Source organism: Chitinophaga sp. S165 (genome assembly GCF_003182155.1).
Lineage (GTDB): Bacteria > Bacteroidota > Bacteroidia > Chitinophagales > Chitinophagaceae > Chitinophaga.
In genome coordinates, this window is sequence record NZ_QGTG01000002.1 from 1,402,688 (window position 1) to 1,460,358 (window position 57,671).

At 44.9% G+C, this 57,671-nt stretch carries 50 protein-coding genes and 1 tRNA gene (2 of these 51 running past the window's edge); 32 read left to right on the top strand and 19 right to left on the bottom strand.

All coding sequences use genetic code 11. From position 1 onward, the window contains the following. From C7475_RS14010 to C7475_RS14045, 8 genes are all read left to right on the top strand, one after another. On the top strand, positions 1–471 hold the 3' end of the coding sequence (locus tag C7475_RS14010; protein WP_146217544.1) for a styrene monooxygenase/indole monooxygenase family protein. The gene continues 789 nt to the left of window position 1, outside the view; 471 of the gene's 1,260 nt are visible here — the last part of the coding sequence; its start codon lies beyond the left edge, outside the window; its stop codon occupies positions 469–471. A 261-nt stretch (positions 472–732) separates the two neighbouring features. After that, positions 733–2,949: a histidine kinase dimerization/phosphoacceptor domain -containing protein gene (locus tag C7475_RS14015; RefSeq protein WP_158286502.1), complete on the top strand. Its 2,217-nt coding sequence runs from the start codon at positions 733–735 to the stop codon at positions 2,947–2,949. 175 nt (positions 2,950–3,124) lie between these two features. Further along, positions 3,125–4,531 (top strand): sensor histidine kinase, encoded by a 1,407-nt coding sequence (locus C7475_RS14020; protein WP_110053953.1) that lies wholly within the window; start codon positions 3,125–3,127, stop codon positions 4,529–4,531. Continuing rightward, positions 4,524–6,620, top strand: coding sequence for a tetratricopeptide repeat protein (locus C7475_RS14025; protein ID WP_110053954.1), 2,097 nt, complete (start codon positions 4,524–4,526; stop codon positions 6,618–6,620). The genes C7475_RS14020 and C7475_RS14025 overlap by 8 nt, the downstream gene beginning before the upstream one ends. A gap of 1 nt (position 6,621) precedes the next feature. Then, complete coding sequence (locus C7475_RS14030; RefSeq protein ID WP_110053955.1) at positions 6,622–8,061, top strand: sigma-54 dependent transcriptional regulator; 1,440 nt, start codon at positions 6,622–6,624, stop codon at positions 8,059–8,061. A gap of 508 nt (positions 8,062–8,569) precedes the next feature. Continuing rightward, positions 8,570–9,055: a hypothetical protein gene (locus tag C7475_RS14035; protein WP_110053956.1), complete on the top strand. Its 486-nt coding sequence runs from the start codon at positions 8,570–8,572 to the stop codon at positions 9,053–9,055. 26 nt (positions 9,056–9,081) lie between these two features. Then, positions 9,082–9,378, top strand: coding sequence for a hypothetical protein (locus tag C7475_RS14040; RefSeq protein WP_110053957.1), 297 nt, complete (start codon positions 9,082–9,084; stop codon positions 9,376–9,378). A 158-nt stretch (positions 9,379–9,536) separates the two neighbouring features. Further along, entirely contained in the window at positions 9,537–9,902 is a 366-nt protein-coding gene (locus tag C7475_RS14045) for a hypothetical protein (RefSeq protein WP_146217545.1), read from the top strand. On the opposite strand, the gene C7475_RS14050 is transcribed toward C7475_RS14045, so the two are convergent. From C7475_RS14050 to C7475_RS14065, 4 genes are all read right to left on the bottom strand, one after another. Beyond that, a complete protein-coding gene (locus C7475_RS14050) occupies positions 9,903–10,970 on the bottom strand; it encodes an ATP-grasp domain-containing protein (RefSeq protein ID WP_233259851.1) in 1,068 nt (355 codons plus the stop codon). A 72-nt stretch (positions 10,971–11,042) separates the two neighbouring features. After that, complete coding sequence (locus tag C7475_RS14055) at positions 11,043–11,795, bottom strand: hypothetical protein (RefSeq protein ID WP_110053959.1); 753 nt, start codon at positions 11,793–11,795, stop codon at positions 11,043–11,045. Between the two features lie 48 nt (positions 11,796–11,843). Then, the gene (locus C7475_RS14060) at positions 11,844–12,332 is read right to left on the bottom strand and encodes a hypothetical protein (protein WP_199236224.1); all 489 of its coding nucleotides are present in this window, start codon (positions 12,330–12,332) and stop codon (positions 11,844–11,846) included. Positions 12,333–12,440: 108 nt separating this feature from the next. Continuing rightward, positions 12,441–13,682, bottom strand: coding sequence for a multidrug effflux MFS transporter (locus C7475_RS14065; protein WP_233259852.1), 1,242 nt, complete (start codon positions 13,680–13,682; stop codon positions 12,441–12,443). Positions 13,683–13,823: 141 nt separating this feature from the next. Here C7475_RS14065 and C7475_RS14070 point away from each other — a divergent pair, with 141 nt between their 5' ends. After that, a complete protein-coding gene (locus C7475_RS14070; RefSeq protein WP_110054083.1) occupies positions 13,824–14,552 on the top strand; it encodes a YoaK family protein in 729 nt (242 codons plus the stop codon). 166 nt (positions 14,553–14,718) lie between these two features. Here the strand turns inward: C7475_RS14070 and C7475_RS14075 are convergent, their stop codons facing one another. Then, positions 14,719–17,172 (bottom strand): glycoside hydrolase family 2 TIM barrel-domain containing protein, encoded by a 2,454-nt coding sequence (locus C7475_RS14075; RefSeq protein ID WP_110053960.1) that lies wholly within the window; start codon positions 17,170–17,172, stop codon positions 14,719–14,721. A 193-nt stretch (positions 17,173–17,365) separates the two neighbouring features. On the opposite strand from C7475_RS14075, the gene C7475_RS14080 reads away from it, so the two are divergent. Then, positions 17,366–17,439 (top strand) — tRNA-Pro (locus C7475_RS14080). Between the two features lie 76 nt (positions 17,440–17,515). Further along, positions 17,516–19,147, top strand: a complete 1,632-nt coding sequence (locus tag C7475_RS14085; RefSeq protein ID WP_110053961.1) for an AAA family ATPase — start codon at positions 17,516–17,518, stop codon at positions 19,145–19,147. Between the two features lie 237 nt (positions 19,148–19,384). Here the strand turns inward: C7475_RS14085 and rhuM (C7475_RS33160) are convergent, their stop codons facing one another. Further along, positions 19,385–19,705 (bottom strand): RhuM family protein, encoded by a 321-nt coding sequence (rhuM, locus tag C7475_RS33160; RefSeq protein ID WP_199236235.1) that lies wholly within the window; start codon positions 19,703–19,705, stop codon positions 19,385–19,387. An 8-nt stretch (positions 19,706–19,713) separates the two neighbouring features. Continuing rightward, complete coding sequence (gene rhuM, locus C7475_RS33530; RefSeq protein WP_199236225.1) at positions 19,714–19,887, bottom strand: RhuM family protein; 174 nt, start codon at positions 19,885–19,887, stop codon at positions 19,714–19,716. A 765-nt stretch (positions 19,888–20,652) separates the two neighbouring features. Between rhuM (C7475_RS33530) and C7475_RS14100 the strand changes: the two genes are divergently transcribed. The 3 genes from C7475_RS14100 (at position 20,653) to C7475_RS14110 (ending at position 25,172) form a co-directional block, all read left to right on the top strand. Further along, a complete protein-coding gene (locus C7475_RS14100; RefSeq protein ID WP_146217546.1) occupies positions 20,653–22,128 on the top strand; it encodes a cytochrome c family protein in 1,476 nt (491 codons plus the stop codon). A 335-nt stretch (positions 22,129–22,463) separates the two neighbouring features. Then, complete coding sequence (locus tag C7475_RS14105) at positions 22,464–24,482, top strand: T9SS type A sorting domain-containing protein (RefSeq protein WP_110053963.1); 2,019 nt, start codon at positions 22,464–22,466, stop codon at positions 24,480–24,482. A gap of 195 nt (positions 24,483–24,677) precedes the next feature. Continuing rightward, entirely contained in the window at positions 24,678–25,172 is a 495-nt protein-coding gene (locus C7475_RS14110) for a hypothetical protein (RefSeq protein WP_110053964.1), read from the top strand. A 31-nt stretch (positions 25,173–25,203) separates the two neighbouring features. On the opposite strand, the gene C7475_RS14115 is transcribed toward C7475_RS14110, so the two are convergent. Beyond that, entirely contained in the window at positions 25,204–26,160 is a 957-nt protein-coding gene (locus C7475_RS14115; RefSeq protein WP_110053965.1) for a nitrilase family protein, read from the bottom strand. 242 nt (positions 26,161–26,402) lie between these two features. On the opposite strand from C7475_RS14115, the gene C7475_RS14120 reads away from it, so the two are divergent. The 4 genes from C7475_RS14120 to C7475_RS14135 all read left to right on the top strand — a co-directional run bounded on the left by C7475_RS14120 (position 26,403) and on the right by C7475_RS14135 (position 31,637). After that, positions 26,403–27,755: an FAD-binding oxidoreductase gene (locus C7475_RS14120; protein WP_110053966.1), complete on the top strand. Its 1,353-nt coding sequence runs from the start codon at positions 26,403–26,405 to the stop codon at positions 27,753–27,755. Positions 27,756–28,035: 280 nt separating this feature from the next. Further along, entirely contained in the window at positions 28,036–28,542 is a 507-nt protein-coding gene (locus C7475_RS14125; RefSeq protein WP_146217547.1) for a protease, read from the top strand. 157 nt (positions 28,543–28,699) lie between these two features. Continuing rightward, the gene (locus tag C7475_RS14130; protein WP_110053968.1) at positions 28,700–29,518 is read left to right on the top strand and encodes an alpha/beta hydrolase; all 819 of its coding nucleotides are present in this window, start codon (positions 28,700–28,702) and stop codon (positions 29,516–29,518) included. Between the two features lie 82 nt (positions 29,519–29,600). Further along, entirely contained in the window at positions 29,601–31,637 is a 2,037-nt protein-coding gene (locus C7475_RS14135; RefSeq protein WP_110053969.1) for a beta-L-arabinofuranosidase domain-containing protein, read from the top strand. 84 nt (positions 31,638–31,721) lie between these two features. Here C7475_RS14135 and C7475_RS14140 read toward each other — a convergent pair whose 3' ends face one another. After that, a complete protein-coding gene (locus C7475_RS14140) occupies positions 31,722–32,633 on the bottom strand; it encodes a hypothetical protein (protein ID WP_110053970.1) in 912 nt (303 codons plus the stop codon). A 270-nt stretch (positions 32,634–32,903) separates the two neighbouring features. Between C7475_RS14140 and C7475_RS14145 the strand changes: the two genes are divergently transcribed. Continuing rightward, positions 32,904–34,466 carry an anti-phage dCTP deaminase gene (locus C7475_RS14145; RefSeq protein ID WP_110053971.1) on the top strand — a complete coding sequence of 521 codons (1,563 nt, stop codon included), beginning with the start codon at positions 32,904–32,906 and terminating at the stop codon, positions 34,464–34,466. Between the two features lie 332 nt (positions 34,467–34,798). On the opposite strand, the gene C7475_RS14155 is transcribed toward C7475_RS14145, so the two are convergent. Next, the gene (locus C7475_RS14155) at positions 34,799–35,635 is read right to left on the bottom strand and encodes a hypothetical protein (RefSeq protein WP_110053973.1); all 837 of its coding nucleotides are present in this window, start codon (positions 35,633–35,635) and stop codon (positions 34,799–34,801) included. A 65-nt stretch (positions 35,636–35,700) separates the two neighbouring features. Here C7475_RS14155 and C7475_RS14160 point away from each other — a divergent pair, with 65 nt between their 5' ends. From C7475_RS14160 to fusA, 6 genes are all read left to right on the top strand, one after another. Beyond that, positions 35,701–36,849 (top strand): alginate lyase family protein, encoded by a 1,149-nt coding sequence (locus tag C7475_RS14160; RefSeq protein WP_110053974.1) that lies wholly within the window; start codon positions 35,701–35,703, stop codon positions 36,847–36,849. 163 nt (positions 36,850–37,012) lie between these two features. Further along, on the top strand, positions 37,013–37,591 hold the full coding sequence (locus C7475_RS14165) for a Crp/Fnr family transcriptional regulator (RefSeq protein ID WP_110053975.1): 579 nt from the start codon (positions 37,013–37,015) through the stop codon (positions 37,589–37,591). Between the two features lie 115 nt (positions 37,592–37,706). Next, on the top strand, positions 37,707–38,570 hold the full coding sequence (locus C7475_RS14170) for an SDR family oxidoreductase (RefSeq protein WP_110053976.1): 864 nt from the start codon (positions 37,707–37,709) through the stop codon (positions 38,568–38,570). A 401-nt stretch (positions 38,571–38,971) separates the two neighbouring features. After that, complete coding sequence (locus C7475_RS14175; protein WP_158286503.1) at positions 38,972–39,610, top strand: alpha-ketoglutarate-dependent dioxygenase AlkB; 639 nt, start codon at positions 38,972–38,974, stop codon at positions 39,608–39,610. Positions 39,611–39,665: 55 nt separating this feature from the next. Continuing rightward, a complete protein-coding gene (locus tag C7475_RS14180) occupies positions 39,666–40,409 on the top strand; it encodes a DUF434 domain-containing protein (protein ID WP_110053978.1) in 744 nt (247 codons plus the stop codon). A 567-nt stretch (positions 40,410–40,976) separates the two neighbouring features. After that, positions 40,977–43,055: an elongation factor G gene (gene fusA, locus C7475_RS14185; RefSeq protein ID WP_110053979.1), complete on the top strand. Its 2,079-nt coding sequence runs from the start codon at positions 40,977–40,979 to the stop codon at positions 43,053–43,055. A gap of 28 nt (positions 43,056–43,083) precedes the next feature. Here the strand turns inward: fusA and C7475_RS14190 are convergent, their stop codons facing one another. From C7475_RS14190 to C7475_RS14200, 3 genes are read right to left on the bottom strand one after another with little or no spacing between them, the layout of a single operon-like run. Further along, on the bottom strand, positions 43,084–44,067 hold the full coding sequence (locus C7475_RS14190; RefSeq protein WP_110053980.1) for a Hint domain-containing protein: 984 nt from the start codon (positions 44,065–44,067) through the stop codon (positions 43,084–43,086). Between the two features lie 12 nt (positions 44,068–44,079). After that, complete coding sequence (locus C7475_RS14195) at positions 44,080–45,261, bottom strand: histidinol-phosphate transaminase (protein WP_110053981.1); 1,182 nt, start codon at positions 45,259–45,261, stop codon at positions 44,080–44,082. A gap of 35 nt (positions 45,262–45,296) precedes the next feature. Further along, on the bottom strand, positions 45,297–46,880 hold the full coding sequence (locus C7475_RS14200; protein ID WP_199236226.1) for a flavin monoamine oxidase family protein: 1,584 nt from the start codon (positions 46,878–46,880) through the stop codon (positions 45,297–45,299). A 218-nt stretch (positions 46,881–47,098) separates the two neighbouring features. Here C7475_RS14200 and C7475_RS14205 point away from each other — a divergent pair, with 218 nt between their 5' ends. Together C7475_RS14205 and C7475_RS14210 are read left to right on the top strand one after the other, a co-directional pair. Then, positions 47,099–48,001, top strand: coding sequence for a lipopolysaccharide assembly protein LapB (locus C7475_RS14205; protein ID WP_146217548.1), 903 nt, complete (start codon positions 47,099–47,101; stop codon positions 47,999–48,001). Between the two features lie 24 nt (positions 48,002–48,025). Beyond that, positions 48,026–48,529: a hypothetical protein gene (locus C7475_RS14210; RefSeq protein ID WP_110053983.1), complete on the top strand. Its 504-nt coding sequence runs from the start codon at positions 48,026–48,028 to the stop codon at positions 48,527–48,529. A gap of 5 nt (positions 48,530–48,534) precedes the next feature. Here C7475_RS14210 and C7475_RS14215 read toward each other — a convergent pair whose 3' ends face one another. Then, on the bottom strand, positions 48,535–50,793 hold the full coding sequence (locus C7475_RS14215) for a T9SS type A sorting domain-containing protein (RefSeq protein ID WP_110053984.1): 2,259 nt from the start codon (positions 50,791–50,793) through the stop codon (positions 48,535–48,537). A 328-nt stretch (positions 50,794–51,121) separates the two neighbouring features. On the opposite strand from C7475_RS14215, the gene C7475_RS14220 reads away from it, so the two are divergent. Then, the gene (locus tag C7475_RS14220; protein ID WP_146217549.1) at positions 51,122–51,679 is read left to right on the top strand and encodes a hypothetical protein; all 558 of its coding nucleotides are present in this window, start codon (positions 51,122–51,124) and stop codon (positions 51,677–51,679) included. 3 nt (positions 51,680–51,682) lie between these two features. Here the strand turns inward: C7475_RS14220 and C7475_RS14225 are convergent, their stop codons facing one another. The 4 genes from C7475_RS14225 to C7475_RS14245 form a co-directional block, all read right to left on the bottom strand. After that, on the bottom strand, positions 51,683–52,414 hold the full coding sequence (locus tag C7475_RS14225; protein WP_110053986.1) for a metallophosphoesterase family protein: 732 nt from the start codon (positions 52,412–52,414) through the stop codon (positions 51,683–51,685). Continuing rightward, a complete protein-coding gene (locus tag C7475_RS14230) occupies positions 52,414–52,641 on the bottom strand; it encodes an ADP-ribosylglycohydrolase family protein (protein WP_233259853.1) in 228 nt (75 codons plus the stop codon). Before C7475_RS14230 ends, C7475_RS14225 begins: the two co-directional genes overlap by 1 nt. 9 nt (positions 52,642–52,650) lie before the next feature. Further along, the gene (locus C7475_RS14235) at positions 52,651–53,193 is read right to left on the bottom strand and encodes an RNA 2'-phosphotransferase (protein WP_110053987.1); all 543 of its coding nucleotides are present in this window, start codon (positions 53,191–53,193) and stop codon (positions 52,651–52,653) included. Between the two features lie 102 nt (positions 53,194–53,295). Then, positions 53,296–53,973: an NUDIX domain-containing protein gene (locus C7475_RS14245; protein WP_110053988.1), complete on the bottom strand. Its 678-nt coding sequence runs from the start codon at positions 53,971–53,973 to the stop codon at positions 53,296–53,298. Between the two features lie 350 nt (positions 53,974–54,323). Between C7475_RS14245 and C7475_RS14250 the strand changes: the two genes are divergently transcribed. The 4 genes from C7475_RS14250 (at position 54,324) to C7475_RS14265 (ending at position 57,154) form a co-directional block, all read left to right on the top strand. Further along, positions 54,324–54,587 (top strand): DUF6520 family protein, encoded by a 264-nt coding sequence (locus C7475_RS14250; RefSeq protein WP_233259854.1) that lies wholly within the window; start codon positions 54,324–54,326, stop codon positions 54,585–54,587. Between the two features lie 177 nt (positions 54,588–54,764). Continuing rightward, positions 54,765–55,601: a hypothetical protein gene (locus C7475_RS14255; protein WP_110053989.1), complete on the top strand. Its 837-nt coding sequence runs from the start codon at positions 54,765–54,767 to the stop codon at positions 55,599–55,601. Positions 55,602–55,701: 100 nt separating this feature from the next. Continuing rightward, positions 55,702–56,199 carry a hypothetical protein gene (locus tag C7475_RS14260; RefSeq protein ID WP_110053990.1) on the top strand — a complete coding sequence of 166 codons (498 nt, stop codon included), beginning with the start codon at positions 55,702–55,704 and terminating at the stop codon, positions 56,197–56,199. Beyond that, positions 56,189–57,154, top strand: a complete 966-nt coding sequence (locus C7475_RS14265; RefSeq protein WP_110053991.1) for an HTTM domain-containing protein — start codon at positions 56,189–56,191, stop codon at positions 57,152–57,154. Before C7475_RS14260 ends, C7475_RS14265 begins: the two co-directional genes overlap by 11 nt. A 3-nt stretch (positions 57,155–57,157) precedes the next feature. On the opposite strand, the gene C7475_RS14270 is transcribed toward C7475_RS14265, so the two are convergent. Further along, positions 57,158–57,671: the 3' portion of a DUF1345 domain-containing protein gene (locus tag C7475_RS14270; RefSeq protein WP_110053992.1), read on the bottom strand. It continues 155 nt past the right edge of the window; the window shows 514 of its 669 coding nt (coding positions 156–669); the start codon falls outside the window, past its right edge — the gene reads right to left on this strand; it ends in the stop codon at positions 57,158–57,160.

A 57,671-nucleotide genomic window follows, 5' to 3' on the forward strand; every position in this document is an offset into this window, starting at 1 on the left:
GAACTGCTGGAAGGTGAACTGTTAAAAGGTGCTGTCACACCTTATGTTAAAAAGCCAGTGGGTAAACTGCCTTCCGGAAGAGTGGTCATGGCGTTGGGAGATGCACTGGCAGTATATGATCCGCTTGCTGCACAGGGATTGAATGCAGCCTCCAAAGCGGCGCACTATGTAGCTACCCGGATCATTGAGAATGACGGCCGGCCGTTTAATGAAGCGTGGATCAACGATGTGTTCGGAGAATACTGGAAAACGGCCAGACACAGTTACCAGATCGCCAATGCCATGATCTGTGGCCTGCTGCCGCACCAGCAAATGGCATTTTACGCGGCATCGCAGATACCGGGTATTGCATCAGATATCATGAACAATGCAGGGCAGCTGGAGAAGATCGCCCATTGGTTCAATGACCCCGGACAAACCATGGTGTACCTCTGTCAAAAGGGATTCGTCATGGATGAAAGCCTGGTATAATATTATTATAAGCAACCATCATAAGCAATAGGTTCCAACAAGCCCTCCTTTTCAGGAGGGCTTAGCTTTTATTGTTATAAGCGTAAAAACAACAATTGCTATTTTATCGAATCTATTGTACATATTATCGAATAGAAAGAATTATTAAAAACAATATCGGATTATTGTAACTGCCTACAACTGCAGGGACAAAAAATAATTCGACTTATGTATAGGCTATCGCTGGTCCTCCATATTGTGCTTATGGGCATACTACCATGTATGGGCCAGACTGAAACTTCTATCCCTGCATTACAGCGTCAGCTGCTGAAAGCTTCTACAGACAGAGAGATGATCAGCATACTACTGCAATTGGGTAATGCATACGTAGATAGGGAAGATGAACATCCGGCTGACCTGGACAGCGGACTATTGTATATAGATCGTGCTGCCGGAATGGGCGCCGCTATGAAAAATCCTCACTGGGAAGCCCGTTGTTATTATAGTTACTCGAAGGTTTACCGCGAAAAAGGAATGTTACAGGAAGGTCAGACTGCTATCGTGAAAGCCAGGAAGATCTTAACATCAGCCAACCTGCCCCGGGACCTCGGTGACGTATTGATGGAGAATGGCAATTATTACTCAGTTGATATAGAAGAGCAGTTGAAGGAGAAGATCAGGTTGTATGAGGAGGCTGTCACCCAATACCATAAGGCAGGCGCTATAGGGGATGAGGCATTTGCACTGAGAATGGTGGGCGACTGCTATCACTGCTGGGGAAAGTTCGACGAGGCACTGGCCATTTTACACAAATCGCTCGCCCTCTATAAAGAGAGCGGGCGAAAAGACCTGCAGGGACTCTATGACCTGTTGGGTATCATCGCTACATCTACCGGCGATTACAGCCTGGGTATGACCTATGGGCTGATGGCTATCAGAACGGCGGAAGAACTGCATGACAGCAGCCTGCAGCTTTGTACCATCTACAACAGGTTGGGAATTACACATTTCCAGCTGGGAGACTATAAACAGGCGCTTGACTATTCCCGCAAAGGACTGAAAATAGCTTGCCGTTACAAAGACACCGCCTCTATCCTTATCATCAGTACGAATGTTGTCGGCACATATCTTAAAACCGGAAAGCCTCAGGAAGCACTCGCACTATTGAACCATATCGTTTCTATATATAAACAGCCCATCTTTAAAGACCAGCTTTGGATCACCGCCAACATGGTGAGATGTTATGTTGAAATGAAGGAATATGAGAAAGCAAAAGCATTCATCCCCCGTTTGCAGACCTTCTCGCGGCAGATGTCGGCCTATAATTATTATCAAACCCTGATCTACGATGCATTGATCGCATACTACCTTTCTACCATGCAATATGGGACCGCTTCCTATTATTGCTCATTACAGTCCGAGGTATGTAAAAAGATAGGGCTGGTCAATGTACTGTCTAATAACTATTTGCGCTGGTTCAGGGCCGATTCTGCATTGAAGAACTATCCAGCGGCTATCAAACATTACCAGGAATATAAAATAATGAACGATTCGTTGTTTCACGTTACGAAAGCAAGTCAGATTGCCAGATTACAGGTCCAGTACGACATAGATAAAAAAGACAAAGATATCAGGTTGAAACAGCAGAACATTGAGCTGCTTACCCGGCAGGGATTATTGCAGCAGTCTGCGTTGCAACAGGCCAGGTTAACCCGGAATGTGATCATTTCGGGTACTGTGTTATTATTGCTGGTGTTGGTATTGGGCTTTAACCGTTATCAGCTGAAACAACAGAGTAATAAACAACTGAAACAAAAGCAGGAAGAGATCTATAAACAGAACCTTTCGCTACAGGAGCTGATCACCACACAGGATAAATTACTGGAAGAAAAGGAATGGTTAGTAAAAGAGATCCATCACCGGGTGAAGAATAACCTGCAAATTGTTATGAGCCTGCTAAATACCCAGGCGTCATATCTGCATGACGCAGATGCCCTGGAAGCGATCAGTGAAAGCAAACATCGTATGCAGGCCATTTCCCTGATCCACCAGAAACTGTATCAGTCAGAAAATATGGCGCTGATAGATATGCAGACTTATACCCGTGAACTGGTAGGCTATCTGAAAGACAGTTTTGAAGACGTACAGCCTGATATTTATTTTGATCTGCAGATCGCACAAGTGAATCTGGATGTCTCTCAGGCCGTGCCTGTCGGGCTCATTCTTAATGAGGCGCTTACCAATGCGATCAAGTATGCATTCAGCAGGGATGAATCGGGAACTATCGTGGTGTCACTGCAATACGCGTTGGATACCCAGCTAGTACTTACTGTTTCTGATAACGGGCAGGGCTTCCCGCCGGGATTTGACGTACGCACACAGGGGACGATGGGAACCCGGTTGATGGAAACACTTGCGGAGCAACTGGAAGGTACCATCACGATCCGCGAAGAACAGGGCGTATCAGTTATAGTGTCATTTAAACAGCAAATAGGGTAGTGACGTTGAGACATTGCCTAAACGTAAAAAATGTTGTATTTTTCCTGTGCCTCAGGTAATCACCGCCATCTTTGAAATACCGTACTAGCCAACCGTCCCAATGTCAGGTAGAGAGCAATATGAGCAAATAGCAGAAATCAGGGAATCTAATAGAGATGTATAAAATAATTAACTTATGAATAGGCTACTGTCGTTTTCCTATTGTATGATCGGTTGCTTGTTTCAGTGTTTTGCACAGGAACGCATATGGCCATCAAGAATAGCGTCACAGCAGCTTGGGAAAGGTGGGCCAGATGTAGCAGATTATGGTTTGTTGTGGAATGGGGCCAGCCATAATTTGTTTTTTGTTGGTGCAGGAAGCAACGGTGCTGATAGTATTTCCGTATATACAGAATTGATCAGGTATCATCTGAAAAAAAAACAATATCATAAAGTGCAGCAATACGCTGCTGCTCTATGTACGATCGCAGAAAGGGAAAGACAGCTGACAGTTCTGGCGCAAAGTTATGGATACTGGTTTAAGGCCGATTCTGCAACAGGGAAGTACCAGGAAGCCATAAAACATTATCAGTTATTTAAGACGTTCAATGATTCGGTATTCCGGATAACTAAACGCCGGCAGCTTAATCAGCTGGAGATCCAGTTTGAAACAGAACAGAAAGATCATGTGCTGAAAATGAAACAGCAGAACATTGAACTGCTGACACGGGAAGCTCAGCTACAGGATGCAAAGCTACAAAGGGCCTGGTTTATCAGGAATGTGATCATCAGTGGTGCAGGCATGTTGGTGGTGTTATTGCTGTTGGGTTATAACCGTTATCAACTAAAGTTGCGCAGTAACCGGCAAATGAAGCAGCAACAGGAAGAGATCTACAAGCAGAATCTTTTTCTGGAAGAACTGATCAGTACACAAGATAAATTGCTGGGAGAAAAAGAATGGCTACTGAAAGAGATCCATCACAGGGTAAAAAATAATCTTCAGATCGTCATGAGCCTGTTGAATACTCAGGCAGCTTTTCTGGACGATAAAGATGCCCTGAACGCCATCAGGGAAAGCAGATGCCGGATGCAGGCCATTTCCCTGATCCACCAGAAGCTGTACCAATCTGAGAATATGGCGCTGATAGATATGCAAACCTATATCCATGATCTGGTGTTATATCTTAAGGAGGGATTCTCCGGTATGAACAGGATACATTTCGACCTGAAGGTGGCGCCTGTAAAACTGGATGTATCTCAGTCAGTGCCGGTGGGGCTGATACTGAATGAAGCCGTAACCAATGCAATAAAATATGCCTTCACGGGAAATGGAACTATCCTCGTTTCGTTGCAGCAGACAGGCGATCAGCAGCTGACGCTTGTTATTGCGGATAACGGAAAAGGTTTCCCGGCCGGTATTGGAGATGCCCGTAAAAGGTCGATGGGCATGACATTGATAAATACATTAAGCGAACAATTGGAGGGAACATTGAACATACATAGCCACAACGGTGTAATAGTTACAGTCAACTTTAAATACCAGGAAAAACAAGCTTTTACCGGACCGGTAGAATTTGAGGAGGGAATCACGGACTATGCCTGAAAAATATAGGGACCATACTGACAAGTACTGTAAAAGGGTACTGCGGCTCTATTTTATGATCTTATGTCTGTGGCCTACAGTTATAGTTGCGCAATTGACATCGCCCCTGTCATTTTCCCCCCGGCAGCAAGTGTTGTATCCTGTTCCCGAAGGAGTGGGAGACGCCTGGATGGAAAAGGCGAAGGGTTTTGACACCTACTCTGAAAATGAGCTGGTACAGAAAATTGCCTGTTATGAACTGGCCATTCCGCTGTATAAGATGGCCGCTAACCGTCTTAAACAAGCGATGGCATTGCAGATGCTGGGCGACTGCCATAACCACCAGGGCATGTTACCACCTGCCCTGTCAGAATTAGAAGAGGCGCTTACCATTTATAAAGAAGTGCAATATCCGGCACTTCAGGGAATCTATGATCTGTTGGGAAATGTAAACAGCCAGATGGGCAATTATAAAACTGCCCTGAAAAATGGCTATATGGCGGTAAAGACCGCAGAGCTGCAACAGGACACGACACTGCAACTTTGTACTATCTACAACAGGCTGGGACTTACATTCTTCCATCTGGCAGAATATGCGCAGGCACTGACATACTTTAAAAAATCGCTGGAAGTAGCGAAAAAATGGAAGGATACAGCGTCTTTACTTACGTTAGTTCCAAATATTGCCAGTGCCTATCAACGACTCAATCAACCGGAAGAAGCTATTCATATATTGAAGGATATGGAAAAGCGGTATGACATTACGTCTGATGAAGATAAGATCACCCTTGCTGCAGGCTTATCCAACAGCTATGTCAGCATGGGGCGGTATGACGACGCTTATATCCAGGTAAAGCGGTTACAATCTCTGTCCAGGTCGTTCGGAGCTTCACATTATATGCAGGATGCGATATACAAGGCTTTAATAAGCTATTTCCAGGCAATTGAGGATTACAATAGCGTGAAACAGTATGGAATAGACTATGAAGGTTATTGCAAACAGGCAGGGTATACTTATGAGCTGCTGAACGACTACGGGTATCTTTTCCGGGCAGACTCCGCCCTGGGCAATTATCCTGCTGCGATTGACTATTACCAGCAATATAAAGTGCTGCAGGACTCCCTTTATAGTGAAGAAAAGACCAGAGAGATCGCACAGTTGCAGATGCAATATGATATGGAAAAAAAAGATCATGACCTGTTGTTGAAAGAGCAGAGCATCCAACTGCTGAAACGGCAGGGATTGCTGCAGAAGAGCGATCTGCAACGCGCCCGGCTGGAAGGGTATGTGATCATAGGAGGCACCACGACGTTGGCGATACTGCTGATACTCGGATACAACCGTTATCAGCTGAAACAGAACATTAACCGACAACTGAGAAGACAACAACAGGAAATTCATGAGCAGCACAATTCCCTGCATGTATTGCTCTACACCCAACGTAAACTGGTAGCGGAGAAGGACTGGCTGGTCAATGAGATCCATCATCGTGTAAGGGATAATCTCCAAATTATCATGCGGCTGCTGAATGCGCAGGCTGCACATCTGGACGATAAAAATGCGTTGGCCGCCATCCATGAAAGCCGGCATCGTATGCAGGCAATTTCACTCATTCACCAGAAATTATACTTATCAGGTAGTATGGCCATAGTAGATATGGATATATATATCAGGGAACTTGTTGCATATTTTAAAGATAGCCTTACCGGATTACAACAGATTTCTTTTGATTTGCAGATAGCAGATGTATACCTGGAAGTTTGCCAGGCAGTGCCGATAGGTTTGGTACTGAACGAAGCCATTACCAATTCATTTAAATACGCTTTCGCAAATGGAGGTAAGGGTGCTATAAGTGTTAACCTGCATTATGTGGCGGAAGACTATGTCCTGCTTGCTGTGAAAGATAACGGGAAAGGACTGCCTGCCGATTTTGAGAAAAGAAGACATGCTTCCATGGGCATTATCCTGATGGAAACATTAAGTGAGCAACTGGAAGGAGATTTATCAGTTAAAGATGAAAATGGGGTATCCGTTACCCTGATATTTAAGCCACAACATAACAGGGAAAAGCTTCCCGGCTTATTGAAATTAGTAAATAAAACCGCTTAGTATGGAAGAAAAGATCATGATCGTAGAAGATGAATTGATTGTCGCTGGTGATATACGGCTGACACTTGAGAGGGCTGGATATAAGGTATCCGGTGTAGCCCGTTCCGTGCTCAGAGCATTGGAGATCATCGAAACAGACAGACCTGACCTTGTATTACTGGATATTTATCTGAAAGGGGATCAGACAGGCATAGATCTGGCCGTTGAATTGAATAAGGCGAACATCCCCTTCGTATATCTCTCTGCTAATTGTAACCGCCAGGTGCTGGAGGCAGCAAAAGTAACGCAACCCTATGGCTTTATTGTGAAGCCATTCAGAGAGAAAGACCTGCTGGTAACACTGGATATAGCCCGTTATCGTTATGAGCACCGGCGTCAGTTGAAAGTGCAGCCCGAAGATGGTCAACAGGCAGAATCGCCCCGTATACCGGCATATCAGCCGGATAAAGTGGTGGAAGCGCAGCGTGATGCCCTTCCTCCTATTCCTAACTTCCAGGGCATTATAGGAAAAAGCGCGCCGATGTTACGTGTGTTTGAGCTGATCCGTCAGGTAGCCCCATTGGATACTTCCGTGCTGATATTAGGTGAAACAGGGACAGGTAAAGAGGGCGTGGCAAATTGTATACATACGTTGTCACCACGCAAGTCTAAGCCATTTGTCAAAGTAAACTGTGCGGCACTACCAACACACCTCATTGAATCAGAACTTTTCGGTCATGAGAAAGGTGCATTTACCGGCGCATTGGAGAAAAGGATCGGGAAGTTTGAAAGAGCAGATGGCGGTACTATTTTCCTGGATGAAATCGGAGATATGCCGGCAGATCTGCAGGTGAAATTATTGCGTGTTTTACAGGAAAAAGAAATAGAAAGGATTGGTGGGAATGGTCCATTGAAGGTCAATGTGCGCATCATTGCGGCTACCAACCGTAACCTGGAGAAGGAGATAGCAGAAGGGCGATTCCGGCTGGACCTGTATTACCGCCTGCATGTATTCCCGATCATCCTTTCAGCGCTGCGTGAACGAAGGGAAGATATCCCGTTACTGGTGTCTCACTTTATCCGTTTATATGGCGCGGCTACCGGAAAGCAGGTGGCAGAGATAGCGCCCATGGCATTGAAACAGCTGGAAGATTACTCCTGGCCGGGTAATGTGCGGGAACTGCAAAATCTGATAGAAAGAAGCGTGCTGCTGGCGCGTGAAAGCGTGATAAAAGAAGTGTCGCTGCCGGTAGCATCTAAAAAAGAAACGATCGTTGTAACCGACGAAACAGATATTAAAACGATCGTGGAATTGGAAAGGGAACATATACTTACGGTACTGAAAAAATGTAACCATAAGATATCCGGCCCGGGCGGGGCTGCTGAACTACTGAACCTGCCTCCATCAACACTGGCATCGAAGATGAAGAAACTTGGTATTGTGAAAAGACACACCTTATAATGTTCTCCATAAAAAATACAACAGAACAGGTGATTAGTCAATTGACTTTCAAGTGTTACGGAAGTAGTTTTGTAGAGCATTCAGCAAACAGTAAATAAACAGGGAACAACAGAAAGGAACAAGGTTTAGGTAAAGTTGATGAATAAGTGTTTTGCAAAGTGTGACGGGAGTCAAAATTAGTGGCTTATAAGGATAGTGAGCAATCTGTAGACGGTAGGCAATAGTTCATGGATGATAGCGCCCCGGAAATGAACAACAGCCCAAATTAACCATAGATAATAAAGCCAGGAAGTAAACCGGTGTTTTTACTATGGACTATGGTCTATCGACTATGGAGCGTTAAAGAACAGTGAGAGCTACGGTATTATTTCCAAAGTATATCCTTCCTTTTATTCATACAGTGGAGCTTGATTGTTAATGGCCGTTTCTCTCCAGGAACGGTCCTTTTTTTTTGGTTATGGCTGCTGTGGCAGTTCGTATATTTGTTCAGGCTCTTAATTGTGAATATATGGAAGACAAATCTATCATAGCTGACCAACTGAATGACCTGGAAGAATTAATGTTGCCCAAAAGAAGGACACTGTTAACCTGGTGGTTGAAAGTTTTCAGTTATATCTTTTTATTCATGGCGGTAATTGCCGTCGCATTATATCCCTTAATGTTTGTACTGGACACGAGTTATAACGTTTCCTTGTATGGACTGGAGAGTAACGATCGTACTTCTGTCATTACGCTGGCTGTGCTGGCGCTGTTCGTCTTAAAAGGGACCGCAGCTTATGGATTGTTGTTTGAAAAGGACTGGGCGATAGAAGCAGGATTGATCGATGCCGCAGCGGGCATCATCGTATGCCTGTTTGTTGGGGGGTACGCGATGTTCAGTAGGGGCGCCTTTATAGCTTCATTCAGACTGGAGCTTATTTTCCTGGTCATATACCTGCTGAAGCTATTGAAAATACAGCCAATGTGGAAGAAAAGCCGGGTAAGTACCAATTAGATTATTCATCATTCAAAATATTAAACATGGAATACCATTACGACACCGTCTCAAATGCTATCAATTCCCTGAAACGCCAGGGTTATACAGTCGATTTTAACCTGGAAGGAAACTACCTCGTAAATGGAGGCGACAAAATAGGGGTAAATGAATTCAGCATTGTTGATGTGTACCGTTATGAAGGCGATACAGACCCGTCTGATGAAGCGGCAGTTTATGCCATCGAATCGACCAATGGGATGAAAGGCGTATTGGTAACGGCATATGGTGCGTCCGCAGAAGCGTTTACGGATGAGATGCTGGAAAAACTGAAAGTCAGGTAATCCCCGTGCGTGGTTATCTGTAGACACCGTGGCGACCATCCGGAAAGAATAGTGATACTATTTTGATGTTTTGTTTGCCGTTGTGTTCCATTTTTATTTCAGATAGTATTAATATGTGTATTGGTGTAATATTTGAAAAACAATGTTATCCAATACACATGTACGAAATTCTGAAAATAAGAGCGCAGCTGGAGACAATGCAGTATAGTAATACCGCCAGTCTTTTCGAACTGAGAATGGCATTAATGAATGCCGGAACTTTGTTAACCTCCAGGCATCTCGCTAATCAGCGGGTAGACAGAAATCCTGTAGTGTCTGTTCTTTTGTTGCGCATCTTCCGCAACATCCGGGAGTATTATCATGTACTTGAAACAACGAAAGAATTACACGAGTTGGTCTTCAACAATATAAGGGACCTCACTGTAGCAGATCTCCTCGGGTTATACAAAGAGCTTAGAAAGCAGAAAACAAAAGTTTTCTCATTGCCGCAGAAAGAATCATTCACGCTTGGCTTAGCACGGTAGTTATAAACGCCATTGCTGACGCAGCATATTCACCAGCAGGTCTGAGAAGCTCCATCCTATTCTCCGTGCAGCTAACGCAGATAAACTGTCCTGGTCCTGCCTGTGCGGACGGGTAGCTCCGGTCATATTAGGCTTCATATTCAGGTCAAACAGGAAATAGTCTCCCTGCTCATCCTGCCGGCAATCTATTCTTACAGGCGCCTTTGCTCCTACCAGTGCGGCCGCAGATTCACATTGTTTACAAAGGGTAACAAGTTTTTGTGATTTTAACCGGACATCGTCCAGTACCCTGCTGTTATTGACCACGGCAACAGTCCCGTTATAGGGAGCAATACCATCCTGATGATTAAACCGCTCTACCGCCGGCAAGCTCCAGTAATTGATCTTTTCCTGGCAGACGTCGTTGATCACATATTTACCGGGCGGCATTACTGTAATGGTCACTTCCTGTCCTGACAGAAATTTTTCTACATAAACGGCACTGCCATATTTATCTTCATCAAACATCTCTTCCAATATAGCATCCAGTTCGTCCTGTGTGAACGCCACCCTGACGCCTTCACTGCCTCTGCCGCGTATAGGTTTGGCCACTACGGGAAAGGGAAAGGCCAGCTGGTAATCGTACAGGTTATCTTTGCTGATCAGCACTGCGGGTGGAATAGGCAGGTTATTTTTCTGCAACAGTTTGTTGGTCGTCCATTTATCGTCATAGAGATCGGTATTACGTGGCAGTTGTCCAACTGCAGCAATACCTTTTTTCAGAAAAGCTTCTACCGGATGACCGTTATATAAAATTGTATTCAGCCATAATACCTGCGCTCCTTTGGCCAGTGCGTGTAATATGCCGGATTCTGTGTCGGGAAAAACCCAATCAAGGTCAATGGCAAGTTGCGGATGGATCACGGGTGTACTTACAGGCACTTGTTGTTCGCGTAGTGCATAGGCAATATCTGCCCCACTGTCTGAGTAGCCGCCTGGTTTCATGGGTTTGAGAATACCATTCCGGGCAGGCGGTTGCTGCGCCTGATAGAGGAGGGCTACGGGGGTACCGGTTATTGACATGGTCATCTTTTTCAAACGTGTTTATACTGTGAATGTATAAAATTTTACATTCACCTGGCAGCAGTGGAAGCTGTCGTATCAGGGTTGCGTCAGTCTTCTTGCCAGTCGTTCATACCTGGCCGGTTGTACAAATACCAGGCTATTATGATCGCTGTACCGGACCAGCCGTTCCTTGATATCAGTGCTCATCAGCACTTTGTTCAGTAATAGGTAAATGGCGTTATTATCGGGCATGCACCCCTTTGTATTGGTGAATGTAACGGTGTGAAGGGTGTTATTCAGTTTAGCGTAGATAGTATACTTGGTTTCAAAGGTGGAGATCTGTTTGAAGCCATAACAGATCTCCAGTTTGATATGATTGTCGGCCAGGATCCCCTTCATGGCTGTAATGATCAGATCACTATAGTTAACGGGTTCGGCTATACATTCGTCAGACAGTGATGCGAATACCTTGTTGTGTTCCAGCACTGCTATTTCCGGTGAAGCCGCAGTACTTTTCAGATATTCCCCGGGAGCAACCAGTTCTTTTTTGAAGGTCTCCATATCGTTTGCAATACGGATGTATTCCTGTATTGTATACTTTGAACGCAATACAGGCGTTGCGTCATGATCCTTTGCAATGATAGTTCTGCTGCTGGCCAATATCTGCTGTGGCCATGTTTTCGCTATATTAAGCTTTAATACATGAAACTCCGCCTCTGTAACCGGATGACTGGTATACTTATAGTTACCGATATCTACATTGATCTTCAGATCGAAGTTCTTATTGGCAGTGTGCCTGTTGCATTGAAAGCTTAATAGGGCAAGCAGAAATAAGAAGGTCTGTTTCATAGGATATATGGCTGACTGCAAGATAGTATCTTTTTCGCAAGGCAGTTGCTACATACGTGTGAAATACATATACCAGTTCCATTCCCAGGTGGCGCCATCATCTGTGGAGAAGGCCTGGCTCCATACAGGCGCATCCGGATCGGTTTTGTCCCAGTTGAATTTCACGAGGATCTTTTGGCCGTTGAATACGTCGTCAGCGAAGAATAATCCCGTATCTCCTGCAAAAGATCCCACTACCGGTGGTTCCAGTACGCCCCTGTTGCTATCGGCCCAGTAGATGCTCCATAGCCTGCTGGCCGGATTGAACAGACGCAGGGTTATTCCTTCAAAAGGTTGATCATTGACCGTGGCAGACAGGATATCGGTATTGCCGATGCCATGAAGTACGAGGCGCATGTCCTGTGTTGCGTCAAATTCATCCCATTCGGTACATCCGTCTAAACGGCTTTTCAGCTTACGGTTACGAACATGCCATTGCCCCGCGAGGAAGTCAAAGTCATGGTGAGAGGAAGTCGGGGCGGGTTGAATAGATTGCATATCGTGGTTTTTATGCAAAGAAAAGGGCTATGAATGACAACCTTATGTCAGCAGTACAAAAAAAGGCGCCGGAAGAGCGCCTTTTTTGGGTGTATGCTATAAAATGTTTTAGTGAATGACTACAGCCTCACCGCCTTCCTGCAATAAAACGGGGTTAGTGATGCGTGTGCGTCCTGCCAGCAGCATAGTCAGTGATAATATCGCTGTACAAGCCATAATAACGGTCATGGGCACAGCAGTCGTCATATCGAACAGTGCGGCGATCGTAGAGGCCAGTCCGCCGATGCCCATCTGCAAAGCGCCCATTAATGCGGCAGCACTTCCTGCATTTTTTTTGAAAGGTGCAATGCTAAGCGCGGAGGCGTTCGGGTTTACAAAACCCAGGCAGCTTAAGAACAGGAACAGCATGAAAATGGTAGCGCCTAATCCCAGCCATCCCATATAGGTTGCGGCACAGAACACGATCCCTACAAATGCTTGTCCGAACAGTGCTATACGGGTGATCTGTTCACTGGTGAAATAACGTAAGGTCAGGCTGTTCAGCTGACTGGACCCGATAAAACCTACAGACAAACCTGCGAAGATCCAGCCGAAGTTGTGTTCAGATACATGAAAGATGTCCATGAATACTACGGGGGAAGAAGATACGTACACGAATAGTCCGGAGAAGGCGAGTGCCCCGGTCAACGCATACGTATAAAACTGCGGTTCCCGCATTACTGACCAGAAGCCGTTGATGATAGGACCGGGTTTCAGGGACATGGAGGTATCCGGCTGATGGCTTTCCGGCAGGAAGAAAAAGCAGGCAAGCATCACCAGTAATCCCATCAAACCTAGCACGATGAATATCACCTGCCAACCCCATGCTGCGGTGATAAAGCCGCCTATGGTCGGGGCCAGCATCGGAGAAGCAGCTACCACCAGCATCAGCAGGGCAAATACTTTAGCACTGTCTTTTATCGGGAAGAAGTCGCGCACCATTGCTACAGAAGCAACAGCGGCAGCGCAGCTGCCTACCGCCTGAATAAAACGTACGGCTACGAAAAAGTCGAGTGATTTTGCCACAATACAACCGGCGGAAGCCAGCATGTAAACGATCAATCCTGCGTAAAGCGGTTTCTTTCTTCCAAAACGATCGAGTAGCGGGCCGTATAACAGCTGACCGAAAGATATACCGATGAAATAACTGGCGAGTGAAAGTCCCATCCTGTCAGTGGTTGTATGCAGGTCCTTTGCGATGACCTGGTAACCGGAAAGGTACATATCGATTGAAAAGGGCCCGAGGGCCGTCATTGTTCCTAGTATTAGTATTAGCGACCAATATTGCCGGGCGGTCATTTTAGCTTCCATTCTTAGTGTTTGAGTTTGCAAAATTATTTAAACATATCGGGAAATCCCAATCTAACTATCCCTTGATAGGATGAAGGGGATTTAACAAAATACTGGCATTACTCTTGTCGGATGGATTATCTCATCAACCAACTTCTTCATATGCTTCGTGAGAATCCCGGCCAGCGCAGCCTTAAAAAGAATCTGATGCTGGCATCTTCTACAGCTTCTGTAGCTGGCATGACCAATGTGGTGGGCGTAATCGCTTTCCTGTCTTTTGTGTCCAACATAACAGGCCATGTAGCCACACTGGCGGGAAAAATTACGGAGCAGGACATAGGCGAAGTGTACACGGTGTTATACTGGTTATTCATGTTCTTCTTCGGCGCCTTTGTGTCCAACTTCATTGTCAAATCGCTCGATTACCGGAGTACTTATGTGGCGCATGCCACACCAATAGTACTGGAGATCGTTATTTTGCTGGGAGTAGCTTTCTACGGGAATGACGTGGGTAGTATGAGTGATTTTCAGCGGGAGGCTGTAACGGGAGCGGTGTTATTTTGTATGGGCCTGCAGAATGGCCTGGTGTCGAGGATATCCGGTGGGTTGATCAAGACGTCACATCTTACCGGATTGGTTACTGACCTGGCGGGAGAATTGTCAGATCTTTTACATCCACATGTAGAGAGGACCCGTGAACTCAAAGATAAGATTTATATCCGTTTTACTGTACTGGCTTTTTTTATTATAGGAGGATTATTAGGCGGTTATCTGTTCGGCCTGATCGGGATGACCACCTTTTTTGTGATCCCTTTTATTTTGAGCACTATTCTTCTTTACGATATATACCCCGTATTACTTCACCGCCTCAGGAAATGGTGGACGGCCTGAATAGTATTGTTAAGATCATACCAGTTGAATAACTTTCAACTGGTATGATGTGTCAATTTGACCGTAAAGCATTGGTCGAACAAGCGTCGAACAAGCGTCGAAGAAGCATCGAACAAGGAGAGTCCAAGCAGAGACCAAGCAGAGACCAAGCAGAGACCAAGCAAGCTTATTTCGTCGGGATGCTAATTTTAGCCGTTTTTAGACCCTCGCCCTCGACCTGGAGTGTTATGTTGCCTCGCCTTCCATCTGCCCTTAAAATGGCCAATCCTCGCCCTCTGAAGGTAGTCAGTGCCGGTTGTTGGAAACTGGCCGGACAATTTGGACAGGCGCTTCCTGCGGATGCCAAAGTTCCGTGTCCGCTGACGGTGATCTTTAATGGAAAATTCGCATTTGGTATAATATTCCCCAATCCATCTACAACATCCACATTTACGTACACGAGAGAACCGGGGTCTGAAGATATTTGTTTACGGTCAGCTGTTAACCTGATAGCCGACGGTGGTTCTGTTACGGCAAGTGTTTTAACGCCGATCTCATTCTCTTTGCTGTCGTATACGAAGGCGGTCAGCACGCCGGGAACATAGGGAATATCAAAGGTCACGGTGAGGGGCACACTGTCCGATACATATTTGGTTGCCACCCGGCGGTCATTCAATACCAGGTTAACCTTCTTTGCCCGTGTGAATACCCGCACCTGCATGGTGCTATCTTTCATACCCGGCCAGGTCCAGGAGGCCACCTCGTCTGGCCATCCCCATTTACTTACCTTTTCTTCTTTTCCTTTTGGGATAGGTATATGCACCAGCATTTCAACAGGGCTGTTTCCCCACACCACATCGCGGTAATGGGACTGAGGTTTTTTATTGCCAATGAGGTCTATGTCGCCGCACCAGGCATTGAACCAGGGGAAGGAGAGCCTGCCGGAACCGCTGCCGGTATAAGTGCTGTGTCCTATGCCGGCTTCTCCCAGATAGTCCATGGCCGTCCATACGAAATCGCCGATCACAAAGGGAAGGCCCTGTACCTGGTTCCAGGAATTGTACAATTCTCCCGGAAGTGTTTCTGAACCGTACATTACACGGCCGGGGACGCGTCTCTTATCGATAGCATAGCTGTACCACTGATAGTTGTAACCGGCTACGTCCAGCAAAACAAAAGAGGCGTCTGTAGCCTCCCAGGCAAATGGCCGTCCCTGGAAGTCGTTCTCTGCTTCAGTAATAGCGCGGGTGCTATCCAATCTCCGGATCTCTTTGACCATCTGGCGGGTAATTGCCAGACCGGGAGGGTCCACCCGTTCCGGAATCTCATTTCCAATACTCCACATAATGATGCTGGGATGATTCCTGTCGCGCATTACCATACTTTGCAGGTCGCGTTGCCACCAATCTTTGAAGAACCGGTGATAATCCAGTGGTTGTTTTTGTTCCATCCACACATCGAAGGCTTCATCTATCACCAGCATGCCTGATTTGTCGCAGGCTTCCAGGAATTTTTCGGAAGGCGGATTATGGCTGGTGCGGATGGCATTGAAACCGTAAGTCTTCATCAGTTCCACCTTCCTTTCTTCAGCCCTGTCAAAAGCAGCCGCTCCGAGCAGGCCGTTGTCGTGATGCAGGCAGCCGCCTTTGAGCAGGACTTTCTCTCCATTGATGGTGAGGCCGTTACGCGGGCTTATGTTGATCTTCCGGATACCTGTATTGACTACCAGCTGGTCGGTGGTTGTTTTAGACTTCACATTCATTGTATCCAGCAGTCGGATTTCGGTGGTATAGAGGTAGGGTCTTTCCGGCGACCATAACGCCGGATTATTTACTGTGAGTTGTTTGGTGACGATGGTCGTATCGCCTGGCGTAACCGTCACTGGCTGCATGGCATCGGCGACTACCAGCCCCGTACTATCCTTCAACCGGATCTGCAGCATACGTTGGGCTGCCGTTTTTCCGCTGCTTGTCATTGCCGAGGTGACCTGCACAACGGCTTTTTCTTTTCCAGCCTCCGGGCTGGTGATAAAGATGCCGTCTTTTACCAGGTGTACAGGAGGGGGCATTACCAGGTGAACATGCCTGTAGATACCCGCACCTGTATACCAACGGGAATTAAGCCCCTCATTTTTGACCCTTACAGCTATAACGTTCTTTTGTCCGGCAGCTGCGAGATAAGGCGTCATATCGTACGTAAAGGGCGTATATCCATACGGGTGGTTACCGAGGTGATGCCCGTTGATCCAGACGTCACTGTCCATGTATACGCCTTCAAAACGGACAGCAACGGTCTGCCCCTCAGGGAGGGACGGCAAAGTGAATTGCTTACGGTACCAGGCGATGCCGCCTACTACATAGGCGCCGTGCTCCTGTACCGGACTGTATTTGTTGAAAGGGCCGATAATGGTGCTGTCGTTCTGCCCGGGAAGGTCTTCTATCGCCCAGTCGTGCGGCAGGTGCAGTATTCTCCAGTCGGCATCGGGATATTCTGGTTTCTCTGCTCCGTTCAACCTGTTTTTTTTGAACCGCCAGTTATCGTCGAACAGTTGTTCTCTGACCAGCGGTAGCTTTTTTATTTGTCCATAGGATTGAAGGGCGAGCAACAGGCTGCCCAGGCAGAATAGTTTAGCAAGGCTCATAGAATTCTATATTTTCCCAGTGTGAATGCGGTTTTCCCCGTTTTTGAAATGCATCTCACAGATGGAATCCGAAAGTTATTTTAAAAATTTTGATATTTTTTTTGAATCATTTTTGGTTAATTCAAAAAATCGCCTACCTTTGCAATCCCAAACATCGAAAGCGATGGCAACAAAGCGAGATGTTTAACGGGTTCGGGGCGTAGCGTAGCCCGGTATCGCGCCTGCTTTGGGAGCAGGAGGTCGCAGGTTCGAATCCTGCCGCCCCGACAGAAGGAGATCAGAAATGATCTCCTTTTTTGTTTCTTCTCCATACCATTTGCATGGATTACTTTATTTTTGAACCATGCGTATCACAAAACTGGAACTTCGAAATTTTAAGCGTTTTTCTGACCTGACCATTGATAAAATACCAGAGACTTCAAAGTTGGTATTACTAATTGGAGCCAATGGATCAGGTAAATCCTCTGTTTTTGATGCATTTAATTTTATAGGAAGAGATGTTGTAGGACAGTTTCATCCCGATAATTTTGAGCTACGTATTAAGCCCTATTATGCTAAAAATGAGGCTGATCCGGAAGTCCTAATTTCTATGTCTATTAATCAGCAAGTTGGTTACTCCGACGGAATGCTAAAAGGTGATCGGCGAGTATTGAAAAACAAATTCATTGGTAGAAGTAGTATACGCATTGTACCAAGAATCTCCCAAAAAGGTACCAGCGATGCCGTTGTCAATAACTCGGATGGCCCTTTTTCATTTATTGATGCTGATGAGAGATTCGATAATGATCTGGCCCAATATATTCAGCAGATTGATAATGCTTTAAGAGAGCCTGTTTTTAGTGGTCGCTCTGCCGATACATTACAAATATTTCAGGATTTTATTCAGCCGTTAAATCAGTCACTTCTTAATATTCTAGGAGGGGATGAACTTACAACTATTCAAATAGCTGAGTTTAAAAATGCTACCTCTCAGGAAAGCGCTAAGTTAATATTCAAAAAAGGAACTTCTAAAATTAACTACGATCTACTAAGCCATGGAGAAAAACAGATTGTAATTCTCCTGTTGAACTTTGTAGTAAGGAAGGAACAATATAAAGATGCTGTCATTTACATTGATGAAATGGACTGCCATTTAAATACATCCCTTCAATCCAAATTATTATCAGAAATTGTCGATGTCTGGATACCTGAAGATGCACAGCTATGGACCGCTTCCCATGCACTTGGTTTTATAGACTTTGCGAGAAATGCTGAAAATGCAAGTATCATAGATCTTGATTCTCTAAACTTTGATTTACCGCAGTTGCTAGTACCAGAGCCAAAGGGGAACCTTGAAGTATATGATATTGCTGTACCGAAGGAAACGTTGCAAAATATTCTTCAGGGGCGAAAATTAGTTGTGGTCGAGAATCAGAATGATACATTTTTTAACCTGGCATTTAAAGGGAAGACATATTTCTTCTTACCCGCCAAAGATAGTAGGGAATTATTCTTAACGATCAAAGGGGATTCTTCAATGTTGGGAATCAGAGACCGGGATTATTTCAGAGACGATGAAATAGTGGCAATACAGAAAAAGCATCCTAATCTTAAAATTTTACATTACTATGCTTTCGAAAATTATATTTACCATCCGGAAAATATTGCAGAGCTAAAATGGGGAGATTTCAATAAAGAAGAGTACATCAAAGATATTACAGAACAGAAAAACCACAAACTTCATACAATCCTTCTTGGTCTTGCTACTTCAAGGCAAACTTACATTGAGTTTAAGGATGCAATTTCAAATGATGGTAAGGCTGAACCTATTCTGAAAGCATTGGAAAGTAATGATTTTGAAACATTTTATCCTTTTTTTAGTATGAAGACTTATTATAGTAAAGTGTACCTGCAACAAATACTTAATAAGCATACTGTGAGTGATCTTGTTAACACTAATTGGTTCCGGAATAGTATCGAAAACCTGTTAAAATAATTCGTTATTTTTTTAATGTCATTGTGCGCTCCGTGGCGTACGGTGTGGAAGCGGGTTCATTAATGTTTATAAAAAGGAGAAGGGTATTTGGAAACGGTGGTCGACCTTAGTGAGCTGGGTTAGCTAAATGATCCCATAACCCAACGAATCTTATGCCTAAAGAGACACTATTTATAGACCTGTTACATATAAATCAAGTCCGTATTCAGACAGTTATTGTGACGCGTTCATCTAAATCTATTCCCCTTTATTTTGTTTAAGTATGTCTTTAAATTCTTTTTCAAAATCACTTTTAAAAGTCCTACCTTGTTCGATCCGGAATTTCTCATACGCTGTTTCCGCCAATTTCATTGCTACAGCATGACTGACTTTTCCTGCATCTTTTAAAACCTGGTATTCATTAAATTGCAGAAAAGCATCTAATTTTTTTATCCAGTCAGTCATTTTCATTGGTAGTTGACGTGCTGCCTGGTTTTCGGCATAGTCTAAATACATGGAAACAATCCTTTCAAGTTCCTTTATTTCTTTTTCTATAAGGTAGTTTTTGGCAATTCCTATATCACTTTTTAATACCTAAAACTATTGACTCTATAACCAACGGCAATAATAATGTCAAGGTTATAAAAATCAACTTCTCTTTTGACTTCCCTGCTACCCTCTTTTTGAACTACTCGAATTTTTCGAGTAGTTGCTATTTCATCTCGAAACATACGCACAGTGACCAATAGATCACTGTGCATAGTAGTTTATCCCCGGAATGATCGGAACGCTTTATACATCTCCCCTGCAAATATCTCTGGCTGTTCAAAGGCGGCAAAGTGCCCTTCCTTATCCACCATATTCCAATAAAACAAGTTTGGCCAGGCGGCTTCGGCCCAGGCACGTGGAGGAAGAAATGTTTCGCCAGGGAAAACATTTAATTCAAATGGAGTAACAGATGCTGTCGCTTGTGGTAATGTAAATATCTGTGGTAGATCATGACTTACACTCGAAAAAGGTTGCTTTCAATTTGTTCCATACTGTTCTGAATTTTCCGGTTCATATTATTTCTGTAAAGAAATAATATGAATTTCGATCCAACTGTCCCATTTAGCTCAATGTTCCTGACAAATTAGCTCAGACATACATGTCAGTTAGCAAGCAGTTGACTGGTACAACTCAGACGAGCTGCGATAAATTAAACATCTTCTGCATCTGATAAAATGACTTAATACTAACTCATTCATTCCAATATATTTATGCCCGAAAATTTTATTTCGTGTATAAAATATCAGTATATTTAACTTCAGACTGACCTCAAAGTAATACTCAAAAAACCATAATCATTGCGGACCGATTAAATCAACCTTAATATCATTTTAACGAAACCTTATCTGGCAATTGCACAGCAATAGCACGGTGCATTCATGCGTCATGATCACTATTCAATCATAACAGGAGTGATGCCTGTCTGTGATATTATTGCCCTGTTTTCATCTCATCACAACCAAAATCATCCTGTTGCAATGAAGAAAATCCTCAAACAAAAAGTATGGCTCGTAGCCTTTGTTATTGTATTGATTGTTTATCTCGCGTCAGTTATTACTCCCGGACAAGCCACTAAAAACAGGCTCGCTGTTGACTCTTGCAATTGTAGTGCAGACGTGAACATTCCTTTTGGAAGCAACGTGCCCGGTGATCTGCCTCCTGGCCAATTTAACAGTCAGACAAATTCTAACTGTTTCGGCTGGTGGCAATTTGTGTCGCTGAACTGGCCATCTGAAGGTGATTATTTTGGAACGCCGGGGAGTACCGCTCCAGTACAATGGGAAACATATATCACGGCTGATGAGTTATATCCTCCCAATGGTGTACGCCCGCCTGCATGGGAACAGGTAGGAAGGAAATTACCTGCAGATGTTCTGAAGAAAGACAAGCGGATGTCAGAAGCTACGCTCTTTTTAACTGCGACAAGTAAATTCCGCGATCATCCCATGATGGTGCTCGATTCCAGTAACGAAGAGGAAGCGCATCCTGAATTTGGCCCTGCATGGTTAGGAGCGCAGAACGGCACTAACTTATGGTATACCATCCACATGAACAGGGATGAGTACAACTTTATCGTAAACAATGGTTATTACAATGCAAATGCCCAATGCGATTCGGCGGCTGCTGGTGTGCCGGTTGTATTCCCTGAGGGTCAGTATAACGGTCCTACGGGCGCTGTAGAGATCAAGTCAGCCTGGATGGAGGTGACTGATCCCGACAACAAGAAATGGCTCACCTATAAACTTTCCAAAGCGGTGGTACTGGACGCTTCGACCGGCGAATATCGCTTCACGCTTGTAGCACTTGTAGGGCTGCATATTTTGCAGAAAACAACCTCGCAGCCTCAATGGGTATGGACCACTTTTGAGCATGAAAATAACGTTCCTGATGGCGATAATCCATCAACCAGCTATAACCTGTATAATCCGAATTGTCAGCCTAAGATCCTGAACATACCGGCAGGTTGTTCTAATACAGGTGGCCCCGATACAATAGGTTGCGAGCCGAATAAAGCGCCCGGTTATTATCTCTGCAAAGGAGCAGGCCCGGTGCCTATACAGGTAACACGACGTTTCCCCATTCCTGATACTTCCAGGTTGATCACTAACACACTGCATAATTTTATCCGCCAGAAATATCCGGAATCTATCTGGCTACACTATAAGCTGATCAACGTGCTCTGGTCACAGGCTCCGCCACCACCACCGCCCACACAGCCGGTGAATGCTCCTTTAAAAACTAAAGGCATGCAACCACTGGAGCCAGTAGCTAATACAACAATGGAGACGTATATACAGCGGCAAACCTGTACCGGTTGTCACAGATATGCTTCTATATCAACTGCTGGTAGCTGTGACTCGACGTTAAAGGCATTTTCATCTGATTTTAGTTTCACGTTTGGTCTGGCACAAGCGCCAGGTAGCAGCCCTAAGGCGCAAAAAAAGAAGAAATAATAGGAGGGTAAAAAATGAAAGGAGAACTTACGGCCCGTTTTCGGGCTGTTTCTTTTTTAATGTGCTAATACAATAGCGAAATATTCTGCTAAACTACGGCATTGATCACATTGGAAACCTCAGTATCCACACACTTCGTGTAACCGTTTACTCTCTCCAACATTTAATTATTTCGGGAACGATTGCATAAATAAATCATCGCCCGCGCACGTAAAACCAATAAAAAAGATAGAACTTGATGCTGTGAACAATTGGATTAGCCCAAAGCCATGGCGAGCTAACAGCCATTCCACTTATGTAAAATTTATCTAACCAATATCATAAAAACAAACCCTATGCAACAGAACCGGTTCATACTACTGGTGCTAAGTGCCATACTATGCCTCGCCAGTTTATCTGCCTATAGCCAATGTACCCTCGTTGGCTGGGCCAGTCAAAATGGAGGCGTAACAGGTGGCGGATCTGCCGCCGCCACAGTTGTTACTAATTACAACGATCTTAAAACTGCTATTACATCTTCCACTGTAAAGGTTGTCCATATCTCCGGGTCTATTACAATCCCTTCCGGCGGACGAATCAGTTTTCAGGACCAATCGGGAAAGACGATCTATGGCCTGCCTGGTGCAAGATTAGTATCAAGCGACCTGACACAGGATGGTTCGGGTATATTGAGTGTAAAAAGAGTTTCCAATATCATTTTCAGGAACATCATCTTTGAAGGTCCTGGTGCTTATGATGCTGATGGCTGGGATAATGTTACGATCGATAACAGCACCAACGTCTGGGTTGATCATTGTGAGTTCAGGGATGGAATGGATGGCAACCTCGATATTAAAAACGCAGCGGACTACATTACGGTAACATGGTGCAAATTTGTTTATAACAAAACGCCTATTCCCGGTGGTTCAGGTGGTTCCGATGATCACCGGTTCTCCAACCTGTTCGGCTCCAGCGACGGTGCTACTGCCGACAGAGGAAAATTACGTATCACGATGCAGTATTGCTGGTGGGGACAAGGTTGTAAAGCGCGTATGCCAAGAGTACGGTTTGGGAAAGTGCATGTGGTTAACAACCTTTTTAATAGCAGCGTTGCCGCACAGTGTGTGATGGCTGGATTTGAAGCAGATCTTTTGGTTGAAAGCAATGTGTTTGAGAATGTATCGGAGCCCATTGATCTAATGGATAATACATTTACCGCTATTACTTCCCGGAATAATATTTTTACCAGTACTACCGGTAATACGGCCGGTAGTGGTACTGCATTTACTCCTCCTTATTCACTGACCGTAACACCTGCCGGCCAGGTAAAGAATATGGTGTCCGTAAGCGCAGGTGCAACATTGACCAGTCCGTCCTGCGGAGGCACTAATCCTAATCCGGGAACTTATACACTCAGCACAACGTCTGTACCGGCAGCAGGTGGTACTGTATCCGGTGCAGGTACTTATAATTCCGGTACTGTGGTAACTGTTACTGCCACTCCTGCGGCTGGCTATATCTTCACAGGATGGAGCGGAGACGCAAGCGGTACTGCGACTTCCGTAAATGTAACATTGAACAGTAATAAGTCGGTTACTGCAAACTTCACATTGCAGAATACCGGCGGATCAAGCACTATCAGGATCGAAGACAATGCTACTACCGCCCAGGGCTTTTGCGCTTATCAAGGCGCTATCAGTACCAACAGTGGCGCTAACAATGGCAGAGTAATTAACCTGACCAATTCCGCGGGCAGAGGAATGGACTGGAAGGTAAATGTACCATCGGCTGGAACCTACACGCTTACATGGCGATACGTGAATAGCAGTAGCAGTAACTCCTATGTGATGGCGTTGATCATAAACGGAACTACCGTCAATAGTGCACAACCGTTCCCACGAACGAGCAGCAGCACTGTTTTTGCCAATGCTACAGCCACGGTCTCGCTATCGGGGGGGAGTAATACCATCCGTTTGCAGTCAGTCGCATCTTCTGCTACCGCAGATATTGATTGGATCGAAATAACAGGCAATGCACCTTCAGCAGCAAATTGTGCCGCCTTAACAGCAACCGGATCCACAGTTTCTTTGCAATCAGGTAGTGATGTTGCTGGGCAGCAGGTGGCAAGTATCTATCCGAACCCGACCAGCGGTAACGCTACAATAAATGTCACACTGGCTAAAAACGAGCAGGCTTCCATCAGGGTATTCGATGCCCAGGGCCGTATGGTGCAGGATCTTGGTATTGTGAAGTCTGTTGACGGTGGAGTACAAAAGGTAGTTTGCAACCTCAGTACCAGGAACCGGGGATTATATTATGTAACTGTGATCAGGAGTAATGGACAAAGATCCAGTTATAAACTGATAGTTGAATAATTTATATAGAACCATGAACAGAAAGGGCAGGATGGATCTTATTCCATGCTGCCCTTTTCGTTGACATTCATTGAATTAATATTTTTTAAAAAAAATCTGTTCAGGGATAGGAGTTTTTAGATAAAGCTGGTCTTACTGTTAAACAATCGCCATTCACCTTTAAAACTAGCTTCAACGCTAAAACCCGATCGAACCATGAAGAAGATGTTGACTTTATTATTGTTGTGTGTAACAGTATTTTCCTGCAGTAAAGATGATAACACCGCTCCGGGAAACGGTCTTGAGTCATACAGGCCAAGTGATGATGTATCTGTTGATGCACCGGTTATGTACACGTATAACGGTGTTGTTCATGATCAGAAGATCATCAAAGACTACATAGTACGCCGGGGACATGCCGCGTATTTCACATTTGATGCTTCAACTACTTCCGGCGCTGCTCTAAGCTCATTTACCCTGGAATTCCAGGACGATAAAAATGTATTAAGAGGCAACCAAAAGACAGAGATCATCAGCAAGAATGATACGCTCTTAATGCTTGCCGCGATAGATTCCACCCAGGATAGTCCTAAACCCGAAAAGAATATTGCTGACTCATTGATGGATCTGGTCGAGCTGGGAAGGCCGGTAACCGATTGCCCGACGTATTATAGCGATCCATGTAAGTACAGGAAAAATATCCGATACTGAGCAGTGCTGGTCATCCGTAAACGGGTGGCCTTTACTCTTCGGAGTCGGGCATCCATACTACTTTCTGTACGGCCTTATGTGGAGCAGCAAGTATACTTCCATAGAGGTCCGTGCGTCTTGCATTCCGGTAGCGGTATCCACCAGATTGTGTGAGCTTTTCAGGTGTAATCGTTGCAATGGCAATATCGTCGCCTAAACGCTTGCATTCAGCAATGACATCTCCAAAAGGATCAAGGATCATCGAACAGCCGTTCTTCAATTGATCGTCGTCCATTCCGATAGGATTTGCAAATACAGCATAAATGCCGTTGTCATACGCCCTGGCGGGGAGCCATTTCATTAGCCAGCTACGGCCTTTTAATCCATCAAATTCTGCACGTAATGAAGTTGGATCAGCCTCTCTTAGTTCCCATAATGCAGGATCTACAAAGCCTGCTCCCGGTCTTGTAGAAGGTGTGCACATAGTTACATGTGGCATAAAGATGATGTCAGCGCCCAATAAAGCGGTTGCCCTTACATTTTCTATAATGTTATTATCGTAACAGATCAATATGCCACATTTCCATCCTAACAGGTCAAATACTACATATTCGTCGCCGGGCGTAAGATGTGGATTTATGAATGGATGGAGCTTGCGGTACTTCGCCAGTAAACCGGTTTTATCTACACATACATAAGCTTTATGTAAGGTTCCTTGTGTTGTCTTTTCAAATAGTCCGGCCAGAATAACAATATCCAGATCTTTTGCAATGGCAATTAAGGCCTGTATACTGTCCCCTTCGGGGATATATTCTGCAACATCAGTCAGCTGTTGCTTGTCCAGATGCCTGGCAAAGGTATAACCTGTGATAGAACACTCATGGAAAGCGATCACCTGCGCTCCCTGAGACCTGGCCTGTGCTGAAAGCGAACGGATAACGCTCAGGTTGTAGGCTTTGTCATTACTGCGATTCTCGAATTGTGCCGTGGCAATTTTGATCGGTTGCATATGAAATGATTCTGAAGTGGGTCTGGGCGTAATTTAAGATTTATTCACATGAGATATGGATTTAATCAAGGTCACATTTTATAAAAAGTATCTTATTTTAGCTGATAGATCCTCAACTCATCACGATCAGAAAACCGGGAACACTACTATAATTGGTGACCCTATCTCCCCAGCTTCGGTTATAATCTCAACTATCTTTTATTATAATCTTTGTAAAGCAATTAAGAGCAAAACGGTGAACAATGAGTTATAAAAAGCAATCCTCCGTTGATATGATGTTTCCCCTGAAAAAAGAGCAAGTGTTATTACCCGGAGAGAGTGAGTACAACAAAGAGATGCAGATATGGAACGGCGCAGTAAAATACCAGCCGGCCATGATCATACGGCCTTATAATGCCAAAGATGTGCAGTCAACCATATGGCTGGCCGCCGAAAAGAAGATGCCGCTTTCCGTGCTGGGAGGCGGGCATGACTGGGCGGGGCGTTGTTTGAATGATAAAGGTATCGTTATCAGCATGAGCAAAATGAACGATATTAAGATCGACCCTTTACAACGTGTGGCCAGAGTAGGCGGTGGTATCAAAGCAAAAGAACTGATAACGGCGGCAGCTCCATATAAGCAGGTGGCGGTGACCGGTACTATTGGGTGTGTTGGTTTCGCTGGCTTTACATTGGGAGGTGGTTACGGGCCTTTAAGCCCGAGTTACGGACTGGCCATTGATAATCTGCTTGGAGCAGAACTGGTCCTGGCCGATGGTAGTATTGTCTATGCCAGTGAGGCGACATATCCTGACTTATTCTGGGCAATACGTGGCGGAGGAGGTAACTTTGGTGTCGTGACTTCTCTGACGGTCCGTTTGCATGATGAGAAACCGATCTTATCCGGTCTGATATGTTACCCCTGGTCAGAAGCAACAACGATCCTGAAGCAATATGCCGAATTCATGAAGAGTGCTCCGGATCAGTTGTCATCGCTGATAGGCCTGCTCCCCGCACCTGACGGCACCCCGATGTTATTCATATCTCCCACATGGTACGGAGAGCCGTCTGAAGGGCAGCGGGTCATTAACCTGCTGAAAGGAATTGGTACGATCATATTCGAACAGGTGGGGCCAATGAAGTACGGAGATGTGCTGGCAATGTTTGATCAGCATGTGGTGATTGGTCGCCATACCTCCATGCAAACCAGATGGCTGGGAGATTTTTCGGAAGATGTGATCGAAGAAATAGTGATCGCCGGTAGTGAAAGGACCTCTCCGTTCTCTACGCTGAACTTCCACTATTTCCACGGAGCTTCGACAAGGGTGCCCTTAACCAGTACACCATTCGGATTAAGGAAACCCCATTTTATGGTGGAGATCCTGGCTGTTTGGGAACCTGATGATGTTGCCAACGGGCAACGTCATATTCAATGGGCCAGGAAACTGTCGCAGAAGATGGCGAAAGAAGCGTTTCCCGGAGGCTATCCGAATATGCTGGGGCCGGAGGAGTATGATCAGATAGATGAGGCATATGGCGTAAATCTTCAGCGGCTAAGAGAGGTCAAACAACAATACGATCCCGGAAGAACATTCAATGGTATAGCCATCCCTTAACAATACGTTTGATAGTCATATAGTGGTTGTATCAGATCTCCTGACTGGTACGGGAAGGATAGCATTGTTGCTATCCTTCCTTCGTTAATGTTAAACGTGCTATGTTTTATACCAGCATAGCAGAAGGACGTCCTGTTATTAACCCGCAAAAATCGCCTTTTAAAACCTGTCGTTCCGGTGTAAAAAGCTTGCAATTTTCACGAAGCCTTAACGCTAATGCGTACGGCTAGATAAGAATAATTGAATTATTTAATTTAATTTTCGGGCTCAATTTATTTAGATGCGAAACCAGCTTATTACATTGGCAGCTTGTCTGTCCGTTTTTTCTTTCACTGCCTGCAAGAATACGCAGAAAGCAGCAACAACACCATCAGCAACAACCGCTCCGTCAACAGCAGAGGAACTTGTTACCACCATGTCTGTGCCTGAAAAAGTAAAAGTGGGCAGCCCTATTATGCTGAAATTTACTGTAAACAACAATTCCGGAAAGGAATTGCAGTTCTGTAAATGGCATACCCCATTTGAGAAGTTCATGAACTCTTACTTTGACATCCAGGACAGCAAAGGTGAAGCTGTAATGTACAAAGGTATTATGGCTAAAAGGATCATGCCTCCTCCGGCAGAAGCCTACATCAAAGTTCCTGCAAAAGGAAAGGTTTCTTCAGAGATCGACCTGCTGACCGGTTACCGTATCACTGCTCCGGGAACGTACAAACTGACCTACCAGGATAGCGGTATGAGCGGCCTTACGAAAGTAAATGAAGTGACATTCACCGTAACGGAATAGAACATCACCTGATAATCAGAAGGTCCATGGCATAGTTTCCATGGACCTTCTGCGTTTATAGCAGATAGCGCCCCCGGTTTTGGGGATTGGTATTTCCCGTTAATTTGTAGAATTTCGCCGGACAGTTAACAGCTTAAGAGACCCAAAAAAGAGTACTATGCTTTTTAAGATCATCAAATGGCCTTTTGTTGGAACGTATATGGTAAAATGGCAAAGCCCGTTAACCGAACTGGAAAAACGTGACTGGCAGCCCATCACTGTTAAAAGTAAGTCTGGCGGTACTATACAGGGGCTTTTCGCCGCTGCAAGAACAGAAACAGCAAAGGCCACGATCGTATTGGGGCACCCCATGAAAAAAGAAGCGAAAGGCTATTTTCTGAAGAATGGATACACTGACCTGCTGCGTGATAATGGCTTTCATACCCTCATTTTTGACTTCAACGGTTTCGGCGAAAGCACGAACGGAAGCTTCTCTTACTTTGAAGATATTATTGCCATCGGACAGGAAGCAAAACTGATCATTCCTCATCTGCCTGTCGGATATCATGGTATTTCCCTGGGGGCACAATGGTCCATTGTCGCTTTCGCTGATAGTAAACACCCTTACGAGTTTGCCATTGTTGAAAGTGCAGTTACCACTCCGGAAGAGTTCTGGTTCCGTTATCCGTTCGCGTATAAAATGCTCAAGGTCCTCAATTGCCTGATGCCGAGATATGCAAGAAAGATCAGGGTCATAGACCGTATTAAAGATGCGAAGAACCTGAAATCATTGTTGCTGATATACTCTTACGCAGATGAACTGGTGTCTGTCGAAATGGGAGAACGGTTTAAGCGGAATAGCCCGGTGCCTACCGAGCTGTGGACGGTAGAAAGTGCTGATCATGTACTGATCATGAAATCGCCACACAGAGAAGCCTATAAAAGAAAGATCATCAGTTATTTTAATAAAGCCGTAGAAAGCATTAAACAACCATAAATTCTCTTTTACGCTGACAATTAATTATATTTCGTTCTTAGCCGACAATAACCCGTCTCAACTTTTATTCTAAGAACGTTATATGAAGATCATTGCCATTATTCCACTATTCATGATGGGCCTTCCTTTCACCTCTACAGGTCAGGTGAAAAAAGGACAGAAGGCCCCACAGGTCCAACAGTACACAGGTAACCGTGCACCGCTCTATCAAAAGCCTTACATTGAATTGCCTCTGGGCGCTATTGAGCCACAAGGATGGCTCAGAACGATGCTGATCAACCAGAAAGAAGGCGCTACCGGCCAGCTTGATAAGTTGTATCCGCTTGTTATGGGGCCGCGTAACGGCTGGCTCGGAGGTGACGGCGACCAATGGGAACGTGGTCCCTATTGGATTGACGGCTTGCTGCCGCTTGCCTATATTCTCAAAGACACGATGCTCATCAACAGGGTGAAACCCTGGGTGGAATGGTCCATTAAGAGCCAGCAACCCGACGGCTACTTCGGCCCTTCCAAAGATTATCCTTATGAACCGGGCATTCAGCGCGATAACAGTCGCGATTGGTGGCCCAAGATGGTGATGCTTAAAGTGCTGAAACAATATTACTCTGCTACCGGCGACAAAAGAGTTATTACCCTGCTCACTAATTATTTTAAATATCAGCTGAAAGAGTTACCACAACACCCGCTGGACCACTGGTCTTTCTGGGGCAGATATCGCGGTGGAGATAACCTGATGGTGATATACTGGTTATATAATATCACAGGCGATCAGTTCCTGCTGGACCTTGCTAACCTCGTACATAAGCAGACCTTCGACTTCACTACCGCTTTTATGAACAGTGATATGCTGCGCCGCGCTGGTAGCGTGCATGGTGTGAACCTTGCGCAGGGCATGAAAGAACCGGTTATCTATTATCAACAGCATCCTGATAAAGTATATCTCGATGCTACGAAAAGAGGCTTCGATGATCTGCGCCGGTACAATGGCATGGCTCATGGCCTGTATGGAGGAGATGAAGCGCTGCACGGTAATAATCCCACCCAGGGCTCTGAACTGTGTACGGCTGTGGAAATGATGTTCACACTGGAAAGTATACTGGAGATCAGCGGTGATGTCAGTTATGCAGATCAGCTGGAGAAGATCACGTATAATGTGCTGCCTTCGCAGATCGATGAAGATTTTATACAAAGACAATATTTTCAACAGGCTAACCAGGTCATGGCCACCCGTCAGACCCGTAACTTCGACGTGAACCATCATGGTACAGATCTTTGTTATGGCCTGCTTTCCGGATATCCCTGCTGTACTTCCAATATGCACCAGGGCTGGCCTAAATTCACACAGAACCTGTGGTATGCTACGGCCGACAAAGGCATTGCAGCATTGCTGTATGCACCAAGTGAAGTGACTACTTATGTAGGAAATCAACAGGAAGTATCTTTTAAAGAAGAAACGAACTATCCGTTTGGAGAATCGATCCGCTTCACATTATCCACCGGAAAGAAAAAGCCGGATCTAAGTTTCCCTTTCCATCTCCGTATTCCCTCCTGGTGTAAACAAGCTACTGTGAAGATAAACGGACAGCTCTGGAAAGAAGTGGAAGGTAACCAGATCGTAAAGGTAGAACGTACCTGGAAATCGGGTGATGTAGTAGAATTGCTGTTACCTATGCATGTTTACAGGAACAGGTGGTATGAAAACTCGATGTCTGTTGAGCGTGGACCACTCACTTATGGTCTGAAAATGGACGAAGATATCAAGAAAGTGACGAACGATAAAGATCCTATCGAGTATGGTGCTACTTATTACGAAGTGCGTTCTACTTCTCCCTGGAACTACGGTCTGCTGGACATCCCTAACGATAAGGTGCAGGAAAGTTATATTGTAGAAAAGAAAGACAGTACAGCCAGTTATCCCTGGAATCTGAAGAATGCACCTATATTGATCAAAGCAAAAGCTAAACGCATTCCTTCCTGGAATTTATACAATGAAATGACAGGGCCAATTCCATATAGCATGATATTCCAGCTGGAAACTGGTGAAGTGGAGGATATTACGCTGGTGCCATATGGCTGTACCAAGCTAAGGATCTCGCAATTTCCTGTTGTTGGGAAATAATACAGCAATCCATTAATAATAAAATAGGGGAATACGGAGCGGCCGTATTCCCTTATTTTATTAGCCTTTGCGGCCGTGTAATATTTAGATCGTACCAATCAGTTTTGTATTACCGAAGTCGCAAGCGCTGCAACCATCCTGACCGAAAGGACCATCTGTACCAGAGCATGCAGGGAAGTTCCAGTAATTCCTGTCGCGGAATAAAGGCCCTCTACCAGGATCACCCCAGTTACCACTGAAGTTGAATTCAGTAGCACTGCAACTCATTTGTACCAGCCTTCTTGATGTCAGCACCTCATCTTTAGTGCCACTGGGATTTCTGTAATCGCCCCAATAAGCACATTCATACCCAGGCAGTGTAATAGAACTTCCGAAATGGTAGTTGCCATGCGCATACTTTCCTACCCATGTTTTTACTACTGTTCCCGCTGAAACGCTTCTCCAGTCTTTAGTATAATACCCGCCGTGCTGGAAATAAGTAACAGAGATGATACGTTGTGTAGATTGATTGAACTGTACTACTATATGTTCCAGGTCATAGTCATGTCCACCGAGATTAGAGAAACAGTTTTCCTGGCGTTTGTAAGCCCACCAATAGTCAATGAAGATCCTGTTAGGATCACTTGGATGGATCTGTACATCGTAATAAGTCGGGAAGTCCATAGATCTTGCAACGGACCTATCCACCAATACCAGTTTGCCGCCACATACAGTTGTAGCAGGATCTGAGCTTGAGAAAATGTTTTCCGCAGAAGTAGGATAATCAGGAGAGGCGCGGTCAAATTTAACCAATGGGGCAAATTGTGTTGCCCATGTTTGCGCAGTAGCGCCGCTTACTTTTTGAGAACTTTCCTGGCAGGCGCAAGGTGCAGCAGCTGCGGCTACAGCCACTTCGGATTCAATTTCCATTTTTGGCGCCAGGTCATCGGATTTCTGACATTGTGTTAACAGCAGCAGGCTACAGCAGCTTAACAGAATAAGGGATGTTTTTTTCATTATGATAGTTTTAAAGGAAAAACACGTGGATTCACTTGATATGCACAATACAGGTATTCACGGATGTCGATATAGGTGATACGGGTGTCAACAAAAATATAAAAGTGATGGGGCGTGTACGTTACGGGAATATTAACAATATGTCATTTTTACGAGGGTTTAAGTTGAAGTAGTAATCTACAATAAATAACTGAAATAGAAGTGTTACGGAACTATTACTTCCGCAACTCGTGGTTATAGTCATGATATTTCTTATTTAAAACTTAATTTATGCCTGAAGGAGCATTGAAAGTTGTTGAGCGCAGTAGTGATGGTCTCAATAACCAGGACAAGATCGATCGACGTGAGTTAAAGGAAAAAATATCTTCTACACATACCGAAGAACTTATAATCGGATTATGTGGACCTATCGGTACTGATATTCATTTCGTAGCAGATTCACTTAAGCATATTTTGGAAAGTGAATATAATTACGATTGCCGTATTATTAAGCTTAGTTCAATTATTAGAAAAAAGGCAAAAGTTCTGGAAGAGGCAAAATTTGCCTCAAAATATCTTTATCTCGAGGCATTAATTGACGCAGGGAATGAATTTAGAAGAGAGAATGGTGCAAATATACTCGCCCAATTAGCCATTAGTGAGATCGCAGCTCATCGCGAAGACTTAATGAAAAAGGACAAAGATTTTACATTTACCACAAAGCGAGTGTGTTATATTGTCGACTCTATTAAGAATCATGAAGAGCTGGAGTTGTTTAGGTTAATTTACTCAGGATTATTTTATTTTTTTGGTGTTTTTTCAAATGTTCAAATTAGGGAGAAAGTGCTTGAAAAAAAGGGATTGAAAAAGGAGGAGATTTATCATTTGATAGATAGAGATTCGGGTGAAGAAGTGAGGTTTGGGCAAAGGGTCTCAGATACCTTTACCAAAGCAGATTTTTTTCTTCGGCTGGATCAGTCCAATGGGAAAGTTACGAAGGCTAAAATATCCCGTTTTTTAAGTTTAATCTTCAATTCGGAAATAATTACGCCTACAAACCATGAAACGGCTATGTATCAGGCATTTGCTGCAGCAGGGAACTCAGCTTGCTTAAGCCGGCAAGTGGGGGCTTCTATTACGGACGAAAAAGGAGAAATTGTTTCTGTTGGTTGGAATGATGTGCCAAAGTACGGGGGCGGCGTATATAAATCTATCGGAACGGATCTACTTGGAGCTGACGACCACAGATGTATGAACTTTGAAACTGGTAAGTGTTTTAATGATGAAGAGAAGAGTATTATAAGGGATGTTTTGGTCAAGGACCTCGTTAAAAACAAGGTCATTAAAGAATCCGATATAAGCATTGTAACTGACATTATAAAAAAATCTCGTTTAAAAGAACTAATTGAATTCTCAAGGGCGGTTCACGCTGAAATGCATGCCATAATTGAAGGTAGCCAGAATTCTGCGCAAGGGATAAAGGGCGGAAAATTATATTGTACAACTTACCCATGCCATAACTGCGCCCGGCATATTGTAGCAGCAGGAATTAGTGAAGTGTATTATATTGAACCGTATCGAAAAAGCCTGGCTCTGAAGTTACATTATGATTCAATAACAGAAAATGAGACAGAAGATAATAAATTAAAGGTTCTTTTATTCGATGGTGTCTCACCTTTAAGGTTTCTCGAGCTTTTTAAAATGTCTGAAAATGCCAGGAAAGTAAATGGGAAAAAAATAGACGTCGAGAAAAAAAGTGCTTTACCAAAGAAAACTATATCTTTACAAGCGATACCTATATTAGAAAAAAAGGTTATTGAAGATTTGAAGGAAAAGCATCTTATAAATAGTTAATGATGAAAAAGGGGAAAAAGCATAAGAGCAATAACAGTAATCAAATCCAACTTGGATTTGATCCAATAGTTCCCAACAATACAGGACTCAGCAATACTCCCAATGCATCGGATAGTGTAAAAGAAGTTCATAGTGCGAAAATTGTACAGATGGATAGTAAGGCGTACCTATACAGGAGTATCTTGAATCGAAAAATGGAATAATTGATATCCTTATCATAGAAAGTTAAAGCCTGCTTTTTAAGCGGGCTTTTTTAATACTGTTTAAAATAAAAAAGACGGACGGTAACTATGAGCTGGTTACTTTATTAACATTATAAGATAGCTTAAATACTACAGATAGATATTCACCTTGTACAAATACCATCCATTCCCAAGTGATCTTAACATCATTACTTTGTCCGGTCGTAATTCAGGCAGATACTTCTTTTTACGCGCATAAAGATATCCTACCTGATCATTCATTACATGAAAGTCGATACATTCCACCGGCAGGAACCCGCCTGTTGTAACATTGCTGATCAGTAAGGGACTATATGCAGCTGTACGTGTATTAACTAAAGTTGGTGTTTCGGTTTCGGGGGATTTTGAAGTTTTGTTCACCTCCTTCAACAACTGGTTAAAGGTCGCTTTATGTCGCTGAAAATGTGCTATGAGGCTGTCATCTGGCGCTAGTTTCAATCTCAAACTATTCAGAATGAAAGAAAAATCTTCCTTGGTTTTATACGGAGGATTTTCCTGCTGCTGATAGATAGTAAGCAGACTATCCAGCTGAGTTGGCGTAATTGCCTCCATTTCATCCTTTATGCGCCTATGCATGCGCGCGAGCGTAGGTGTTGCTATTGCATACATTTTCCATCGTGAATCTTCTTTAGTGAAATGAAGATATTTATCAGTAACGCCGCCTTTGTTATCTACAATGGTCATTGTAACAACGGCCTTATTTGCTGTTTGATGAGTGATCAGGAAATAGGGCGTTATTCCGGTAGCGAAATCTTTTCCGGACGGGTGACCGTTATAATCGCCTGTGATATGTTTATCTATGAATGTTTGTTTAACTGCCGGATTAAAAAGCTCTTTAGCTATATCAAGAGGCTTGAGCGCCTGTCCTGAACAGGGAATATATAACATACAGGAGATCAGGATAAATGTTGGCAGTCTTTTCATCATACGGGCAATTTAGGGAAAATTATCACAGGAGTTTTGTATTATGCGATACATAATGTTGATAACCCATGAAACACGTTACGATTATACTGATACTCATTGTATGTTGTTCATTTAATCCGCGGGATAAAGCTATCATCGATGTATTGCGTAAGCAGATATTAGCCGAAGCCTCCACCGCCATGCGTGAGTTACCGATGACGGTAACAACTTCCTTCTGCGAACGGAGTGCGGGAGGTAAACATGATTTCTACTCTGAAGGCGATTACTGGTGGCCTGATCCTGCGCATCCGGATGGTCCTTATATTCAGCGGGATGGTATGACCAATCCAAACAACTTCGTTGCACACCGGCAATACATGATACGTTTCAGCAAAGTGATCGGCACGCTGGCTTCCGCTTACCGTATTACGGGCGATCAGCAGTATGTTAGTGCAGCAATCCCTCATTTACGTGCCTGGTTTACGGATACTGCCACTTTAATGCATCCAGACCTGCAATATGCTCAAGCTATTAAAGGAAGGTTTACCGGCAGAGGTATTGGTATCATTGACGCCATCCACCTGATGGAAGTAGCCCAGGGCGTATTGGTCATGCAGGATGCTCCGAACTTTGATAAGAGCCTGTTAACGGGAATTCAGGCATGGTTCAAAGACTATCTCACCTGGGTAACCACGCATCAGTACGGAAAGGATGAAATGAATGCAAAGAATAACCACGGCACCTGTTGGGTAATGCAGGTAGCCTGTTTCGCCCAGTTCACCGGGGATACGGCATTACTACGGTTTTGCGCGGACAGGTTTAAAAATGTATTGCTGCCAAATCAGATGGCGGCGGATGGCAGCTTCCCGTTAGAACTGGCCAGAACAAAGCCATACGGGTATTCCCTCTTCAACCTGGATGCGATGGTCACTATCTGTCAGATCCTTTCTGACAGCGAGCATGATGTATGGGACTATCAGTTGCCTGATGGCCGTAGCATAAAAAAGGGGATCGAATTTATGTACACCTATGTGGCCGATAAAAAGAAATGGGTAAAAGCTAACGATGTGATGTATTTTGATGAATGGCCGGTAGCGCAGCCTTTCCTCGTATTCGGAGCCAGGCAATACGGACGGCAGCAGTGGTTTGATACCTGGAAACACCTGGACCATCAACCGAAAAATGAAGAGGTGATACGTAATCTGCCGGTCCGCAATCCGCTCATATGGTTCTAAACAATAGTGCATATGGACACAATTACCATCATTGCTATTATTATCGCTGCCGTACTGCTGATAGTGGATGCCCGCAGGAGGATCAAAAGGCAACGTGAGGATGAGGATTGAGGCATGAAAAGCCCCTGATGTTTTGTATTTTCGCAGTATTAATCAGGTATGCATGTTCGAAGTCTTTCTCGCATATATCAACAGTAAAACAAAGATCACAGATGAAGAAGCGGAAATGATCAAAGCGGTCAGCGTGATCAAAAAACTGCGTAAGAAACAATATCTACTGCAGGAAGGTGATGTATGGCGCTACAATGCCTTTATATGCAAGGGATTTCTCCGTACGTACCAGATAGACGACAAGGGGCATGAGCATATTATGAACTTTGCGCCTGAAAATTACTGGACAGGCGACAGGGAAAGCCTGCAGAATGAAACACCATCACCCTTCAACATAGACGCCATTGAAGAGACACATGTCCTGCTGATCAATAAGCAGGATTTTGATAATCTCTGCAAGAAGATACCCGCCTTTAACGACATGGTAAATACGATCCTGCAAAGGAGCTTTAATGCATCCCAGCGAAGGATCCATGCCGCCATCAGCTATTCAGCGGAAGAAAAATACCAGCATTTCCTGGATACGTTCCCTCATATTGTTAACCGTATTCCCCAGCATATGATAGCCTCTTACCTGGGGCTTTCTCCCGAAACACTAAGCCGTGTCCGTACCCAGGCGGCAAAGAAATAGGTCCCAATGACATTTGTCAATAGATTTTAGATGTATAAGTCAATGGAGTCAGGCCTGACTTCATCGCAATTTTGTGTTGTAAAACAAAAAAATACACAACACAAAATATAGCATCATGAAGAAGATAATTTTGATCACAGGAACTGGCTCTGGCTTCGGCAGGTTAATGACCAACACTTTATCAAAAGCAGGACATACCGTTATTGCCACCATGCGCGGTATAAACGACAGGCATGCAGCGGTAGCCAAAGAACTGGCGGCATTGCCCAATGTCGATGTCCTGGAAATGGACGTAACTGATGATAATTCTGTTAATAATGCTGTAAAAGCAGCACTGGCTAAACATGGCAGGATCGACGTACTGGTCAATAATGCCGCCGTGTCAGGCTTTGGCTTGCTGGAATCATGGTCTATCGATCAGATCAAAAAGATGCAGGAAATAAACCTCTATGGGGTGATCCGTATGTACCAGGCTGTACTGCCCTCCATGCGTAAGCAGAAGAGTGGACTGATCATCAACCTGACATCCGGCGCCAGTGGTTTTAGCGTACCGTTCATGGTGCCCTATATGATATCAAAGTTCGGTGTAGAGACCATCACCGAAGGCATTCAGGGGGAATTAAAACAGTACGGTATTGAAAATGTGTCCATACAACCTGGGGTATATCCTACGGAGATGAATACCGGCGTTAAGGCAGGCATACATGCCGATAAACAGGATATCACTGCCGAGTATGGCGAGGCTACCCAAAACCATATTAACGCGATAGGAGGAGCTCTATTTGGCAAAATGGCCGAGTTTAATATGGATCCCCAGGTAATTGCCGACGGGGTGCTGGCACTGGTCAATATGGAAAAGGGGACCCGTCCGCTACGTTACCCGCTGGATGCCATCGCCCAGGGAACCGACGAGGAGTTCATTAAGGCCAGGGCTGAGATCAAGACCAGATGGATGGCTAACTATGGTATGCCGGAGTAAAGAGGATTGAAATTGCATCAGGACTTTACTTTACAAGCTTTCAACATGTCTTGTCCTGATATAGGTTTACACTGTTTTAAGGTGTAAACCCATTTCAGGATTATACAATAAGCTTTATACAAGCTTTATCTTACGTTAATCTTACGTCTTTGAACGTAAGATTAACGTAAGATAAAGCTTGTATAAAGCTTGTAAAGTGGGAGCTTGTCCAGGCATGTATTAGTACTGTATTAGTACGGAAAAACTTTAAGGTTTTATCGGAGAGATTCAGGATTGACTTTACAGTTTTTTGCAAATTCAGTATGGACTTTACACTATGTATAGAGAACCGAATAACGACGATATTAAGTAAAATGCTAAAATATTTAGTATTTCGGCCCGGTTTCGTATCTTTGTACCCTATGCAACTTTTTGATGATTTTGAGCTGTTTGACGAGGGGACAAGGCGTTTCGTAGACTTTCAACTGCCAAATACAGAGTTAAGGCTTTGGGAACAGTTCTTCCCCAGAACAGAAGCCGATAAATATTTCAGGATACTCAAAGAAACAACCCCCTGGCAACAGCGTACCCGGAAAATGTATGACAGGATTTTACCTGATCCCCGTTTAACTGCCTATTATGGTGGAACAAAAGGATTTGAATGGACGACAGATCTGTTGGATATCAAGGCCAAAGTAGAAGCCGCCTGCGGTATTATCTTTGACCGGGTATTGCTGAACTATTACCGGGACGGGAATGATTCCGTATCCTGGCATAGTGACACTTTGCCGGCAGATGGTGTGCACCACCCTATTGCTTCCGTTACCTTCGGGGAAACCAGGCTTTTTAAAGTAAGACCCAAAGACCGGTTAGTCACCGGTCAGCTGGAAATTCCCTTAACACATGGCAGTTTCCTGTTAATGGGAGAAACCATGCAGGACCATTATGAACATCATATCCCTAAAACCTCGAAAAAGATCGGTGCACGTATTAACCTGACATTCAGGATCTCCGAACCGGGAAAACAGGTTTACACTATCGCACCGGCATCGCAACCATAAATTCGAAGGGAAAAGCTTTTCCGGACAGCTTAACTTTGACATTCACTCCCCCGTCATGGATAAAGAAATACTACAAGCCGGAAGAAACAAAGATCAACATTTAGCAGACAGTGCACTATTCGGCTCGGTCGCTCAACAGGATAGATTAAAACTGGCGCTGGATGATATGTACTATCTCTTAAGCAGGGACTATCCGCAGAAAGCTTCGCTGGCGTTAGTGGGTAACAGGTATGACCTGATCAGGCGTCAACAACTCGCGTTGCAGGGAATGAGCTGCTCCCAACAACAATTAGAGAACCGGAGAAATAAGGAACTGCACAACGGTGATCTGAAGAATAAAGTTGTTTACATAGATGGTTTTAATTTATTGATCCTACTGGAAACGGCTTATGCCGGCGGTTTCGTTTTCAAAGGTCTGGACGGTTGTTACCGCGATATATCATCCGTTCACGGAACCTACAAAATGATCAGTGAGACCGGTGATGTGTTGATAAGAATAGGAAATGTATTACAGCAACTGGAAGTGCAAAAAGTGATCTGGATATTCGATGCGCCTGTTTCCAATAGCGGAAAGCTGAAAGGCTTTTGTTACGAGCTGGCAGAGAAGCATCATTTCCCCTGGGATATCTATCTTGAGAATGATCCTGATAAATACCTGATAGCTGGTGATAAGTTAGTATGTAGTTCAGACGCGTGGATATTAGATGAATGTTCCACGTGGTTTAATCTGGGCGCATGGATGCTGAACAATGATGGAAGCAAAGTATTAAATATTGTAGATCCTCAACCAACGTTATAATACCTTTAACATTACGTAAAGGAGTGGCATGAACACATACAACTCCTTGTTTATATCGAAAAACTTCGTACATTTGTGCACGAATTTTTAAAGCATTTAATCACAATGACAAACAGTATTTCATATCAATCAGTGTTCAACGCAAGTGCTGCTATCAGAGCAGTAATTGCTAGCACCTGTATTGTCTTAATTAAGAACGGGGAGGCAGATCCTTGCCCGGATATGAGAGGTTAATTATTGTGTCTGGATATTCTTCAGAGGCCTCTTCATCCGAAGGGGCCTTTTTATTTGTCTCCCCCATTCTTCCTTAAACAATTATGTTTAGTTACATGCATGCAGTTATATACAACTGCTTAATAGGATAACTATATCCGCATAACTAAACTGTATTTATTTCAATTAATATTTCACTAACAACATTTATAACAAGCAATATGATAGCCATTATCAAAACATTGACAATATTCTTTACACGGCAAGTCCGGTAACGTATAGTGCTATGCATATTGCAAAAAGCCTTCCGTTACCAGAGCGGAAGGTTTTTTTATTGCTTTAAAATCAACAGAAATGAAACGACAGGACCAATTCAGAAATATAGGTATCATGGCGCATGTGGATGCAGGTAAAACAACTGTCACTGAACGCATGCTTTATTACACAGGACTTACCCATAAGTTAGGTAGTGTGGATGAAGGAAATACCGTTATGGATAGTGATCCGCAGGAAGAGAAACGTGGCATCACCATATCTTCAGCGGCCATCACTACCTATTGGCAACTTAATGATAACAAATACCAGGTGAATATTATCGATACACCCGGTCACGTGGACTTTACTGCAGAAGTAGAACGTTCCCTCCGTGTGTTGGATGGTGCGATCGCTGTCTTCTGTGCGAAGTCGGGCGTGCAGCCACAGTCTGAAACTGTCTGGCAGCAGGCTAACCGGTACAACGTGCCACGTATTGTTATGATCAATAAGATGGACAGACAGGGCGCTGACTTCCGTCGTGTGGTGAAAGAGATCCGTGATGTATTACATACGAATGCTGTGCCTGTGCAATTGCCGATCGGTGCGGAAGATGCTTTCTCAGGTGTGATCGATCTGATCACAATGAAGGCTTATGTATGGGATAGCCAGGATGGTAAAACATATACCGTCACTGATATACCTGCTGCCATGCAGGAAGAAGTAGCGCAGGCGCGTACTAATCTGCTGGAAGAACTGTCGTTATACGACGAAGTCATTTTTGAAAGTTATACGACCGATCCTGCTTCAGTATCCGCGGAAGATATCTATCGCGCATTACGCAATGCTACTTTGCAGATGCAGGTCATTCCTGTACTGGCAGGTGCCGCGTACCGTAATAAAGGTGTACAGCCTTTACTGGATGCAGTTGTGCGTTACTTACCGGCTCCGGCTGATCTGCCGCAGGTGCATGCTGCCAATGCTGACACAGAAGAAAATGTGCAGATAAGCACTACCGAAGAAAGTCCGTTTGCTGCACTGGCGTTCAAGATCATTTCTGATGATTATGCTGGTAAGTTAACGTTCGTCAGAGTGTATGCAGGCACTTTACGTACTGGTGATACCGTATGGAACAGCCGCACTGGTAAGAAGGTGCGTATCAGTCGCCTGATGCGTATCATGTCTGACAAATATGAAACAGCTGAAGCAATTGTAGCTGGTGATATTGGCGCCGTAGTAGGATTGAAAGATGTCCGTACCGGCGATACGTTATCCGATCCGGATAGCCCTGTATTACTGGAAAAGATCAGCTTCCCTGAACCGATGATGGGATACGCTATCGAAGCGAAAGTTGCCAAAGATGTAAATAAATTGGGTGAAGCGTTGGCGAAACTTGTAGAAGAAGATCCTACTCTTTCAGTAGAAGTAGATGCTGCTTCAGGACAAACCATCCTTAAAGGAATGGGGGAATTGCACCTGGAAGTTGTGATGGAGAAACTAGCCGCCAATTATCAGCTGGAGATCAATAAAGGTCAACCCCAGATTGCCTATAAAGAAGTATTCACGAAGGCTGTACAACATAAAGAAGTGTACAAAAAGCAGAACGGTGGCTCGGGCAACTTTGCTGAGATCGTGTTTGAACTGTCGCCCCGTGAAGACGGACAGCCAGGTTTTGAGTTCATCAACGAGATCACTGGCGGCGCTATTCCGCGCGAGTTCATACCTTCTGTAAAGAAAGGTTTTGAAGAGGCAATGAAGAATGGCGTGCTGGCAGGTTATCCTGTACAATCTATGCGGGTACGTTTGCTGGATGGCGCTATACATGAGAAAGATTCTCACGCGCTGGACTTCGAACATGCTGCGTTAATGGGCTTCCGTGTGGCCGCTGCGAAAGCGGGTGCACGTTTACTGGAACCTTTCATGAATGTGGAAGTGACTTTGCCGGAAGAACATACCGGCGCGATCACAGGCGATCTTAACAGACGACGTGGTGTGATCAGGGGAATGGAGATGAAAGCGAGTGCGCAGTATATCAAAGCGGAAGTGCCATTGTCTGACCTGTTTGGGTATGTGAACACATTACGTTCACTTTCTTCAGGAAGGGCAGCTGCGTCTGTAACGTTCCAGGATTATCAATTGGTTCCTAATAATATCGCCGGTAAAGTACTGGCGGAACAGTAACGAAAAAAGGGGGCGTCTGCCCCCTTTGCTATTTCTGTAATACCATAATGTTGTTCATCATAAAGGCATCTCCGCCTTCCGCAACAATATTGTAGACCGGTTGCTTGCCTCCGGCTGCTTCCGTTTTATTTACAACTGTATATGTGACGAGTGTTTTGGTGTGTTCATCCATGCATAGCAGCTGATCGCCTGTTGCTACAGTGCCCATTTGTTTTTTACCTGCAACGGTCAGCACCGGATGATTCGGTGTTGCCTGCAATACCTTGCCTGATAAAGTGACCATATGTATACCGGCTCCTTCCTGCTCTGCCGCATGCATCACCAGTAAACGGGTGATGGCATAATTTTCTGCGGTATGTTTCACCAGTTCTTTTACACGGATGATATTCGTCTGATGAGTAGTAGCATCAGGACTGATAATCTCATCGCCAGGCTGAATGGCACGCAGTTCCTTTTGAGCGCCATTAGCCAATGTTACCAGCTGATTGCCAGGGAAACAAATGTCCGTACCGTAGGTGCCCGCTTCCTCTTTGACATCCTTGCCCGCATTCATGGATTTGTATAACTGGTAACTGAATTCTTTGGACAGCACATATGACAGCTTCAGCACATAATTCTTTTCTACTTTATCAATGGCGTGTATATCCTCAAAGTACTGGGTCCAGATATCGGCGTTGCTGTTGAACAATGGCATTACTGCAGTATAAAGCTTGCCATTCTCATTAGTATAAAAAATGACAGTGGCGATGTCCAGCATACTGTCTTTCGCTACCAGCCGGTAGAGGTCAATCCTTTTTTTCTGGCCATCGTCGCCGGTAATGATATACGGCTTACGCATTTCATAGCGGTCCAGTACATACGCATTGTTGAACTTTACGTAAGTGTCGTTGTCCAGGTCTTTCACTGTAAAGGTCTTTGCTTTCACATATTCAGCGGTTGTGATAGGACGGGATTGTGCCATCACCTGTAATGTGAAAACAGCAGATAGTAATGTCAGCAGATATTTTTTCATAGAGTCTGTTAGTTAAGATAATTCCTTGAATGCAGCGGCGAATGCCTGCATTTCGTCCATACGCCCGATGCTGATCCTGCACCAGTGCTGGTCGTTCATTTTCCAGTTACGCACTCCTACGCCACGTTTCATCATTTCTTCCACGAAACGTTCTCCGTCCATCTTTAATGGGAACATGACGAAGTTGGTGTGAGAGGGAATATAAGTATAGCCTTCCGCTTTCAGTGTGTCGTACAGGAACTGCCTGCTTTCCATGGTTTTCTTTACGGTTTCCTGTATATACGGTTTGTCCTGGTAGCTGGCCAGCGCGCCATTGATAGCAGGAGCAGAGAGGACGGCCCAGCTACAGGCGGTATGTGGTTGCAGCTTCGCGATAGTAGCTGGTTGTGCTACAATATATCCGATGCGCAATCCTGCCAGTCCGTATACTTTGGAGAAAGTGCGTGCTACAATAATGTTCTGCCCTTTCTTAACGCTACTCATCAATGTCGTCTCATCTGCATCGGGCAGATAATCGATATAGGCTTCGTCCACAAAGACAAGTGTTTTTTGCGACACTCTTTCACAAAAAGCCTTCAGCTTGTCTTTATCTACAATGGTGCCTGTCGGATTGTTTGGGTTGCACACATACACCAGTTTGGTATCTGGAGTGATCGCTTTTTCCATTGCGTCCAGGTCATGTGCATAATCTTTGGTGAGCGGCACTTTGATCCATTTGGCGTTCACTTTTTCACAGCGGGTGGGAAGATCATCGTAGGTGGTCTCGGCGGTAACAACGTTGCCTCCGTCCCTTAACAAGCTTACAGCAGTGCCTAGTAGCAAAGGAGAGGAGCCTGAACTGATCATCAGCATATCGGCAGTGATACCTTCGTGCGTACAGATCTTCTCTTCCAGTTCCGGTATCTTCATAATGGGATACTGATAGCTGGTCAGCATGCTGTCCATAATGGCTTTTTTAGCATTGGGAGAAGGACCGAAAGGATTCTCGTTGGCAAACAGTCTGGCTTTTAAATTGACAGGCAGTTTGGGGCCAATAGCAAAGTCATTGGCATAAGCAGTACTATTGCTGGCGACAGGGGCGACAGGCGCTGCCTGCAACCGGCTGATGGCGGGAGGAAGCATTGTCAATCCTCCGGTAAACAGCGCTGTGGTCTTCAGCCAGTTACGTCTGTTCATGGAGTTGGTGGTATTCATAGCAATTCGTTTTGGTTGTAAAAAATGTCTATTTATTAACTGCCTGTAGCAGTGGGATAAGTGATACGTTGATCTGTTACCCTGGCATGTATATCAGCTACCGTTCTTCTGGCCGATTCAAAAGCACCGGCCATCCAGGCATTCAGATAGGTGGTATGTTCACCTGCGAAGTATACCTGTTTATCGGCTTGTAATAAACTCTTATAGAATGTTTGCCTGGTAGCGCCCGTGTACAATCCCCATCCGCCCATGCTGTATGGTGTCTTATGCCAGCTTACAGAGAAGGAGGTCTCAAACTCCTTCGGATATTGCGGATGTATCATACTGCCTTTCTCCATCGCCAGTTTCTCGCGTTCCGCATGTGTAAGATTGCCCGTCCGTTTCGCCTTTTCATGAAAGTTATAATAGCCAAGCAGGATCCCCTTCTTGCTTAAATAATCGTAAGACGGATAGAAGATCTGCGTAAGCTCATTGTTGGTATGTGTGATACCGCCAAAGATCTGCTCATCTTCTTCCCAGAACCTTCTTTTAAACTGCATACCGATCTTACCGGTGATCATATATGGCACATAGTCAATGGCACGGCTCACGTCAGAAGAAAAGTTATGCCGGATGTTACTTAATACTGGCAGCGGTAATGTACAGATGCAGAGGTCTGCCTGCAACTCGCCGGGACCTTTTTTGTCTTTGTAGATGATTTTGACCCCATCCGGCTGATTCAGAATATCGGTCACCTCACATCCGAAGCGGATCATCTTTCCTACCCGTTGTTCAAAAGCTTTGGAGATGTTATCCATACCACCGATGGCCTGGAACATGGTCATCTGTAGCTCATACGTGTATTCCGCCACGTTATAAAAGTCAGGATCTGCCAGTCCGGAGGAGATAATGTCGGCAAGCCGGTGAGGAGCACCTATCTTTCCTGGTTTATCACCAGCGCCAGGGGCGTCAATAAATCCCCGTCTGTCGGAAGCCTTATATAGTTTATCGATATCCAGCCCGCCTTCTGCCCGAAGGTATTCAAGGATCTTTTGAGAATCCTCTTTGGTCAATGCGGTATCAATCTTCTTTTGATCAATGGCTTTAGCCAGCAGTTCGCTGGTATAACCGCGCAGATCGTTATGGATCTCTCTGGCCCTGACCTTTTTATTGGAAAGCGGGCCTTTGCCCTCACTGAAGAAATAAGTAGCCTCGTTTACGTTATTGTATACCTGGATGGGCACGCCCAGTTCCCTGCAATAGTGCATAGTCAACTCATGATGATGCGGAATGCGGGAGGGGCCTGCATTGAAGTACTGGTCACCATCGAAAGCGGCCGTTTGGGGGGCGATATCTGTTTCATGATGAACGGTACCCTTACGGATACTCCAGCATCTGCCGCCTGCCCTGTTACGGGCTTCTAAAATAGTGCACTGATATCCAAGCTTAGTTAACTCATAAGCGGCTGTAAGTCCTGCCAGGCCCGCACCGAGGATAATGATACGTTTGCCGTTTCCGTTTCCTTGCAGATCAAAGGCATGGGCGGGTGCTTTTTGTAACATTCCCAGAGCCAGCATAGCGGGGTACGCAGCAGCAACTTTCCCTGTTTGGGATAAGAACGCTCTTCTTGAAATTGACATTTGGTTGATATATGATAAATACTGAATACTTCGCTTCCTATTCTAATTTAGGATTATTTAATGACTGTTGCCCTTAATTTATTCAAATGGTATTATAAATAATATGTATATAATTTGTATATCTTGCAGAACAATACAGTTACACGGATATGGGCCTTTTCGCTAAGTTATTTGGCAACAGCAACAATAGGAATGGGCAGGCCGCACCTGCTCAGGTTATGACAGACATAGAATTATTTGACAAAGAATTCCTGGCAGCAGCCGCACGTTATACCAGCAGACCGAAAGAAGAAATGAGTATGCGGGTCCGCTCGGAAGAAACTAATGAGGTGATTCCCTTCGCCATTGCCTTCCCTGAAGAATTTGAAACCTGGAAAGGCGTAAAATCTATCTGGGACAGACGAGGCATTATATATAAGATCCTGGATAACTCTATTGGCGAGTCCATGAAGCTCTGGCAGGTGATAGAACGTTACAACATAGACCGTTATCCGGAGCACGCCCTGAACATAGCGGCAGAACATGCTACCGGTCCTGATCTGACCGATGCCAATTTTCATATGGCAGTAGCCAGGTCTTATTTTATTCTCACGAGATATAAAGAGGCAGAAGAGCGCGCGCAAAAAGCCCTGAACCTCGTACCTAATCATCTGAAAGCAAAGATCCTGCTGGGAGATATCTGGCACTATACCCATAAAGAAGAACGGGCACATGAGTTATATAATGAAGTGCTGCGTATCAAATTTATGAGTGACAACAGGAAGTCGCTGACCATTCCGGAACTGGTATGTTTCGAACATGATCTTCTTCACTCTCCAGTTTATGCAATTGCGTTATTAAAATCCGAACCTGCTATTACTGAGGTAACCTGGGATGCTATCGCTTGGGAGTTCTATCATTATCCACATTTTCGAGCAGCACATGCCTATTTCTTAATCCAGAAAGGCGAACATATGAAGGGTTTCGCCAAACTCATTACATTAAGCAAAGAAATGCCCTGGTTCAAAGAAGGGGTGATCAACAGCTATACCCTGATGCAACAGTTAGGACTGGAGCCTCAGATGGGGGCGGATAAAGCCCGATTGGAAGAGATCATCAGGCGAGAGCATTGGACGGTATAAGGAGATTTAGTGTAACTTTCCCTCATGAAGATGCGTAAATATCTGCAGGAGGGGAAGTCTGAAAACTACCAGGATGCTGAAGACAAGCAATTGTTGAAAGCAGGTGAGGTAGCTGCTTTATTGTCCAAGAAGTTCAACAATAAGATCAGCGCGAAAGAGATTGAGATCTTCGCTTCCGAATGGCACCATGCTGGTGTATTTAAAAGTGGTAATGGATTAAAAGGCCGTCGTGTTTACTTCTTTAAAGAGGCCGATGTTAATAAAGTCTCATTAGAAAAGATCCTGGAGAACAGGGCTAAAGCTGCGCAGAAAGCAGCGCCTGACAATCGAACCGTGCAAGGCTGGTATCCGCAATATTTCAGGATGACAGACCCCGTAACCCGTAAGACATTCTCCAAACCTTTCGTGGGTATTTATAAAGGCCCGGCATCGAAAGCGCCTAAAGGATTTCAGGCGCTTTCGGATGAGGCGTTTGCGGTCGCTGAACAACATCGGGGCAAAGCACTGAAGCCGGGAGAAAAGTTATAGGGACGTTATTGTTTGATGATCCGTAACGTTTCACTCTTATCATTCCTTTCCACTCTGATAAAATACACTGCTTGTACCAGCTTACTGCAATCAACTGTTAGCTGATGCTGACCAGCAGGATAAACTTTATTTGTTATAGTGTTAATAAGTGCACCACTGGCATCAAATAATCTGACTGCTACTCTTGTTTCCTGTTTGTTGTAGAAACTGATATTAGACGTATTCACCGTCGGATTAGGATAAATCCGCGCAGCTTCATTGACGGTCGTATAGCTGTCTTCTTCTTTATACGCTACTGTACTTTGTGCACTGGCACTACATGCCGCTGCAGAAGGACTGTTACCAGTCACTTCCACCCAGTCTATAATAGCAAATTCAGTAGAGGATGTTGTTTCGATCCTTACCGTATTTGCACCAGCAGCAAGTGTTGCGGTTACCGCAGCAGTAGTTGTCCAGGCGGTCCAGGAGCTTGTTTTAGGGAATGATACACTTGCTACCGCTGTACTGCCATTCACCAATAGACGTGCAGTAGTTGAAACATTAGCGCCGCCATTGGAATATCTCCATACAAACGAATAAGTCCCTGCTGAAGGAACTATAATACGGTAGTTAACGCCTTTGGATGCTGAATTGGACAGATTGATATAATAGCCGCCGTCGGCGCCGCTGTAGCTGTTCTGACGACTACCATCTGCGCCGCAATAACCACTCATAGCTGATGCTGCATCGTCTATACGCAATGTATTGCCACCGCCACCATTGTTTGCTGTGAAATTAGCCGTAACTGCAAGATTGGAATTAACTGTTACAGCAGTAGTGGTGGATGTGCCACTGGCAGCTCCACTCCATCCTGAGAAGGTATACCCGCTGGCAGGTGACGCCGTCAGCGTAACTACTGTGCCCGCAGTGTATGAAGATGCATTCGGGCTAGCAGTTACTGTACCTCCCGCAGCAGGTGACGCAGTAAGACTAAGTGTGTAAGTGCCCGGATTGGGATTACCGGTGCTGCCTGATTCCCTGGCACCCAGATCAGGTGCAGACCCTGTATAAGTAATGCCAGGTGCTGTAACGCCTGTGTTGATCAAATCGCTGCCACTGGCCAGTGCCAGGAAGTTACCGAGATTAGGACTGCCATCTGAATTTTTACCAACACTGGGGCTTGTAGAGACAAAGTCTGCGCTGCTCACCACCAGTCCGCCGCTATTGGTGCTGACGTTGTTCTTCCACCACACATTGCTGCTGCCTACTTCTGTACCGTTTGATTTGTCGCTGGAGCCGGCATTGAACGATAGATTATTCCTATAGGTTGCATTACTGCCTTCCCTGAAATTGAAGTTGGATTCTGCATTGTTGTAACTCGTGTTGTTGGATACTTCGATATTACCAGGATTGTTGTTGTCTGTAAAGCCGTGGTGGCCGTTGTTGAATGCCACACAACGGCGTACGATGTGATTCACAGAAATACCTGAACCGCCCAGTTTAAAGCCATTCTTATCGCCATTGCCGGAAGTACCGCCATTGCTCAGTGAGCCATTGTTGTAGGCTACGCAGTTTTCCAGTGTTACGGCGCCAATGGGGCCTGTATCATCTTTCGCATAGAAGTCCCATCCATCATCAATGTTGTGATGAGAGATACATCCTCTGAATACATTCCCAGTACCGCAGGTTAGTTTAGCGGCAAAGCCGTCTGCATCTTCATTGTCGGGATCCTGGTTGTCAAATGCCTCACAGTTCAGGATAAGATTGTTGGAAGGCCATGAACTGATGGTCGTGTTGGTAGTGACATAGCGGCTAAGTTGTAAGCCGCTGTCGTGGTTACCGCTGAAGATGCACTTTTCAATAGTGTTGTTGTTACCAGCCAGTAACATACCATTATCACCTGCGCCTCTGATGGTGATGCCTGTGAAATGCCAGTAATCGCCATCCAGTACCAGTCCACGGTTAGCGTCTGCAATAGCTTGTCCGGAGAAGTCGAGCACAGGCACTTCACTTGCATATGCAACAACATTTTTGTTGGCAGATGATGTACCGTTGTTGGTAGCAGGAATAATAACAGATGCGGAGAAGCTGTAAGTGCCTCCGCGTACGTAAATGGTGCCGCCAGCGGGGATAGTTGCTAAAGCATTGGTAAGTGTTGTAGGGGCGTTAATGCTTGTGCCGGGGTTAGACGCTGAGCCGCCGGGGGCAACATACAGCGGGGTTTGAGCATAGGCCATACCTTCTCCCAGAAGGCATGTAAGTGCCAGTAGTATTAGTGTTTTCATAACGGGGTTTTATTTCTTCCTGAAATTACAGGATTTGAAACGTGAGCAATCAGAAGCAGCAGTAATTATTTACGCAAACGTTCCCACTCTAAATTGGACAAAGTTTAGCAGTGCTGAGCACCTGCAGACAGGGGGAAAATAATAGCTGATTAAATACTAAAACATTGAGAATTAAAGTAAATGTTTGAATAAGCATAAATAAAGTAATACTTTAGTACCTCGTAATTCATGTGAGATGCAAAAGTCCCTCTATGCCTTATGTCTCTTTTTTTTGCCAGCATGCTATTCCATCGTAGAGCCTCCCAAAGAAAAAGAAACTGCCCTTGGCATGATTAACATAGTTGAACCCGCCATTGATACAGGTATGATGATCCTCGCTTCTCCTCCTGAGAACGCGCAGTTCATTCCGGATACCGTGCATGTGGAAGGTTATTTCGATGACGATACCAGTTGTGATAAAGGGTATGGGGTGTTTGTAGGTAATACCCGTAGTGATGGCGTAAATGCGGCCGATGCGGAAGCGCCAACAGAAAAACAATATGTGGTCCGCTTTCAGGATAACCGGCTGAAACCTATGCCAGTGATGACAGGCCGGCATATCAGACTGGTGAATGAAGGTGACCTGAATGCGGATGGAAAGGATGAGATCTCGATCTTTGTATTGTCGATGCGTTCCTGTATGTATACTGCCAGCACCTGGTCTTATACAGCAGGAAGATGGATCAGGCTCACTGATTACTGGTCTATTCCTACTCTGTGTGATTACCTCAGTGATGAAGAGCTGCAAAACAGGATCGTCATGGAAGATGGCGTATTATACTACTATGAAACCGATATCAGTGATAAAGATCTCCCGCTTGTAAAGAAAGAATTAGTATTGAAATAACCCTTAACGGTTCCTTCCTTTTTCATTTGGATATAATTGTTTCACAGGATCGCTCTGCCAGAATTTCTTCGTATTAATGTCCATCGCTGTCAGCTTCCCATAAAAAGCAGCGCCTGTATCCACGTTCCACACATTACAACCTTGCATAGGGACATCTACATCGTAGTTGATGGTAGGCGTATGTCCGATGAAGATCTCATTAAATACAAGTAATCTTTTAGGATACAATTTGGAATCCCGCTTGATGCGTTTGTCTACCGAAACGGCCATTTCCCAAAGGGTTCTGTCCCAATAATAGCTAGTATCATATCGTTCCATCGCGGGGCCATGCATAGAGGTAAAGCCTGCATGTATAAATAACCTGCTTTCATCATCGATGAGATAATCTCTCATCCTGTTGTAGAAGATGATATGATTATTCTTCTGTGACTGATTATACCCTTCATAACTTTCTACAGTTTCTTTGCCACCATTGAACTGCCATGTCTGATCGGGGAATCCTCCCATTAACCAGGCTTCACACCAGGCATCATGATTGCCTTTGATGAAGGTGCAATGGTATTGTTTTTCCAGTTGCATGAGATAATCTATGACCTGTGCAGATTGTGACCAGCCATCAACATAGTCACCCAGGAAGATCAGGTGATCATCTGCCCTCAGTTTGATCTTATCCAGTACCTGCTCCAATGCTTTCAATGCACCATGTATGTCCCCAATTACAAACGTCCGCGCCATTATCCGTAAATTTTGGCTTGCAAGTTAGTGATCAACTGGTCAATTGCGTCTCTTTTTGCCAAAACATTTAGCCAGTCGGCAGGAATTGTTTCCCATCCATATGTCAGACCTGCCAGTCCGCCTGTAACTGCTGCTGTCGTGTCCGTATCATTTCCGAGGTGCACGCCAAGTGCATCGCCGGTAGCTACGCCCAGTAGGGCGTCTTTAATAAAGTTTCTGTCAGTCATGTGCTGTTGTTAGAAGTTGATATACTTAGCCGGCACATGATCTGTCAGCCACACGCCGTTATCAGAGATGTAGAACAGGAATCCGTCCCTGTGCATCTGACCACTGCTGATGTTGAGGATCACAGGATTGCCCCGGCGACTACCTACCGTAACAGCTGTATCCTTGTCTCGGCTTAGATGCAGGTGCTGACGGCTCATGCGCTGCAGGCCTTCTTTCCTGATGCTGTCCAGGAATTTAGATACTGTTCCGTGATAAAGATATTCCGGTGGCGCTGTAGGGTCGAGCCCCAGGGAGATATCGACAGAATGACCCTGGCTGGCGCGTATTTTATTACCATCAGGGCTAAAGGCATAACGTTGTTTGTCGTCAGTATCAACTACTTCTTCCAGTTCATCAAAGGATAGTCGGTGTCCGCTGGCATTCATTTTAGCGATCAGTTCATCTACATCTGTCCAACCGTTTTCATCAAGGGTAACTCCAATAACCTCCGGCTGATGCCGAAGGATGAGGCTCAGAAATTTACTGATGCTCTTCTTTTGTTTCTCGTTCATTGTATTTATTGTTTTAATTGGTCCCTGACTTCCATCAGGGCATACCCCAGGAGGTTGTGTCCCTTCCATAGGGTGGGGTTTTTGTGCTACTGTATTTCATCTTTAGAAATTTATCTGGAAGCTATTCTTCTTTAATTTTTTATTGAACTTATAGAGATCGGGATGCCGGTTCTGCGAACCTTCTCTTTTTTTGCCGGTGTTGATGATGTATTCTGACTCGAGGATTTTCCTTCTGAAGTTGCGGCGGTCAATCGTAATGTCCAGGATACATTCATACAGTTCGTGTAGTTCAGGCATAGTGAACAGATCGTCCAGCAGCTCAAAGCCCACGGGAAAATAAGTGATCTTGGAGCGTAAGCGCTGGAGTGCCTGTTGGAACATGCTGTCGTGGTCAAACCCGAGAGCAGGCAAATCATTGATGTTGAACCAGCTCACATCATTGGCCATACTGCCCGCAGCAATAGCTATCCTGGCCGGGTTCACCAATGCATAGTGGGCCACTGAAATAGCGCGGCCACGGGGATCACGATCAGGTTCATCGAAAGAGTATAATTGTTCCAGGTATACGTCATCCATGCCCAGTTTAGTCTTTAAAACCCTTGAACAGGTATCCTTGAACCGTTCTTCCATTTGCAGGAAAGCGCCGGGCAGTACCCAGCGGTCTTTAAAGGGTGCTTCTTTCCTGTTCAGGAGTAAAACGGAAAGGTTTTGCTTACTGTAACCAAATACAACCAGGTCCACTGCAAGGGAGGGGTTTTGATAACTATGAAAGGGTTTCATCTACTCTTTGTGTTAATCTGACGCAAAGATAGTAAATATTCTTTTATCAAAATAATAACTGCTGTCGCGTAGCAGCAGACTATTATATCTTCGTGACCATAGCCAAGGAAGACGGCCTTTAATCATCCATGAAATTTTCAGTACCCTATTAAATGTTAACCCCGTCACGAAAAAAATGTAAACCCATGAATCAGGAAAAAAGAAACTATCTGATCGTTGACACAGGCAACCTCGATAATCACAAAAAAACATCGCAAGGAAACCCGAATTTAATATAGTGACAGCAGCTATGCTGTTAAGATCATCATCCTGTTGTTGCCCCGTTCACCTACAAAATCAAACCCACAAAAATGAAAAACGTAAGATTCGCGTTAATGGCAGTGGCCGTTACCCTCGCTGCCGGAACAGCGGTAGCCACAAATCTGCAAAACAAAGCTGAACGTGCTGAAACCAAGTACTTCAAAACCAGTACAGGCGAATTTGCAGTAGCAGGTATCAAGGATTATGACTACGTATGTGCATGGGACCATTTCGGTACCTGTACCTATACGTTTGATGCAGCTACCGGTACTTACAGATCAAGTGAGGCTGGTAAGATCCTGTTCCTGCGTTAGAGCAGCAGAACGTAAATTATATGGCAGATGAGTTGCTTCGCGGTTGCTCATCTGCCGATTTTCCATTGTTCACGTATTTATACGTAGTAAAACAGGAGTTTTTGCACTTGACGGGAAAGGTTAATTGAATGAGTTTTGTGTCATTGAATTAATTATTAACCACAAACCCCAAAGAAAATGCGCAAACATCTCCTCTTCACAGGCGTGGCTGCTATAGCTGCCCTGTCATTGTTTTCCTGCAAGAAAGACCAGCAGGTCGCCCCACAGTCATCAATAGGTTCCACAACTGAAGCCGGCGGCAGATTGGCAGGCACAGATGAACTGGATGCTATCCTGAAAGATCTTTCACCGGATACCTACCTCTTAGCTTTTGATGGATTACCAGCCAATGCTTACATCACCAAAGCCCGTTATGGTGGCTTGTCTGATGAAACACAGTATTATGGTCCTGGTGGCCGTCCGCCATTCCCGGAACTGGCTAAGATCGGTTACGAAAGGATCCCGTTCCGTAAGATCTGGATCAAAACCTGTCCTACCATGATCCCTGTATTTGATATTGCTTCCCGTGCTGCTGCACTGGCAAAGAAAGCTGATCCTAAACAGTTTGCCGATCTGGCCGTATACGAAATAGGTAAAGGACAACAACTGCTTGCTACTAAAACATTCCTGGCTGCCGGTGCACGTTTAACCCCTGATGTTATTGATCAGAAAGTGATCGGTAAGGCGTCATTGTCGAAATTCCGTTTGTCCGTTCCTGCAGGTCAGCTGCCTTATTTTACCCGTGGTTTCTATGGTACTGCCGACATTACCCAGGTTGCTGGTGCCGGTGCCCGTCTTACTGTTTACAATGGTCTGAAATGGGAAGACATCCTGAGAAAGAGGTTCCCCAACCTGATCGGTTGTTTCGATCCTGAGATCATGAAAGATATCCGCGCCAATTTTGTGCGCCTGGATGCACGCTTCGAGAAACTGAATTTCGAAGAAGTGGCTGGTGGTGTAGTGGTTGGCTTCTAATGTTGCGTATGATCAGGAATTAAGGACCGGGAGTTGCTGTGGAATTGTTTTCCTGCCCGGTTCTTAGTCCTGCTCCTTTTCACTTCTCAATCCATCTGTTATGATAACAGTCAAACATATCTGCTGGACCGGCATCGCCATCTTTCACCTGACAGTCGCTGCGCTGCATGCCGCTCACCTGGAGGAATGGACGACGGGTAAATCCCGGTTGCTGAAACCTATCACCGCCTATGGCGATTATACCGGCAGTGGCAACATCTTTAGTTTTTTTGCGCCTCATATCGGCAATGAAATAGCGGTGGTATACACGCTTGCAGATGGCACACGCCAACAGGTGACCCGGTTGGAAAGCAGCAATACGGAATGCAATCGCCGCATACAGACCATCTATAATTTCTTCAGCATCGACGAAGCCCAGTCCCTCCTGGCAAAAAGCTGCGCCGCTTATATGTTACGTCAGCACCCCGAAACCCGCATGCTGCGTGTCACTGTTATCGGTAAACAAGTGCCTGATATGGCATCGTTCAGGGCTGGAGCCACACCGAAGTGGGAACCATTCTTAGTTAAAGATTTTAAAAACCTTTCTTATGCTCGCTAGTCTTAAACGTTTCTTCCTTACTCCCAGCACAGGTGAGCCGCTGGCATTTTTCAGAATAGGTATTGCCCTGCTGGGATTAGTACAGGGCGGCTGGCTGGCGGGCAGTATCACCCTGTTATACGGGAGTAATGGTTTAGTGCCCTGGTCTATCAGCAACGGGATCGTTGACGCTTATATGCCCCAGTTATCCTGGTTACAGCCATTGGTGAGCGTGACGGGTATGTCGGCCGATGCATGGGTGTATCTCCTGATGGGTATTTACCTGTTCAGCCTGGGCGTATTGCTGTTGGGTAAGTTTACACGGTATGCTGCTTTTGTGGCGTGGGCATTACAGTTCACATTCATCAATACCGGTTTCATGGGAGCCTACGGTGTGGAAACGTTTATGCACATCGCGTTGTTCTATTGTATTACCATGCCTGTGGGCGAGGTCTTCTCCTGGGATACATTCTCCCGGTCTGCAGCACCTGTGGCTACTGAATGGAATACACTATCCATCCGGGTATTACAGCTGCACCTGTGCGTTGTATATATTGCATCCGGCGCTGAAAAAGCGATGGGCATACAATGGTGGAACGGGGAAGCCATCTGGCAAACGCTGATGCAGGGTCAATTTGCCCGTTTTGATATGCGTTGGATGGCTAATTATCCATTGCTGGCTAAAGTGATCGGATGGGGAACCTTGTTGTTGGAAACAGGATATCCTTTCTTTATCTGGTGGCGCCGTACCCGTCCTTATGGCTATCTGGCCATTGTGTTGATGCACATGGGGATTGCGGTGTTTATGGGACTACAACTATTCTCCGGTATCATGATCATTTTCAATACCGCTGCCTTTGGCTGGCCTTATCTGCAACATGCATATCGTTCCATTGTATTACCATTGCGGGAGAAGAAACGGCTGCAAAGAGCAGGACAGCTGGCCACGCAGGCATTCTGGAATCATTTTGAATAAGTGTTAATTTCTCAGTCCTGCCACCAGGTTGATGGTTAGCGCTACTACGAAGGTATTCAGCCCAAATGCCAGTAACCCATGCAACAGCGCTATACGGCGCAGTTTACGGTCGCTGATCTCTACGTCCGACACCTGGAAGGTCATGCCGATCACAAAGGAGAAGTAAGCAAAGTCAAGATAGTCGGGCTCGGGCTCTTCGGGGAATTCCAGTCCGCCGGCCTGTTTCTCTATTTTGTCTTCGTCGTCGTCATAGTATATATGGGCGTAATGGAAGGCGAACATTGTGTGTACCATACCCCAGGAAAACAGGATACCTGCTATCGCTACCGGGATATATAACAGTTTATCTGTTTCTTTGGCTTCATCTGATATCATCAACAGCATAACCATCAGCATACTTGCAAAACAGGCCAGCAGGATGACCACAAACACGAATGTGCGACTGCCGTCCTCTTTCCGGGCATATTTCCGGATCTCATCTACATTACGATGGAAAAAGACGGTCCAGCAGGTAACA

What these genes read in the sequence shown, in the direction of transcription:
- C7475_RS14015 (WP_158286502.1), top strand. Translation starts at nt 733, where the DNA reads ATGGGCCAGACTGAAACTTCTATCCCTGCATTACAGCGTCAGCTGCTG.
- C7475_RS14020 (WP_110053953.1), top strand. Translation starts at nt 3,125, where the DNA reads ATGAATAGGCTACTGTCGTTTTCCTATTGTATGATCGGTTGCTTGTTT.
- C7475_RS14025 (WP_110053954.1), top strand. Translation starts at nt 4,524, where the DNA reads ATGCCTGAAAAATATAGGGACCATACTGACAAGTACTGTAAAAGGGTA.
- C7475_RS14030 (WP_110053955.1), top strand. Translation starts at nt 6,622, where the DNA reads ATGGAAGAAAAGATCATGATCGTAGAAGATGAATTGATTGTCGCTGGT.
- C7475_RS14035 (WP_110053956.1), top strand. Translation starts at nt 8,570, where the DNA reads ATGGAAGACAAATCTATCATAGCTGACCAACTGAATGACCTGGAAGAA.
- C7475_RS14040 (WP_110053957.1), top strand. Translation starts at nt 9,082, where the DNA reads ATGGAATACCATTACGACACCGTCTCAAATGCTATCAATTCCCTGAAA.
- C7475_RS14045 (WP_146217545.1), top strand. Translation starts at nt 9,537, where the DNA reads ATGTACGAAATTCTGAAAATAAGAGCGCAGCTGGAGACAATGCAGTAT.
- C7475_RS14050 (WP_233259851.1), bottom strand. Translation starts at nt 10,970, where the DNA reads ATGACCATGTCAATAACCGGTACCCCCGTAGCCCTCCTCTATCAGGCG.
- C7475_RS14055 (WP_110053959.1), bottom strand. Translation starts at nt 11,795, where the DNA reads ATGAAACAGACCTTCTTATTTCTGCTTGCCCTATTAAGCTTTCAATGC.
- C7475_RS14060 (WP_199236224.1), bottom strand. Translation starts at nt 12,332, where the DNA reads ATGCAATCTATTCAACCCGCCCCGACTTCCTCTCACCATGACTTTGAC.
- C7475_RS14065 (WP_233259852.1), bottom strand. Translation starts at nt 13,682, where the DNA reads ATGGAAGCTAAAATGACCGCCCGGCAATATTGGTCGCTAATACTAATA.
- C7475_RS14070 (WP_110054083.1), top strand. Translation starts at nt 13,824, where the DNA reads ATGCTTCGTGAGAATCCCGGCCAGCGCAGCCTTAAAAAGAATCTGATG.
- C7475_RS14075 (WP_110053960.1), bottom strand. Translation starts at nt 17,172, where the DNA reads ATGAGCCTTGCTAAACTATTCTGCCTGGGCAGCCTGTTGCTCGCCCTT.
- C7475_RS14085 (WP_110053961.1), top strand. Translation starts at nt 17,516, where the DNA reads ATGCGTATCACAAAACTGGAACTTCGAAATTTTAAGCGTTTTTCTGAC.
- rhuM (WP_199236225.1), bottom strand. Translation starts at nt 19,887, where the DNA reads ATGCACAGTGATCTATTGGTCACTGTGCGTATGTTTCGAGATGAAATA.
- C7475_RS14100 (WP_146217546.1), top strand. Translation starts at nt 20,653, where the DNA reads ATGAAGAAAATCCTCAAACAAAAAGTATGGCTCGTAGCCTTTGTTATT.
- C7475_RS14105 (WP_110053963.1), top strand. Translation starts at nt 22,464, where the DNA reads ATGCAACAGAACCGGTTCATACTACTGGTGCTAAGTGCCATACTATGC.
- C7475_RS14110 (WP_110053964.1), top strand. Translation starts at nt 24,678, where the DNA reads ATGAAGAAGATGTTGACTTTATTATTGTTGTGTGTAACAGTATTTTCC.
- C7475_RS14115 (WP_110053965.1), bottom strand. Translation starts at nt 26,160, where the DNA reads ATGCAACCGATCAAAATTGCCACGGCACAATTCGAGAATCGCAGTAAT.
- C7475_RS14120 (WP_110053966.1), top strand. Translation starts at nt 26,403, where the DNA reads ATGAGTTATAAAAAGCAATCCTCCGTTGATATGATGTTTCCCCTGAAA.
- C7475_RS14125 (WP_146217547.1), top strand. Translation starts at nt 28,036, where the DNA reads ATGCGAAACCAGCTTATTACATTGGCAGCTTGTCTGTCCGTTTTTTCT.
- C7475_RS14130 (WP_110053968.1), top strand. Translation starts at nt 28,700, where the DNA reads ATGCTTTTTAAGATCATCAAATGGCCTTTTGTTGGAACGTATATGGTA.
- C7475_RS14135 (WP_110053969.1), top strand. Translation starts at nt 29,601, where the DNA reads ATGAAGATCATTGCCATTATTCCACTATTCATGATGGGCCTTCCTTTC.
- C7475_RS14140 (WP_110053970.1), bottom strand. Translation starts at nt 32,633, where the DNA reads ATGAAAAAAACATCCCTTATTCTGTTAAGCTGCTGTAGCCTGCTGCTG.
- C7475_RS14145 (WP_110053971.1), top strand. Translation starts at nt 32,904, where the DNA reads ATGCCTGAAGGAGCATTGAAAGTTGTTGAGCGCAGTAGTGATGGTCTC.
- C7475_RS14155 (WP_110053973.1), bottom strand. Translation starts at nt 35,635, where the DNA reads ATGATGAAAAGACTGCCAACATTTATCCTGATCTCCTGTATGTTATAT.
- C7475_RS14160 (WP_110053974.1), top strand. Translation starts at nt 35,701, where the DNA reads ATGAAACACGTTACGATTATACTGATACTCATTGTATGTTGTTCATTT.
- C7475_RS14165 (WP_110053975.1), top strand. Translation starts at nt 37,013, where the DNA reads ATGTTCGAAGTCTTTCTCGCATATATCAACAGTAAAACAAAGATCACA.
- C7475_RS14170 (WP_110053976.1), top strand. Translation starts at nt 37,707, where the DNA reads ATGAAGAAGATAATTTTGATCACAGGAACTGGCTCTGGCTTCGGCAGG.
- C7475_RS14175 (WP_158286503.1), top strand. Translation starts at nt 38,972, where the DNA reads ATGCAACTTTTTGATGATTTTGAGCTGTTTGACGAGGGGACAAGGCGT.
- C7475_RS14180 (WP_110053978.1), top strand. Translation starts at nt 39,666, where the DNA reads ATGGATAAAGAAATACTACAAGCCGGAAGAAACAAAGATCAACATTTA.
- fusA (WP_110053979.1), top strand. Translation starts at nt 40,977, where the DNA reads ATGAAACGACAGGACCAATTCAGAAATATAGGTATCATGGCGCATGTG.
- C7475_RS14190 (WP_110053980.1), bottom strand. Translation starts at nt 44,067, where the DNA reads ATGAAAAAATATCTGCTGACATTACTATCTGCTGTTTTCACATTACAG.
- C7475_RS14195 (WP_110053981.1), bottom strand. Translation starts at nt 45,261, where the DNA reads ATGAATACCACCAACTCCATGAACAGACGTAACTGGCTGAAGACCACA.
- C7475_RS14200 (WP_199236226.1), bottom strand. Translation starts at nt 46,880, where the DNA reads ATGTCAATTTCAAGAAGAGCGTTCTTATCCCAAACAGGGAAAGTTGCT.
- C7475_RS14205 (WP_146217548.1), top strand. Translation starts at nt 47,099, where the DNA reads ATGACAGACATAGAATTATTTGACAAAGAATTCCTGGCAGCAGCCGCA.
- C7475_RS14210 (WP_110053983.1), top strand. Translation starts at nt 48,026, where the DNA reads ATGAAGATGCGTAAATATCTGCAGGAGGGGAAGTCTGAAAACTACCAG.
- C7475_RS14215 (WP_110053984.1), bottom strand. Translation starts at nt 50,793, where the DNA reads ATGAAAACACTAATACTACTGGCACTTACATGCCTTCTGGGAGAAGGT.
- C7475_RS14220 (WP_146217549.1), top strand. Translation starts at nt 51,122, where the DNA reads ATGATTAACATAGTTGAACCCGCCATTGATACAGGTATGATGATCCTC.
- C7475_RS14225 (WP_110053986.1), bottom strand. Translation starts at nt 52,414, where the DNA reads ATGGCGCGGACGTTTGTAATTGGGGACATACATGGTGCATTGAAAGCA.
- C7475_RS14230 (WP_233259853.1), bottom strand. Translation starts at nt 52,641, where the DNA reads ATGACTGACAGAAACTTTATTAAAGACGCCCTACTGGGCGTAGCTACC.
- C7475_RS14235 (WP_110053987.1), bottom strand. Translation starts at nt 53,193, where the DNA reads ATGAACGAGAAACAAAAGAAGAGCATCAGTAAATTTCTGAGCCTCATC.
- C7475_RS14245 (WP_110053988.1), bottom strand. Translation starts at nt 53,973, where the DNA reads ATGAAACCCTTTCATAGTTATCAAAACCCCTCCCTTGCAGTGGACCTG.
- C7475_RS14250 (WP_233259854.1), top strand. Translation starts at nt 54,324, where the DNA reads ATGAAAAACGTAAGATTCGCGTTAATGGCAGTGGCCGTTACCCTCGCT.
- C7475_RS14255 (WP_110053989.1), top strand. Translation starts at nt 54,765, where the DNA reads ATGCGCAAACATCTCCTCTTCACAGGCGTGGCTGCTATAGCTGCCCTG.
- C7475_RS14260 (WP_110053990.1), top strand. Translation starts at nt 55,702, where the DNA reads ATGATAACAGTCAAACATATCTGCTGGACCGGCATCGCCATCTTTCAC.
- C7475_RS14265 (WP_110053991.1), top strand. Translation starts at nt 56,189, where the DNA reads ATGCTCGCTAGTCTTAAACGTTTCTTCCTTACTCCCAGCACAGGTGAG.